We start from the raw sequence: 56,626 nt of genomic DNA on the forward strand, positions 1-56,626 counted from the left end.
ACAACCTGTTACTGCCAGTTACCTGAGATAAAAAGCCTCAAGCACCGGGCGGGATTATACTTTAGCGCATGAGTTATTAAATTTGTTTCTACTCTCTATGCGTGAAATTGCGTACGGTATCGCAAACTCCCTGTAATTATTTTTTGGTATTCATTTATTGGATTGGTATCGCTTTCGGTTTTGTAGTTAGACTTGTTATGCATCCTGTTTATTTGAGATGGTCATTAATTTAATTCGGCGTTTTCATGGTTGATAATTCAATTAACGTAGGGGTGTTATTATCACCTTTAACCTGTTCACGTTATTATTTCCGCTTGGAAACCCCGAAATAAGCAAACCGTTATGCTGTTTTACCCGCCTTAGCCACCAGCTCAATCTGCGATCCCCACGGCGTCAGGAAGTAAAACCACTGAGTACCATCGGCATTGGTGACGGGTTCATTAAGCGTCTTCAGCCCGGCTTTTTTTAGAGCTTCATAACTCGCTTGAATATCCTGGGTGCGCAGGGCGATATGCGTTGCCGCAGCGTCATCCTCGTGTGGCTGAGCATGATTGATCTCTGCACCGCTGTATTGAAACAGCTCAATGCCGGTGCCGTCCGGCAGTCTGACCATCACAAAGCGTTTTAAGTCACTGGAAGAACGCCAGTTAAACGCTGTTTTCCACGCGTCAGGAATAGTGCCCGGCGTGATATCAGATTCGAGTTTGCCACCGAAGGTTTTCGAGAAAAACGCCACGGCAGCATTGATATCGGGGACGTTGATCCCGGCATGATCGATACCGCTAATATGGACGACCGGCTGCGGCTCAGCACCGAATGCCGTTGCGGAAAGCGATGCCGCACCCAGTAGCAGTGCCGAGGCGAAGGCGGTTGAGTTAACGCTAAATTTTTTCATCGGTTTGCTCCCGTTTGTTTGTCTAATCGCCTCATCGGGCGGGAAGTTCTGCGACGGTCTGTCGCGATGAAAGAAGCATATCGACGCGCCGACATTTTCAAAATAGAATGATTTGAAACCCATCATTGCAAAAATGAAATGAGTAAACTTCCCGATTTTGAAGGGCTGGCGATGTTTGCCAAAGTGGCTGAGGAGGGTTCCTTCGCAGCGGCGGCCAGAGTTATGGGCGTTTCCGTTCCCACCGTTTCCCGTGCGGTCGCGCGTCTTGAAGAGCGGCTGGGCGGCAGGCTGTTCAACCGCACGTCCCGCCAGCTGGCGCTGACGGAGTTTGGCCAGGGTATGGCGGCGAAAGCGGCGGATATTTATCGCCAGGCGGAGGAAGTGGAGAGTGAAGCCCACGAACTCTCGGTTCAGCCGCGCGGACAGGTCCGGTTAGCGATCCCGATGTCATTTGGACTGCGCTGGGTGGCTCCGCTGATGCCTGAACTTATCCGTCAGTTCCCCGAACTGAATGTCGATCTGCATTTGTCCGATGCCTCAGTGGATTTAATTGCCGAAGGTTTTGACGCCGCACTGCGTATTGCCGCGCTGCCGGATTCCTCACTGGTGGCCCGTCGCCTGTGCCCGGTGACTCAGTATCTGGTTGCCTCACCGGCCTATCTGGCGCAGCACGGCACTCCTCTGCATCCACGCGAACTGAGCAGCAGGCAGTGTTTCAGTTACGCCTACCGCGCGCGCAGCCAGGTCTGGCGTTTCAGCCACAGCTCAGGTTCGCAGGAGGATATTGTGCCGAATGGACCGTTGCGGGTAACGAACTCGGACGCGCTGCTACCGCCATTGCTGGAAGGGTTAGGTATTGCAGAACTGCCGGAGTTCATTGCGGCAGAGTATCTGCGCGACGGGCGGCTTGTCCATTTGCTGGATGAATGGTCGATGACTCAGGGCGGATTGTATTTTGTGACCCCCACCGCGCGCAGTCGTCCGCTTAAAGTCAGGGTACTGTCGGACTTTTTTACGCGCCACCTCGCCGATCCCGTCTGGCGCTGGCCCTGACAGGCGAGGTATTTGATTGACCGCGAAGGTGCCTGTGCTTTCAATTTTGAAACGATAGCTTTCATTCATTGCTATTTTCAGCGCTTCTGAAGTTTTTTATTGTTACCCCACGCCACCGAAAACGGGGCATTCATTTAATACTTCAGGAGCAACATGATGAAAACCGCTATTCAGTTACTGCAAAACTACCTCGATGTTATTCAGAATCCGCAGGCTGCCGCCGCACTGTTTGCCGAAGATGGCGTGCTTGAGCTTCCTTACCTGCAGACGCTGGGTTTACCGCACCGCGTGCAGGGCCGCGAACAGATTCAGGCCTTTATCGCCGGGTTGTTGAAAAAGGTGCCGGATTTCCGCTTTCGCAACATCCGGTTCCTGATCGATACGCCTGCTCAGGCGTTTGCCGAATACAGCGTTGAAGCTGAGGTTCCCGCTACCGGTCAGATCTATAAACAAACCTATGCCGGGCGTCTGGTGGCAGAAAAGGGGCAGATTACTCTGCTGAGAGAGTCAATGGATACGCTGGCCGCGCAGCGGGCCTTTACTGACGGACGTATTTCCACCGCTGGCGATCACGATAAAACCCAGCCAACGGCGATCGTTGTCAGCGCTTATTACCGCGTGCATCCTGAAGACCGCCAGACGTTTATCGACGCGGTAAAACCGGAAATGCAGGCCGCGCAGCAGCTTCCCGGCTGTGTGTTCTATGCTTTCTCACAGGACCTGGTCAATCCCGATGCCTTCCATCTTTCTGAAGGTTGGGCGGATATTGACGCTTATGAACGTCATGAACATTCCGCAACCTTTTTACAGGCGTTATCTACCGTGGTGAAAGAAGTCCGTATCCTGCATCGTGAAGGCGTTCGTTATGATGTGGCAAAACAACATATTGACGATCCGCGCGGAAAAGTGACGGACTGAACCGAAATCGAACTCTAACAGACCGGTGAAGATGATAAACGGCCGGCCGGGAAAGCTCCCGGCTGGCTGTCCGGCAATATGATTGCATCATCCCTGGTCATCTGTTCAGGACATTCGCTGAAGATATGCCGCTGACAAATCGTCTACGGCAGGGCAGCCAATCTGTGCCAGGGTACAGCCCACTTCACTCTTCAGCAGTGCAATAACCTCATCAACGCCCCGCAGCCCCCGCGCTGCCAGCCCGTAAAGGGTTGCCCTGCCGAGTAACACCATATCTGCCCCCAGACACAGTGCTTTAACGATATCCGAACCCCGTCGGAATCCACTGTCTGCCAGTACCGGGCTGTTGATGCGCGCGGCTACTTCGGCCAGCGTTTCTAGTGGGGAAAGATTGCCGTCCAGCTGGCGTCCACCGTGGTTAGACAGGATCACCCCGTCGGCACCGCAGGCCACGCACAGCTCAGCATCTTCTGGCCGGATAATGCCTTTGACCAGCAGCTTGTGTGGCCACATGTCGCGAATGCGTTTCAGGCTGTTCGGGTTAAAACCGGCGTCCATCTGGCGGCTCATCACCGCTGCCTGCGCTTCCAGGCTACCGCTTTCGGCGCTGACAAAATTCGCCAACTGCGGCATGCCGTTTTGCACGAAACGCATTGACCATGCAGGGTGAAGGCAGCCTGACATCAGCAGCGAAGGCGTAATCTTCAGCGGCAGGCTGAACTGATTGCGCCTGTCGCGCTCGCGGTTACCGTTAACGCCAACATCCACCGTGACAATCAGCGTGGTATAGCCCGCGTTCAGCGCGCGCATCACCAGCTGCTCCGCCAGTTGCTGTTGAACAACATAGAGCTGGAACCATTTTTCACCCTCGGCGCAGCGGGCGACGTCTTCAATCGACGCATTGGAGGCGGTTGAAAGAATAAACGGAATATTGGCGCTTGCGGCGGCCTTAGCCAGCTTTATATCGCCACCAGGCCAGAGAGCGCCGTTAAATCCCGTGGGCGCAATAGCAAAAGGCGCACTCCAGTTTTTCCCGAACAGGTGCGTGGAAATATTACGTTCGCTGACATCCACCAGTCGGTGGGGCGTAAAGCGCCACTGGTCAAACACGTCGCGATTGTGCACCAGACCTTTCTCATCCTCGGCACCCCCTTCAAGGAAATCAAAAATGATTCGCGGCAGCGTTTTGGCTGCCAGCCGCCGGTAATCTTCAACGTTGACCAGCTTGCCCTTCATTGCTTCTCTCCCTGTTCTGCCCAGCACGTTTCCACCTCAATTAATGCCGGTTTACTCGAGGCGCGAGCCCTGCTGACGGCATCGCTGATTTGTTCCGGCGTATTGGCCCGGAAGGCCTGGACACCGTAACCTTCTGCCAGCTGTGAAAAATGGATATCCGGCAGGTTCAGACCGGGAATATCGGTGGCATTCAGCACGTCGGCGAACCATCTCAACGCGCCGTAAGTGCCATTTTTCATCACGATAAAGATCACCGGGATGGCATAGTGCGCGGCGGTCCATAGCGCCTGAATGCTGTAGTTCGCCGAACCATCACCCACCACCACAAACACCTGTCGATCGGGGTTTGCCAGCTGAATACCCACACCGGCAGGCATGGCAAATCCCAGCCCGCCGGCCGCTGCGAGGTAGTAGCTGCCCTGAGTGGCGATATTGATACGCTGCCAGAGCGCCGGAATGGTTGAGGTCGATTCATTGACGAAGATGGAATTTGCCGGGGCGACACTGTTTAAGATATCGAAGACGGACTCTGCCTTGAGCGGACGGGAGGCCGCGACAGGTAACGGCTCAGGCAGTGCATCGGGCATGGCTTTAGCGCGGTCGGCAACGTGACCGGCAAGCTGGCTTAGAATGGGATGGATATCGCCAATCCAGGCATCGCCCACCGGCGCGCGAGCGGCTTCCTGCTGGTCGCAGGAGATCAGGATCAGTTCAGATCCCTCAGGCAGAAAAGGTCCTGCCTCAAACTGATGATAACGGAACACCGGCGCGCCGATAACGAGAATTAAATCGTGACCGGACAGCAAACGGCCGATGGAGGCAATTCCGGCGGGCAACATTCCTCTGAAACAGGCATGGCGCGTTGGAAACGCGCAGCGCGGCGAAGAGGGGGCGGCCCAAACCGGGCACTTGAGCTTTTCTGCCAGTTTAACAGCGTGATTGTTCGCCCGCGCGGCGTCGACATCGGCTCCCAGCACCAGCACCGGATTTGTTGCCGTATTGATCCGTTGAACCAGCTCCGCCAGTTCGTCACTGCTTAAAGACCGTGCATTTTTGACCCGTCGGCTCAGCAGGCTGGCGGATGATTCATCGGCGCGCTTATCCCAGTCGTCATACGGGATGGAAAGATACACCGGTCCGGGTGCCTCAGCGGTGGCGGTATGGATAGCGCGGCTGAAGGCATGAGGTACTTCCTGTGCGGATGCCGGTTCGCGGCTCCATTTGACCAGCGGTTTTGGTAGCGTTGTCGCATCGGTATTGGTCAGCAGCGGTTCCAGCGCGACCATGGCGCGGTTTTGCTGACCGGCGGTAATAATCAGCGGTGAATGACCGTTACAGGCGTTGGCCAGTGCCCCCATCGCGTTCCCGGTACCTGCCGCAGAATGGAGGTTAACCAGCGCGGGTTTACCGGATGCCTGGGCAAAGCCATCTGCCATGCCCAGGGCAACGCCTTCGTGCAGGGCCAGTACGTATTCAAAATCTTTGGGGAAATTTTTCAGGAAGGGCAGCTCGTTGGAACCCGGATTGCCGAACACTTTATTGATGCCGTTGCGGCGCAGTAATTCGTAAGTCACATTACGTACAGTCTTCATCGTAGCGTCTCCCTTAACGATGGTGATCCGTCATGATCCTCAACGTCAGTCTTTAACCCTGCGTTGAGTGCGGATCCAGCGTATACTAGGAGGCCATCGGCCTTTTTGTGAAAACGCGACAAATGCCTGTAAATGAAACACTTTGTTAATATTTGGTTTTGCTTTGTGGGGAGGCGGCGCTATCGCATGAGCCTGCTTCAACCGTTTTCAAAGAACCCGTTCAGACTCTTCTTTCAAGATGATGATTTACGCTCAGCAGAGTGAGCTACGGCATCCAGAACGATTTTCCCGGCTGACAGGATATGCTCAATGGTCATTTCACGCGCTTTCTCCGCATCGCCGTCCCGGCAGGCGTCAAGAATAGCGGCGTGTTCATCTTGAAACATCGGTGTATCGGCAAGCAGCTTCCGCTGCAGGTGTTCATAGCGCTCTATCTGGTTGCGCAGTTCAGCAATCAGCAGCAGCTGGCGTGGATTACCGCAGGCAGCATAGAGAATGTTATGGAACTCCAGATTCAGCGCCCCTTGCTTTTCAGTATCGTTTGCCCCACCCAAAAGGTGGTGGACAAGCTCGGCTCGCGCCAGGGATTCGGCATCTAAATCAGGTACGCTGTAGAGAATTGCATCGCCTTCCAGTAGCGCTCGCAGGTGGTAAATATGGCGAATATCATCGGCTGAAAGCGTTCTGACTACCGCCCCGCGATTAAGATAGAGATCCACGAGTCCTTCCTGTTCCAGCAGCCGGATGGCTTCCCGCATCGGAACGCGGCTGACCGAAAACTGGCTGGCGAGGTCGCGTTCCACCAGCCGGGTGCCTGTGGGCAGCGTACCGTTATTAATCATCGCCCTTAACCGATCGGCCAGAAGACTTGCCGTGGATTGCGTTTTAAGTGTCATAAACATCCCCTGTTGATTTTTGGTTTAATGGTATACCATTATGATGTTCTTTACCAGAGCGGGGTAAGCAGTCCACTGTCTCTGGGACAATAAACAATGGGAAATTCCAGACAGGAGAACGCATCATGGCGCAGCGCGAGCATCACTATCGTGTAAATATTGAATGGGTGGGTAACAAAGGGCAGGGTACGGAATCCTATAAAGCGTACAGCCGTGACTTTACGATTTCAGCATTAAATAAAGCTGAGATAAGCGGTTCGTCCGACCCGGCTTTTCTCGGTGACAAATCGCGCTGGAATCCGGAAGACCTGCTGCTTGCATCGGCATCGGCCTGCCATAAGCTGTGGTATTTGCATCTTTGCGCAGAAGCGGGGATCAGCGTGTGCGCCTATCTGGATCGTGCAGAAGGCTCGATGATTGATGGCGATCGCGGGCATTTTACCCGCATCACATTACGCCCTGAAATTGTGATTCGCGAAGGTGATGACATCCAGCTGGCGACAGACCTTCATCATCAGGCTCACCAACAGTGTTTTATCGCTAACTCTCTTAATTTCCCCATCGAGTGCCTGCCTGTCATTTCAACTTCATCAGAGGGATAATCGATTTTTATGCAATCGTCGGCGTACCGTTGACTGTCGGCTCTGGGAATATTGTTCTACTCGTTCACGTAATCTTGCTAAGTTATCGACATCAGAATGTACTGATGTCGATAACATGAAAAGGGAAGCACCATGACGCCATGGGGCCAGACGGTGACGCGCCTGCTCAGCCCGGAGGGCCTGCTGACGGGCGTGACCTTTACACCCTGGCTACGCGACGCGTAATCAACTGCAGGAAAGCAAACTGAGTGAATATCAGAAAGGCATTACCGTCTGAAGCTGAAGTGTGCTGGGATGTCCGCAATCAGGAGATACGCCACGGATGCCGGGAATGTTACGACGCGGAGGTTATCCATGCCTGGACACCGGAAGCGATGCCGGAGGGATATCGTCGGGCGATTACCCATCATCCCTTCTTCGTGGCAACAGACGCGGATAATCAACCGGTTGCTACCGGATTTCTCGACCTGTCGTCCGGCAGCGTTTAAGCTATTTTCACCCTGCCGTCCTTTACCGGCAGGGGGCTGGCTGGGAGTATCCTGGAGGCTATCAAACAGGAAGCACGGCAGCGCGGCTACAGTTCGCTGACGCTTTCTGCCACGCCGAATGCCCGGTCTTTCTATGAAAAGCACGGATTTATCTTTATCTCTGAGGATCTGTATCCTTCTGAGCTTGCCGGTGCGTCGCTTCGCTGTAGTGATATGCGGATTGATCTATAACCTTTCCCACATTGATATTTCAAATTGATATAATAATAAGTCACCCTTTCACGGCTGGCTTATTATTTGTTTAATTGATAGATGTAATAAATAAAAGCGGTTGATAAATCAGGGTAAACTGTTATAGCTCGCTAAATTGTTTCTGTGCATTGTTACAGTCAGTATTCAGTGATTAACTTTCTGCTCATTATGATAAAGAGTGGCAAGTCTATTATGAGCGATGAAAAACTTTCTGATAACGAACGGTTAAAAGGCGATAGCGCATTACTTCGCGGCACTATTACCAGCGATCTGGGTGATAATATTACCGGTGGCTTTAGCGGCGATAACTTTCAGCTGATTCGTTTTCACGGGATGTACCAACAGGACGATCGCGATATCCGCCAGGATCGTATTGCGCAAAAGCTTGAGCCGCTGCATACCGTGATGCTCAGGATAAGACTGCCGGGTGGAATAATTACCCCGCAGCAGTGGCTGGGTATCGATGAGTTTGCGCGCGATAATACGTTATATGGCAGCATTCGTATTACCAACCGGCAGACGGTACAGTTTCACGGCGTATTAAAACATAATATTAAACCGGTTCATCAGCTACTTCACCGGCTGGGGCTGGATTCCAGGGCCACCGCCGGTGACGTCAACCGCAATGTGTTATGCACGGCCAATCCGGTTGAGTCGGATTTACATATTGAAGCTTACGAATGGGCGAAAAAGATTTCCGAACATCTGTTACCCCGCACCAATGCCTATGCCGAAGTCTGGCTGGATAAAGAAAAAGTATCGCTGAATGAAGAACAGGAACCTATTCTCGGCACCACCTATCTGCCGCGAAAATTTAAAACCGCGGTGGTTATCCCGCCGCAGAATGATGTTGACCTTCACGCCAACGATCTGAACTTTATTGCCATCGGTGAGAATGGCAAGCTGACCGGCTTCAATGTGCTGGTCGGTGGCGGTCTGGCGATGACCCAGGGCGATGTTTCCACCTGGCCACGCCTGGCGTCGGAATTTGGTTTTATCCCGCTGGCAGAGACACTGCAAATTGCCGAAACGGTGGTTGCGGTGCAGCGTGACTGGGGCAACCGCAGCAACCGGCGCAATGCCAAAACCAAATACACCCTGGAACGTGTGGGCGTTGAAGTGTTTAAAACCGAGGTGGAAAAGCGAGCGGGGGTCTGCTTCCTGCCGGTCAAACCCTATCAGCTTACCGGGCGCGGGGATCGCATCGGCTGGGTAGAGGGCGTGGACGGGCAGTGGCATTTAACGCTGTTTATTCCCAGCGGGCGGCTGATTGATAAACCCGGCTATCCGTTTAAAAGCGGCGTTGCGGAAATCGCGAAAATTCATCAGGGTGACTTCCGCCTGACGGCGAATCAGAACCTCATCGTGGCGGGCGTCAGTGAGGAGAATAAGCAGCAGATTGATGCCATTGCCCGCCAGCACGGCCTGATCGACGATACGGTCACCAGCCTGGAAAAGAATTCTATGGCCTGCGTGTCGTTCCCCACCTGTCCGCTGGCGATGGCCGAGGCCGAGCGCGTACTGCCAGATTTTGTGAAAAGCCTCGAACAGTCACTGGATCGCCATGGGCTTAGCGACGAATCGATTGTGTTCCGCATCACCGGCTGCCCGAACGGCTGCGGCCGCGCCATGCTGGCGGAAATGGGGCTGGTGGGCAGAGCACCCGATCGCTACAGCCTGTATATTGGCGGCAACCGGCAGGGCACGCGCATCCCGCGGCTTTATCGCGACAATTTCAGCAGCGCTGAACTGACAGAGATGATGGATGAGCTGATCGCCCGCTGGTCTGAAGGGCGGGAGGGGAATGAAGGTTTCGGTGACTTTGTTATCCGCAGCCAAATCGTTGCCCCGGTGATGGATTCCGCCAGAGATTTTCATGCCGTCAGCTAAGGAAAGAACATCATACATCGGTTACAGCACTCAAGATTTTATGCAATCGGTTTTTATTGCCGCAGTTTTATTTTTTTTACTAAGGTATAAAAAAGAAACTATGAAGATTGATTTTCAATTTTCCATATAAAGCATAATGAACGTCATAATTGTAGTGGTAATCATTATTATAAACAGAGGTGGTTATTAGCAATAACAGTCAGTGAAATCAAAACCATAACAGTTTTATTTATATGTTTAACTTTACCTGGTCTGATGTGGGGTGTAATATTTATTTCGACAAGGGAGGTGTTGTTGTTTAAGTGTGTGATCCTCCTGTTCATACGCCCGCCCCGTTTTGGGGTCGGGCTTTTTTTGTTATTTCAATGCAGGTTAAATGAACCGGGGTCAGTTATGGAATTAAAAAGAATGAATAAAAAAGAACGCGGTAAAGGTGGATGTTTAATGCTGATGCTGGCAGCCTGCGTTTTTATCGCAGCGGTATATGGCGTGATGATCCTCTGCATGACTATGCAGGATAAATCATCCGCAAAGGAAAATTCGTTAAAGCAGATTGATGCCTGCAATCAGACAGAGCGAGAAGGCAAAGATAAAATAAGAGATTACTTCGATAACGAATCCTGCACCGAACTGATTAAACAGCACGCGGCGAAATTTAAAAATGAACCCTGAGAAATGGCCTGTTGAATAGAAACAACAGGCCATTTTTATTATCGGTTAATCATCATGTGGTAATGCATGCTCCAGATGATCCAGATTGACAGCCCGATAATGATTAACAGAATCAGCAGGGTGAAAACAAAACTTGCCAGATTCCAGCCGTCCTCGGTCTTACGATTTAAATGCAGGAAATAAACCAGCTGAACCAGCAACTGCGCCACCGCCGTGACCACAAAAAGGGTGAGGGTGACCCAGCGCGGGCCAACCGGATACATCACCAGCATAAAAGGGATCAGTGTGAGCACTACGCAGAGCACAAAGCCGGTGATATAGCTTTTATAGCTGCCGCTATCGTGGCCGTCGGAATGTAAAACCGCCTTGCTCATTTAATAGACCCCCAGCAGATAAACAACGGTGAACACGCAGATCCAGACCAGGTCGAGGAAGTGCCAGAACAGGCTCAGACACTCCAGCCGCAGGGTGGTTTTACCCCCCAGCCCCCGGGTCATAATCTGATGGATCATAATACCCATCCAAATCAGGCCAATGCTGACGTGCAGGCCGTGGGTGGCCACCAGAGTAAAGAACGCCGACAGCCAGGCGCTGCGATCGGGACCGGCATTGTTCTCAATCAGATGGTGGAACTCGTTGATCTCCATCCCGACAAAGGCGAGGCCGAACAGAAAGGTCACGGCCAGCCAGAACAGCACCTGATTCTTTTTCCCCTGGCGCAGCGCGAGCATCACGAAGCCACAGGTGATGCTCGACAGCAGCAGCATAAAGGTTTCGGTGAGCACGTAGGGGATCTCAAAGATATCCTTCGGCGTTGGCCCACCGGCAAACGCATCGCTTAACACCGCGTAGGTGGCGAAAAAGCTGCCGAACAGAATGCAGTCGGACATCAGATAAATCCACAGCCCGAGCTTGGTGCCGTGATCGTGATGCTCGTGATCATGCTCTGCCTGATGATGCAGAGCCGGAGTGAGTGTGTGACTACTCATAGTTAAGCCTTTTCCGTAACTGAATGAAGGCTGGTTTTCGATCTTTTCAATCTCTTCCGCCGTGACGGTGTACTCAATGTCCTGGTCGTAGACGCGCATAAAGACGCCGGCGGTCATGCCAAATACGCAGAAGATCGCCAGCCACCAGATATGCCAGATCAGCGCGAAGCCCAGCAGCGTGCCGATCATCGACACCACAAACGGTGAAGCGGAATTGCGCGGCATCTGGAATGCATCGTATTTAGCCGGTTTTGGCGGCAGTCCTTTTTTCTTCGCTTCGTGCCAGTAGTCGAGGCTGTCGACATGCGGAACGACGGCAAAGTTATAGAACGCCGGTGGCGAGGCGGTGGCCCACTCCAGCGTGCGGCCATCCCACGGATCTTCCGCGCAGGGCTGCTGACGCTGTTTATAGTGATCGCGGACGCTGACGTAGATTTGCGCAAGGAAGAAGAGGATGCCGAACAGAATGAAGAAGGCACCGACTTCGGCGATCTTCAGATACGGACCCCAGTCCGGGTTGGTATAGTGGTTAAGGCGGCGGGTCATCCCCATAAAGCCGAGGATATACATCGGGATAAAGGCCAGATAGAAGCCGATAATCCAGCACCAGAACGAGTAGCGACCCAGTTTTTCATTCAGCTGAATGCCGAAGACTTTCGGGAACCAGAAGCCGAAGCCTGCGAAGTAGCCGAACAGCGCGCCGCCAATAATGACGTTATGGAAGTGAGCCACGAGGAACAGACTGTTGTGCAGCAGGAAGTCCGCGCCGGGGATGGCTAACAGCACGCCGGTCATGCCGCCGACGGTAAAGGTGACCAGTGAACCCAGCACCCACAGCATCGGCGTGGTAAAGACCAGATTGCCGCGATACATAGTAAACAGCCAGGTGAAGATCTTCACCCCGGTCGGGATGGCGATAATCATGGTCATAATGCCGAAGAAGGCGTTAACGCTGGCACCGGAGCCCATGGTGAAGAAATGGTGCAGCCAGACGATAAACGACAGAATGCCGATCGCCACCGTGGCGCTGACCATGGAGGTGTAGCCGAACAGTTTTTTGCGCGCAAAAGTAGGCGTGACTTCAGAGAACACGCCAAAGGCGGGCAGCACCAGAATGTACACTTCCGGATGGCCCCAGGCCCAGATCAGGTTCACGTACATCATCGCATTCCCACCCAGTTCATTGGTGAAGAAATGCATATCCAGATAGCGGTCCAGCGTCAGCATCGCCAGCGCCGCCGTCAGGATCGGGAACGCGGCAACGATAATCGCGCAGGTCACCAGGGTGGTCCAGGTGAATACCGGCATGGTCATCAGCTTCATGCCCGGCGCACGCATTTTCAGGATGGTGACAAACAGATTCACCCCGGTCAGCAGCGTACCCAGCCCCGAGAGTTGCAGGCTCCAGATATAGTAATCGACCCCCACCCCGGGGCTGAACTTGATCCCCGATAGCGGCGGATAGGCCACCCAACCGGTCTGGGCGAATTCGCCGACGCCGAGTGACAGGTTGACCAGAATCACCCCGCCGACAAACAGCCAGAAGCTGAGCGCGTTAAGCCAGGGGAACGACACATCGCGCGCGCCAATCTGCAGCGGCATGATGATGTTCATCAGCCCGGTAATAAACGGCGTGGCGACGAAGAAGATCATAATCACCCCGTGAGCGGTGAAGATCTGATCGTAGTGATGCGGCGGCAGGAAACCTTCGCTGCCGCCACCGGCCACCGCCAGCTGAGTACGCATCATAATCGCATCCGCAAAACCACGGATCAGCATAATCAGCGCCACGAAAATATACATAATGCCGATGCGTTTATGGTCAACGGTGGTCAGCCAGTCGTTCCACAGCACGGTCCATTTTTTAAACCAGGTCATCCCGGCCACCACCGCCAGGCCGCCCAGAATAATGGCGGCCACCGTCACCATGACGATGGGTTCGTGATAGGGGATTGCATCAAGTGTTAATTTGCCAAACATCGCTTGCTCCATCGTTCTTATTCGCCTGCGTGGTTCACAGGCATTTCGGCTGAACCCATATTCATCCCGGCGTGCGCGTCATCTGCGTGCCGGTCCATGCCGGAATCCATGTACTGATCGATAATCCGCTGGAACAGCTCCGGCTCAACGCTTGAGAAGTGTTCAACCGGATGTTTTTCGGAAGGCAGGGCCAGCGTTTTAAAGCCACTGAAGCTCAGCGGATGGTTCTGCGCTTTAATCCCGCTGACCCATCGCTGGAAATCGCCGTCGGAGGTCGAGTGGGTGATGAACTTCATGTCCGAGAATCCCGGGCCGCTGAAATTGCCGGAGATGCCGTCAAACTGCCCGGTTTCATCGGCGATAAGGTTCAGCTGGGTACGCATTCCGGCCATGGCATAAATCTGGCCGCCCAGCTGCGGAATGAAGAAGGTATTCATCGTTGAGTCAGAGGTGATCTGGAAGGAAACCGGACGGTCGACCGGAATATAAAGCTCGTTGACCGTGGCAATGTTCTCTTCCGGGTAGATAAACACCCACTTCCAGTCGGTGGCGACCACTTCAACGGTCAGTGGCGGTTTGGCGGATTCCAGCGGCCTGTAGGGATCGAGGCGGTGGGTGCTTATCCATACAATGATCGCCAGCGCGATGATAATAATCAGCGGTATGCCCCAGACAACCACTTCAACTTTGGTGGAATGCGCCCATTCCGGAGTGTATTTCGCCTTTTTGTTCCCTGCGCGATAGCGCCATGCAAAGGCAAAGGTCATCAGAATTGCCGGAATAACCACGATCAGCATCAGCAGAATCGCGGTGATAATCAGGTTTCCCTGTTCCTTACCTACCTGTCCTTTGGAGTTAAACAGCGTCCAGCTACAGCCGGTCATTAAGGGAATAATTGCCAGAACAATCATTGCCTTAATGGATTTTATTGTGTTTTTTAACATCCTGAATACCCTATAATTTCTTCGCATTAATGCAGAGTTCCGCAGGCGAAATGTTGTATCCTTCTGGCAATACGCGGTGCTCAGATAGCGCTTTTACGTTTATCTGTTCCACACCATTCTTAGTCGACCCTGTTATCAATTTGTTATCCTCTTTTTGGTTTTGTGTTTATATGTCAACAAAATCCATACAAGATAGCGATTAAATGCATTTTATTTGCAACAACAGGCGCTTTTTATACTCTTTTGTATGGGTATTTTAAAGGGTGATCTATGTCATTTGCCGAAAAAAAGAAGACAACATTGATAAAAACGCATTGGATCTATCCAATAAAGCCGGGCAATGGGGCAAGATATAAGCAGATCGTGAATATGGTCACCGCCGCGATCGACGCCGGAGAGCTGTTGCCCGGTGACCGGATGCCAACCCAGCGTGAACTGGCAGAGATGCTGAAGGTGGATTTGACCACGGTCACCCGCGCCTACAATGAGCTGCGGGAGAGAAACCTGACGCAGGCGGCGAGCGGCCGGGGATCGTTTATCTCCTACCAACCGGATACGCTGTCGCATATCGACCTGAGCATGAACACCCCGCCGGGATCGGCAAAAATACTGCCGCTGATAAGCCGCTCCTTAGAGCGTTTGCAGTCCTCGATTGATGCGGGATCACTGATGACCTATCACGTGGGTGCCGGTTCCCTGGTGGAGCGCAGCGCGGCAGTGAAGTGGCTGAAACCGCTGCTCGGCGAGTTCGACAGCCAGCGGGTGGTCGCCTGCCCGGGTGCGCAGACGGCCATCAGCGCGCTGCTTGCTCTGCTGACCAAACCGGGTGATGTGGTGGTGACGGATGAACTGACCTATCCGGGCTTTATCTCCGCCGCCCGCCAGCATAATCTGCAGATTGTCACCGTAGCAGCGGATGAGCAGGGGATGGACCCCGACGGTCTGGTCCACGCCTGTAAAACCTACGGTGCGAAGGTGGTGTATTTGAATCCGACGATCCACAATCCGACGGCGCTGACAATTTCCGCCGGGCGACGTAAAGTTCTGGCGGAAGCGCTGATAGCCCATAATCTGACGCTGATCGAGGATGACCCTTACGGCCTGCTGCCCGATGAGCCGCCCGCGCCGATTGCCTCGCTGGCACCGCACAATACCTGGTATGTCTCCACGCTGTCGAAGTGCCTGACTCCGGGCGTGCGGGTGGCCTGGGTGATTTGCCCCGAATCCACATCCTGGGAGCCGCTGGCGGGCGTTATCCGTGCCAACGTGCTGATTGCTAACCCGCTGATGCTGGCGGTGACGGCAGACTGGATTAATACCGGGGCGGCGATGGATCTGCTGCAGGAACTGCGGCAGGAAAACGCTCAGCGCGTGGCGCTGGCGAACAGCATTCTGCCCGGAAAAATCGTCTCCAGCCCGTTCGGGCTACACGTCTGGCTGGAGGGTGAAGCGGGATTTGATCCCCATTCGCTAGTGCATTCGGCGGCAAAAGTTGGGCTGGGGATTACGCCATCGTACGTTTTCTCTCCCGTTGGCGGCGTGCTGTCGGGTATCCGAATTTCCCTCGGCGGCGCGCGTGATCTCTCCCAGCTTACTAACGCATTGCAGCGGCTGAATAACGTGCTGAAGAACGCCAGCCAGCCGCTGACGGGCGGGGGATATGTTTAAAAACAGATAACAAAGGGAAATGGAGGCTTCACCTTTTCGTTTAGCCTCCTGATCCACAGGTTCAGCACGGTGCGGGGGATTGCTCTGGCATCTTTATTTTGAGTTTATGTTAAGCTTCGTTTTAAACACGTTACAGGAATTGACCGATGAATAATCATTCAGATGAAAAAATGACAGAGCATATTATTGGTGAAGCGGTCACTGAATTGCTCAACGACAATGACCCCATCACGTGGCATTCGCTACTGGCTAAACTTCATGCGATCGTTGGCAACGAACTGGATGAAGAACGCGTCAATGCGGCAGTGCGTGCAATAAAAGAAATCCGGTCGGAAAGGCTGAACAGTACCGGGGAAAAAGAGAGTTCGTCCGCTGATGTACCTTCACGTCAACAGATGCATTGACGCCGTTCCCGCAGTCGATAACTCCTGCTGGCCGCGCGCTGTCAGCACAATAAGCTGGATTGTGCTATAATAATAACTCGTCCACCTGTTTAGAGAGGTTTTGTGATAGATGACACTACCACTGAAGATATCTATGTTGCTATAGGGACGGTTGTAACACGGCTTCTTAAGCCGGACCAGCAGCTGACCGTTCATGAAATAATTAATGAACTCCACAGGATGGCGCAAAATGCTGAAGAACCAGATTTTGTTAATGCCTGTCGGGAAGCGATAAAATTTCTGGCCCGTCTGATGCACTGATATCCTCAGGATTTAATATTTAACTCCTCAAATCCTTAATGTTCACTACAACTGAGTTTGGGTCTCCCCAACCTTCACTTCAGCACACCTTGCGAGACCCATTTCTCAGGTCACACGACATCAAAAACCTTCATCGTGCGGCGTGCTGCCAACAATAATCTTCAGTCTGTTCCTCAGCACGGTTAGCCTTCAGGATCGGAACTGTTATCCAGCTCCGCACTAAGGTGGAGGATAATGTCTTTTTTGGCTACTTTCCTCCCAATTTCAATCTCTACTGTACTTGAACACGGGCATCAGTTATTTTGCGATATTGCCCACTTTTTTTTCAGCCAGGACTTCCTATGCATCAAGATGGCTTGCTTCCGGAAAAACCCGGTGGGATAAGCAGTTATTTTTGCCGGGTGACTCACCCGTATCAAATTGAGCTATTGGGAAAAATTACCGTAGAAATACTTCGCCAGGGGAAAAATCTTAGCTGTACTTCCGTCTGTCTTAAGCTAATCGTTCGACTTGACGCCACAACGGATGAAACTGAGCTGATGCATCTGCGAGATCTTCTTGGCAAACTTTTTGGCCGTTAATGACGGCGGCCTGCCCTTTATTTCCTGCTGAAACAGGATGTTTCCCTTTCTGATTATCACCGCCTTGCTTAATTCCTATTATCTTGATTCTTATTTTATTAAATTCATTCACAGACTAAATGTTAATTAAATATGTCGTGATGAGTTCTGTTATGCGACACTTTCAGATATAAATATGCCGATTTTACAAGGCTCTGAAATTTATAAAGGTATGACAGGTTAAAGAGGATTGCTTGCTATTTTTAAGAGGGTGTGAATTTAACGATTAACATTCTGAGTGAGAGTTTTATTGTGAAAGTGAATATCTGTGCCAGGCTTAAACCTCACTGAAAAAATGAAGGAGAATACATGCCTACTCACAAGAACCTTAATCCTGTTGACTACCCTGTACCTCCCTTCGTCGAACAGCCTCAGCCGATGCCGGGGCTGGCCAGTAAAATGATCCCGGTGCCGGATCACGGCGAAAAAAGCTATAAAGGCAGTGGTCGCCTTGCCGGGCGCAAAGCGCTAATTACCGGTGGCGACTCCGGTATTGGCCGTGCGGTGGCGATTGCCTACGCCCGCGAAGGTGCCGATGTGGCAATCGGTTATCTGCCGGAAGAGGAGCCGGACGCGGCGGAGGTCATCCGACTCATCGAGGCGGAAGGGCGGAAAGCCGTTGCGCTGCCTGGTGATATCCGCAGTGAGGAATTTTGTCAGAAGCTGGTAAAAGAGGCCGCTGAAAAACTGGGCGGACTGGATATTCTGGTCAACAACGCAGGCCGTCAGCAATATAACGAATCGATTCGAACGTTAAGTACGGAAGATTTTGACGCGACATTTAAAACCAATGTCTATGCCATGTTCTGGATAACTAAAGCCGCGCTGGAATATCTTCCTCGTGGCGCGTCGATTATTAATACCAGCTCGGTTCAGGCCTATAAGCCCAGTGAAATTCTGCTGGATTATGCACAAACCAAAGCGAGTATCGTCGCCTTTACCAAATCGCTGGCAAAACAGCTGGGTAAAGAGGGGATTCGCGTCAATGCTGTGGCACCTGGACCCTACTGGACCGTACTACAGTCCAGCGGCGGCCAGCCGCAGGAGAAAGTGAAAGAGTTTGGCGCTTCGGCACCGCTTGGCAGACCCGGCCAGCCGGCGGAGATCGCCCCGCTCTACGTCACCATGGCATCGGTAGAAAGCAGCTACACATCCGGCCAGGTGTGGTGCTCGGATGGCGGGACCGGCACGTTGTAAAGGTGGATTCAGGCGCTGCCGGATGGCAGCGTTCGACGCGAGTCTGATTATGGTGCGCGCCATGGCTATCGGCGGTAAAAGTGATTTGCGCAGCATTGTTCATATTCTCTACGCCCTTGATCGAAGAATGACGCCCGCGCTGCGCGGCTTTCTGGATTTTTGCGTGGCGCGGTTTGGCCAGGGCTAAAGAGTTTAAATATACGATGTGAAGCGCAAAACGTTTTCCCCCTCAGGGCATGATGACTGAGTTAAAGTGAGAACGGTTCCGTTCATATCCATCGTCGACCAGATCCATTACTGAAGGAGAGCAAAGATCATGTCATTGACCACCGGCGTGCATCACATTGGCCTGGCCGTATCCAGACTGGAAGAAAGTGCTGAGTTTTTCACCAAATTACTGGGCTGGGAGGAAGTTAAACGACGTGAAGATTATCCCGCCATCTTCGTGAAAGATGGGTCGATTATGATTACGCTCTGGAAAACGCAGACTGAAGAACCGGTTAATTTTGATCGTAAACTGAATATTGGACTCCATCACTTAGCCCTGCGGGTTAACAGCAAAGAGAAACTGTACCAGCTGCATGATCTGTTGAAGGCGAAGGGTATTGAAATCGAATTCGAGCCAACGCTTCTCAGAGGCGGGCCGTCAATGCACATGATGTGCTACGAGCCGAGTGGTATAAGAATCGAGTTTCATTATTCTAGGTAAGTGATTGACCCCATTCCCCTCGGGCCACAACAGCGTATTGGTTTTACAGTCTTTTCGTTAAGGGTGATCGCGCTTGTGGTCACCTTATCAGGTGTCAGATCCGCCATCTCCACCGTTGAGCCCGTCTCTTTACCCGTTTGGCTACTGCCGCTTAATCTGCCCTGAACACGCCTGCATCCTCAATCCTTCTGCTTCAGACTCGAAACTGATGTATTCATTTTTATCTTAAAAATCAGAGTCCTGTTTTCGATTTTTTATCGCGCCACTTCATCCCAGGATCTTTTTTATAAAAACACGTTGACGAGGTAGAACGATCGTTCTACCTTTAGGGCATGAAAACAAAAACGAGCAATACCCGAGAAAAGATCCTGCAGACCGCTGAGCAGCTCATCTATCAGAACGGTATCCATGCAACAGGCATGGACCTTCTGGTTAAGACCTCAGGAGTCGCGAGGAAAAGTATTTACCGCCATTTTGCGAACAAGGAGGACGTGGCCGCAGCGGCGTTAAACGAGCGCGACGAGCGGTGGATGCACTGGTTCAGGACCGAATCTGATAAGGGCGAAACGCCGCAGGATCGCATTCTGAATATGTTCACCGTGCTGAAAAGCTGGTTTGAGTCCGACGGTTTCCGCGGCTGTGCGTTTATCAACACGGCCGGAGAAGTAGGGGACCCTGATGATCCTGTCCGCCAGATAGCCAGGATGCATAAACAGAAGCTGCTGGATTACGCCCTTGAAGTGGCCGGGCAGTTGAACGTAGAACACCCGGCGGTTCTGGCCAGGCAGCTGCTGATTCTGATGGAGGGGGCGATCACCACGGCATATGTAATGGGTGACGCGAGTGCAGCCGACAACGCCAGGGATGTGGCGAAGCTTTTACTGGAGCAGGTCTCTTCCTGAGGCCTGTATTTCGAAAAGATTGATGACATTAAACCAAAATCTACAGGAGATTCACCATGACAGATTCACAAGTTCGCCCACCGCTTCCGCCTTTCACCCTGGAAACGGCCATTGAGAAAGTCCGACTGGCTGAAGATGGCTGGAACACCCGCGATGCGGCAAAAGTGGCGCTGGCTTACTCGCTGGATACTCAATGGCGCAACCGTGCCGAGTTCGCCAATAACCGTGAAGAGGCACAGGGCTTCCTTGACCGTAAGTGGAAGAAAGAACATGAATACCGTCTGATTAAAGAGCTGTGGGCGTTTGGCGGCAACCGTATTGCGGTCCGCTACGCTTACGAATGGCACGATGATTCCGGTAACTGGTTCCGCTCTTACGGCAACGAAAACTGGGAGTTTGAGGCTGATGGCCTGATGAAACGTCGCTTCGCCTGTATCAACGACATGCCGATCAAAGAGAGCGAGCGCAAATACTTCTGGCCGCTGGGCCGCCGCCCGGACGATCATCCGAGCCTGTCAGACCTGGGACTGTAAGTCCGTATGTTATTCCGCATAAAGCCCACGGCGACTGTCCTCGCCGGGGCTTTTCTTACCGAAACGAATACACCCCCGCACCCCAATAGCCTTTCCCCGGCTGGCTTTCCTCCTGCCAGCCCAACGACTTCAGCTCGCGGGCGATGAGGCGGTTGATAATCCCGTGCCCCATCAGCAGTACGGGGCGCTGGCTTTCCCGGGCCAGTTCGACCAGCATCACTGCGGCCCTGGCCGCGCGCGCTTTCGCCATTTTCAGCGATTCAGCCTGACGAGAAAGTCCGCAAAGCCACAGCAGGCGATAAACTACCGCCCAGTGAAAGGGGGAAAGCCGAACGCCGGGAACGAGGTACAGCGGCAGTTCTGCCTCTTTGAATACTTCATCGACCAGCACCGGCTCGCAGCCCAGGGTCTGAAGCGAGGAGATCGCGCGGGGCAGCGGACTGCTGATGGCAACCGGTTCTTTTTCTATCAACGCGATGGCTGATTGCGGCGGTATGTCGCCGCCCGTATCTGAAATATCGTACTGCTTAACCCAGTCGGGCATCTCCTGGGACGTGACTTTTGCCGCGCCGCTAAATGTCGGTTTGCCGTGGCGCATCAGAATAATATTCATCGGTATCCCTAGCTGGTGATTCGTTTTTACCGCTGCCGCATCATTTCACCGGATCGGCCAGCGCCTTTTTAAGTTCGTCCAGATCTTCCTCAATCGCCGTTTTCATCCCGCGCCGTTCCAGCCACTGCCTGCCCCACAGGCTCAGCTCCAGCACCAGCTTGTTCAGCCCCCGGCCTTCATCGCTGAGTGAATACTCGACTTTCGGCGGCACAACAGGATACACCTGCCGCAGGATCAGTCCATCCTCTTCCAGCTCGCGCAGCTGTTTGGTCAGCAGGCGCTGGTTAATGCTGGGCATGGACCGCTGCAGTTCGCTGAACCGCTGCGTGCCGTCCCTGAACAGGTGATAGAGGATCACCCCCTTCCATTTTCCGCCCATGATATGCAGTGCGGCTTCCATCGAACAGCCCGGTGCAGAATCGTAGTTCCGTAATTTTTTCATCACAATCCTACAGTTACCTTTTGGTAAGTATATGAATATTGTTAGGGTATAAACGAAAATTAACCTTATGGTACTTTCAGCGCTCTGAAGGTCAATCGCTTTTTTGGAGTTGCTATGTCAGCTTTACTTTTTCAACCCATCACCATTAACGGCGTGGAGTTTCGTAACCGCATCGCCATGTCGCCGATGTGTATGCACTCGGCCTCTGACGATGGGGAAACCAACGATTTTCACGTGATCCACTACGGCGCACGGGCGTTAGGCGGCGCGGGTCTGGTGATGCTGGAAACGGCAGCAGTGCTGCCGAATGGTCCCATTGGACCCGGAGATATCGGCATCTGGGACGATCGTCACATTAAAGGGCTGTCCCGGGTGACGTCGGCCATTCAACGCTTTGGTGCGAAAGCGGGGGCGCAGATTGGCCATGCCGGTCGCCAGCTGGGGATCGACCTGCCGTCCATTGCGCCATCGGCCATTCCGTTTACCGCAGAATCCCGCGTGCCGCAGGCGATGAGCGTGGAACAGATTAAGGAGGTTATCGCCGCGTTCGGTGAGGGTGCCCGCCGCGCCCGCGAGGCCGGTTTCGACGTGATTGAAATCCACTGCGCTCACGGCTATCTGCTGAACCAGTTCCTCTCGCCGCTGGCGAACACGCGGACTGACGAATACGGTGGCAGCCAGGAAAACCGCTACCGCATCGTGAGCGAGGCGATCGATGCCGTGCGCCGCGAGTGGAACGGCCCGCTGTTCTTGCGGATCTCATCGACGGACTATGCCGAAGGCGGCAACCGCCCGGAAGATTTTTTGCTGTGGGGCAAGTGGATGAAAGAGCAGGGGGTCGATCTGATCGACTGCTCCAGCGGCGGCATCGCGATGGTGCAGGTGAACACCTATCCGAACTATCAGGTTCCGGCCGCCGAACTGCTGCGCCGCGAACTGGATATCAAAACCGGTGCGGTTGGCCTGATTGAAACCGGCCGCCAGGCGGAAGAAATTTTGCAGAACGGCCGTGCCGATATGGTGCTGGTGGGGCGTGAAATGCTGAAAGATCCATTCTGGGCGCGAACAGCCGCTGACGATCTCAACGCGGTGATGCCGGTTCCGCCCCAGTACACTCGCTACGGCTCCGGCTGGCAGCGTTCACAGCCGCGCCTGCCGGCGGCAGAGTTAGCCAGCACGGTTGAGCGTTAATCTCGATACTCGAGAGAGCCTGTTCACCTTTGCAGAACACGGCTCTCTAACGAACCTCAATAATGTTTCCCCGATCTCACTCTCTGTTTGCGTCGCACTTCCTATTATGAACCCACTGGTTTTGTTATCATTCACACTGGTTTTAGGAGGAAACAATGCGAACGCTGACTGATGAAAAACGTAATGCCATTCTTGCCGCCGCCTCGGCGGTGTTTCAGGAATTTGGCTATGAACGGGCATCGATGAATGAAGTGGCTAAGCGCGCCGGGGGATCTAAGGCGACGCTGTATAACTATTTCCCGTCCAAAGAAGCGCTGTTTGAAAGCGTGGTCAGAACCTACAGCACCCACTATCTGACCCAGGCCGCCAGCGGATTAGCGGGGAAAGAGGCTGCGGGCCTTAGCCTGGAAGAAAAGCTCACCGTGTTCGGCAGGCGCATGCTCAGCGTGTTAACCACCGACAGCCAGGCGATGCAGCTTTATCGCGTCGTGGTGGGTGAGGCGGGGCATTCGGATATTGGCGAGCTGTTCCGTGAATCCGGCGTACGGGAAAGCATGGCGGCACTGACCGTGCTGATGCAGGCGTCTATGGCGCAGGGGGCATTGGCTGTCAGCTCTCCGGAACTGCGAGCGAAGCAGTTTACCTCACTGGTCAAAGCCGAAGTGGATGAGCTGCTGCTGAAAAGAGAAGTGGAAACCCTCAGCGAAGCGCGAATTCAGGAAATGGTATCTGCGGCCGTGACGCTGTTTATCAAAGGTGCCTGCTAAACCGGGCATGTTGATGTTAAAAAAATCCTGCGGCCGGAATCGCTGCAGGATTGCCCTGGTGGTGGCAGACTTAAAGGAAGCGGTCACTGAACCCGACCGGTAACGGCATCACTTTCGTGGGTGTATCCCGTTCACTGTAATTTTTCCAGCAGCTGATCGGCACCTTTATCAATGCCGGTTTCGGCCGCGCTGAGTGCACCAAAGGTCGCGCCCACGTTCATCGCATTAGGATACTGCTCGGCGATATAGGCCAGTAGCAGCTCGTTGGTTGCCGCATCATGGATCTCCACCGCGTAGTTCACATAGCCGCTCATCAGCCCGCGCCCGCCTCTGACGGACTGAACGATATTGTAGGGTCCGCCCGCCAGATCGAATTTGGTGAACGTGCCGATCACCTGCGGTGTGGTATCCGCACCGGTCAGCGTCAGTTTTAAATTCAACGTGCCGGGTGCCGGGGATGAGACAACCTTGAATTTTTTACCCAGCACCTCGCTGAACTTTTTCTGCATATAGTCCGCCAGCTGCTGGCGGTCGGAGCGTTCAACGTCGTTGAACTGGCCATCACTGCCCTGATAAATCGTCACGGGCGCAATATTGATGCTGTCGTATTTCTTCCAGTTAACCGGGGACGCGTACTTGAACGGGATGCGGTCGCTGTCCTCCGACGGATTGGCCGTCAGCCGTGAGGAAGAGTCCAGCCCTGCATACTTATTCGGTGCAGATCCCGCACACCCGGCCAGCAGGGCGACGGAGGCTAACAGGGCCAGAGAGGGAATTTTTCGTGCGATTAACGCCATGGTGCTCACTCCTTAAAATAACTGGAAACATAATAACTAAACTGTACGGTACAGTTATGATGTTTTATTATCGCAGTGTCAAGGGGGAACCGTTGCGTAGGGTGATTAAATTTGCCTCACGTGCGGTGCACGAAACACCAGCACGATCCCTGACAGAATCGCCGCCATCCCGGCGATGCCTGACCACGGCAGCCGGTTGCCGAGCAGCAGGTAATCCAGTACGGCGGTAATCACCGGCACCAGATAAAACAGACTGGTGACATTCACGATGCTGCCGGCGCTGAGCAGACGATAAAACAGCAGCTGCGCGACGACGGAAATCAGCACGCCAAGGAACAGCGCCGAGGCGATCAAGTCGGCATTAATGCGAAGGTGGAAAGCTTCGGTCGGCAGCAGGACCAGGCACAGCAGCAGGCTGATGCCGTACTGCATCGGCAGGATCTCCGCCGGAGCCTGGCGGTTCTTCTTCTGCATGAGGGTGCCGCAGGTCATAAAGCCGAGTGCGGCCAGCGCGCAGGCCACGCCGGAGAGGGGCAGGCGTGAGGCGATCAGGCTCTGCCAGACCATCAGCACCAGCCCGCCCAGCGCAATCAGCAGGCCACAGAGCCGCAGCCCCTGCAAACGGCGCTCGGTCAGGCACAGCGTCAGAATCGGCTGAATGCCCATAATCGTGGCGATGGCCCCAGGCGTGACGCCGTCTGACATTGCCCGGAAGTAACACACCGAATAGCCGCCAATCAGCATCAGCCCGGTCAGTGCCACCCGCAGGCGCGTTCCTTTGGCGGGCAGCCCGGTTTTGCGCAGGCCGCCGATAATCAGCAGCGCGGTAAGGGCAATGCTAAAACGCACGATCAGCAGGGCCAGCGGCGAGGCGTTATCCAGCCCCAGACGGGTGAAAATCGCCGCCGATCCCCACAGCAGCACAAACCCGGAAGTCGTGCCCTGCGCGGCCAGGGTGGTTTTACAGATACGCATCGATGTCGTAGTTCCTTATGTCTTCGGTTCAGATGACGGGCAATCTACCATCGGCTTTGAAATGACAAAAACGAATGTTTATCATGGACTGCATGACAAAATCAGATGGGTAGATCGCCGGATGGATATCAATATTCAGAAATACAAAGCCTTTATCAAAGTGGTGGAGCTGGGCAGCTTTACCCGTGCGGCTGAGAAACTGTTTTATTCCCAGTCGGCGATCAGTCGGATGATTAACGATCTGGAAAAAGAGTGGCAGGTATCGCTGTTTGAGCGTCACCGCAGCGGCGTGCGGCTGACCTCCGACGGCATCACGCTGCTGCCTTTTGCGAAAAGCGTCTGTGAGGAATACCTGAAGCTGCAGGCGGAGGTGGATGCGCTCAACGGGCTGCAGTCCGGCATGATCCGTATCGGCACCTTTTCCAGCGTCGCCACCCACTGGCTGCCCGGCATGCTCAGTGCCTTTCAGCGCGATTACCCGAATATAGATTTCGAACTGCTGCTGGGGGATTACACCGAAATCGAGTCGTGGATTGCCGAGGGCCGTGTCGACTGCGGCTTTACCCGCCTGCCATCACTGCCGGGACTGGAAACGATATTCCTGGAAAAAGATGATTATCTGGCGGTGCTGCCGCAGGATCATCCGCTGGCGGAAAATGACCTCATTCCCCTCGGCGCACTCTGCGATCGGCCTTTTATCCTGCTGGAAAAGGGCAACAGTCACGAAATATCCGAGATATTCAGCGCGGCGTCGCTGAGCCCGCGCGTCAAATTCACCCTGTGGGATGACTACGCGGTGATGGCGATGGTCGCACAGGGGCTGGGCGTCAGCATCTTGCCCCGTCTGATCCTGCGAAGCGTGCCGCATCAGATTGTCACCAGGCCGATAGAGGGTGCCCCGTATCGTGATATCGGGCTGGCATTGCGTAGCAGCAAAACCTGCTCCCGCGCCGTTCAGCAGTTTATCTCTTACCTGAGTTACCGAAATCTCTGATCCATCGGAGAAAATAGCCTCATTCACTTTTTTTGACGTTAGACGACAAAGCTTTTCGCTGTTTGTTCTTCGCTATGGGGATTATGCTTTTTAACAGCTGCGCAACACCCGGCTGATTAAGCGGGTGGCGTAATCAACTACTGAACAGAATGGTGGAGAGCCCCATGAAAAAGATTGGCATCAATGGTTTCGGACGTATCGGTCGCCTCGTGCTTCGTCGTATTCTTGAGCAAAACGAGCCGGTGGAAATCGTGGCAATTAACGACCTCACCTCGCCGGAAATGCTCGCCTACCTGCTGAAGTATGATTCCAACTACGGCGCGTTCCCGGCCTCGGTCAGCGCTGGTGAAAAATCGCTGGTCGTGGGCGGCAAAACGATCACCGTCTTCGCTGAAAAAGACGCGCGCAACATTCCGTGGGGCGATCTGGGCGTCGACGTGGTGATTGAATGTACCGGCTTCTATACCTCAACCGAAAAAGCGCAGGCGCACATTGATGCGGGCGCGGCACGCGTACTGATCTCTGCCCCGGCCGGTGAGATGAAAACTATCGTTTATAACGTCAACGATGACCAGATGACGGCGGACGATACCATTATCTCCGTAGCGTCCTGCACCACCAACTGCCTGGCACCGATGGCGAAAGCGCTGAACGACAGCTTCGGCATCCGCGTGGGCACCATGACCACGGTTCACGCCTATACCGGCACCCAGGCACTGGTTGACGGGCCGCGCGGCAAGGACTTCCGCGCCTCGCGTGCGGCGGCAGAAAATATTATTCCGCACACCACCGGCGCGGCGAAAGCCATTGGTCTGGTGATCCCGGCGCTGTCGGGCAAGCTGAAAGGTCATGCGCAGCGCGTACCGACTAAAACCGGTTCCGTAACCGAGCTGGTCAGCGTGCTGGAGAAAAAAGTGACGGTGGCCGAGATTAACGCCGCGCTGAAAGCCGCCTGCGAGAATAACGAATCGTTTAAATACAACGACGACGAGATCGTTTCCTCGGACGTGATCGGCCTGCCGTTTGGTTCGATCTTCGATGCGACCCAGACGGAAATCAGCGAAGTGGGCGATTTGCAGCTGGTGAAAACCGTCTCCTGGTACGATAACGAGTACGGATTTGTGACCCAGCTTGTGCGCGTGCTGCATAAGTACATCAGCCTGTAAGCTGAAACGCTGAAACGCTGAAACGCTGAAACGCTGAATGTTGAGACGTTGATAAGTAGATACGGGCCGCCGTTTCTCTAATACTGAGAAGCGGCGGCCCGTTTGCGTTTCAGCGGCCCAGCTCGGCCAGTAAAAAGTCGATCAGCACGCGGATGGTTTCACTCTGCTGACGATGCTGCGGATACACCGCGCTAAGCATCAGTGACGACGGATGGCACGCATCCAGTACCGTGACTAAATCCCCACGCTTCAGCGCCTCACCGACGATAAACTCCGGCAGCAGCACCAGACCCAGCCCGGCCACCGCCGCATCGCGCAGCACCTCGCCGTTATTGCTCTGCATCGGACCGCACACGGCGAAAACCTTCGTTTTACCCTCAACGTTCAGCTCCCAGCCGTACTGCCCTTCTCGCCCGAAGCGCAGGCAGGCGTGGTGCTGCAAATCCTCCGCCACCTGAGGCGTGCCTGCCCGCTGAAGATAGGCCGGGCTGGCGCAGATCACCCGCTTCAGCTCACCCAGACGGCGGGCCATCAGCGTGGAATCCGCAAGGGTGCCGATGCGAATCGCCATATCAAACCCTTCGCCAATCACGTCCACGTAGCGGTCCGCCAGTTCAGTGTGCAGCTGCACGGCGGGATGGCGGGCCAGAAAGGTGGCCAGCAGCGGCGACAAATGGCTCATGCCGAATGACATCGGCATGCTCAGGCGAAAGGTGCCGTGCAGCTCGCGGCGGTGCTCTGAAACCGACTGCTCCGCCTCCTGAATGTTGTCGAGGATCTTCAGCGCGTGCTGAGCAAAGGTCTGCCCGGCGTCGGTCACCGACAGCTTACGGGTGTTGCGGACCAGCAGGCGTGCGCCGAGCGATGCCTCCAGCGTGGCCATGCGGCGGCTGACGTACTGCTTGGACAGCAGCAGCTGTTCGGCCGCGGCGGTGAAGCTGCCGGCGTTAATCACGGCGACGTAAATTCTGAGGTCTTCTATCTGCATATTGTCCACTAAAATGCGACAGTGATTGCCTGTGCAGGCCATTGTTGGGCATATGAGTTTACTTATATTCTGTGTCTATCGGAAGGGCAAACGCCCGCCACCCAACAAAAACTAAGGAACACATCATGATCGAGCAAAGACTTTCAGCACAGCGCGGCCTGGGCGATCACGGCTGGTTGCATTCACGCCACACCTTCTCATTCGCCAACTACTGGGACCCAAAACAGGTCGGTTTCTCAGACCTGCTGGTGATTAACGATGACCAGGTGGCCAAATCCCGCGGCTTTGGCGCACACCCGCACAGCAACATGGAGATCATCTCCTACGTACTGGAAGGTGCGCTGGCGCATAAAGATTCCATGGGAACCGGTTCGGTGATTGTCCCCGGTGACGTGCAGTTGATGAGCGCGGGCAGCGGCGTGACCCACAGCGAGTTCAACCATTCGCAGACGGAAGGCGTCCACTTCCTGCAAATCTGGATTGTGCCAGCGGAAAAAAATACCGCGCCGGGCTATCAGCAGGTTTCCGTGCCGGACAGCGAAAAGCGCGGCCAGATGCGGCTGATTGTCTCGCCGCAGGGCACCGACGGATCGCTGAAGGTGCGTCAGGACATGCGGATTTACGCCGGTCTGTTTAACGGTGACGAAAGCCAGACGGTGACGCTGCCGGACGATCGTTACGCCTACATTCACGTTGCCCGTGGCAGCATCACCGTCAACGGCATTGAGTTTAAGGAGGGCGACGGGGCGCGGGTGCGTAACGAGCAGACGCTGACCTTTACCGACGGCCAGGATGCGGAAGTGCTGCTGTTCGATCTGCGCCCGGTGGAAGTGAACCAGCGAACGCGCTAAGCGACAGAGGATAAAAGCGCTGACTTCGGTCAGCGCTTTTTTTATGCGTTAACGTTAAGCGAGTCGTTTAAACCGGGGCCACCAGATAACGAACGTCCGGCACGTTTTCTTTCTGATGGAATGCCCACACCCGGTTCTGGATTTTCTGATCGTTCATGGTGTAGCGATCCTGCTGACGCAGGTGCTCCATCCAGGAACCCACGATGAAGGTTTCCACAAAAATACCCGGCTGCAGGATATCTTCATACACCGACCAGTTAATGGCCCCGCCGCGCCGCCTGACGCGTCGCATATCCTGCATACACAGGATAAAGTCATGCGCATCCTCTGCGCGGATCAGATATTCATAGCTCACCATCACCGGTCCGCGATCGTGATGAATATCCAGTGCCGGAACGGCGCTGTCGACATTGCTGAGGTCAAGATCCAGGTCCGGGTCCTGATTCAGCCGCCAGCGCAGTACCGTGGTGCTGGCCAGTATCATGCCGACCGTGGCCACGCACAGAGAAACCGGAATACCGTAATGCGAGGCCAGCTGCCCCCATACCGCGCTGCCGACGGTCATGGAGCCGAAGAACACGGTAAGGTATACCGCCAGCGCGCGGGCTTTCACCCATTTCGCCGCGCTGCGCTGCGCCCCCAGATTCAGCGTGGAGAGCACCGCAATCCAGGATAAGCCGGTAAAGAATTCGAAGGCGTTCAGCAGCCAGAAATTTCGCACAAAGGCCAGCGCCAGCAGAGTGACCGCGAACATCAGGCTGGACAGGACCATCAGCCGATCCGGGTTAAAGCGCTGGCGCAGGCGCGGCAGCAGCACAGCACCGAAAATCGCCCCGACGCCGATAAACGCCAGCATAATCCCGTAGCCGCCGGGGCCAAGATTTAATTCGCGGCGAGCGACCAGCGGCAACAGCGCCCAGCCCGCGCTACCGAAGACAAAAAAGGCAACCGTACGGACCAGCACGTTTCTCAAAACCGGTGCGGCATGCACGTAGCGTAAACCCGCGCGCACCGCAGAGAAGAAGTGCTCCGGCGGCAGGCGCTGCACCGCCGGTTCCGCTTTCCAGCGATACAGCACCCACGCCACGCCGAGAACGGACAACGCGTTGAGCAGGAACACCATCCACGGACCGGCAAAGGAGAGGATCAGGCCGCCCAGCGCCGGGCCAATCGCTCGGCTGATATTAATCCCCAGCGAGTTAAGCGCAATGGCCGGGCCAAGCTCCTCCTTGCGCACCAGATCCGGCACGATTGCCTGGAACGGCGGTGAACTCATCGCTGCCCCGGCGCTGAGCAGGAATGCCGCGATCAGCAGGATCAACGGCGTCACGTGGCCGGTAAAGGACAGCACGGTTAGCCCGGCGGCAGCGATAAACACCCACAGCTGGGAAAACAGTAAATATTTTCGCCTGTCGACAATGTCGGCCATCACCCCGGAAGGCAGGGCAAACAGAAACATCGGCAGGCTGGCGGCCGCCTGCACCAGCGCGACGCTGAGCGGATCGGCGCTGAGCGTCAGCATGGTCCAGTTGATGCCGACATCGTTCATCCAGGAACCGATGTTAGACACGACGGTGGCAATCCACAGCAGGCGAAAGACCGGCTGGCTCAGCGGCTGCCACGGTGATGCGCCGGCCTGCGGCGATTCGGCAACCTCCGGCGTGGCGCTGTGAATATCGTTAGTTTGCGCCATAAGCGCACCTCCTGTTACCAACCCGCCCTGAAAGGCATCCGCAATCGCGATCTTTCATTCGGCGTCGGTCGGTGACTAAAGTTAAGCGCCTCAGGAAACCCGGCACGACGGCACGTCCCGCTGGAATTCAGGCGCAGAAAAACCGCCCCGTAGTGATACGGGGCGGCAGAGTTAATCGTGTTTCAGGGGATCAGAATGCGAAGCAGCTGCAGCCCAGCGCGCCCCAGAAGGCGTTGTCCTCGGCCACCGGCACGCTGGAACCGCGTGCGATATCATGATGATGGCTGTGTACGCCGCACGGGCCGCTGCACTGGTGAGGCTGCGAAGCAAAGGCGGCACGACCGTTTGCCTGCGGCGGCGCACTGCGGTAGTGGCCCGGGAATTTGATCACCGGTGACCATTCCGGCAGTACCGGAATCGACGGTGGCGCCTCGGAGGTAAACGATCCCGCCGCATACACCACGTTGCCGTCGACCACGGTCAGCACCGACTCAATGCCTTTGATCTCTACTTCCGGCACCGCAAAGTAGTCTTTGCTCAGCACGGCCAGGTCCGCCAGCTGACCGGCTTTGATCTGGCCTTTTTTACCCTGCTCGCTGGAGAACCAGGCGCTGCCCTGGGTCCACAGCATCAGCGCGGTGTCGCGATCCAGGCGGGCGTTGACGTCATACATCTGCATGCCGCCGACGGTGCGGCCGGAAACCAGCCAGTACAGTGCAGTCCACGGGTTATAGCTGGCCACGCGGGTGGCATCCGTTCCCAGCCCGACCGGCACGCCGGTTTCCAGCATCCGCGCCACCGGCGGCGTGTGTTTGGTGGCTTCAATCCCGTAGCGCTCGGCGAAATATTCCCCCTGGAACGCCATGCGGTGCTGCACCGCGATGCCGCCGCCCAGCTCTTTAATGCGATCGATATTCTTCTGGGTGACGGTTTCCGCATGATCGAAGAACCAGTGCAGGCCGTTAAACGGAATATCCCGGTTCACCTTCTCGAAGACATCCAGCATGCGGCTGATGGATTCGTTATAGGTAGCGTGCAGGCGGAACGGCCAGCGGTGTTCCACCAGGTGGCGCACCACGCGCTCCAGCTCATCTTCCATCCCCGGTGCCAGGTCCGGACGCGGTTCAAGGAAATCCTCGAAGTCGGCGGCGGAGAACACCAGCATCTCGCCCGCGCCGTTGTGGCGGAAGTAGTCTGTCCCCTGACCCGGCGTCAGCATATCGGTCCACTTTTCGAAGTCTTCCAGCTCGTGGCCCGGGCGCTGCGTGAACAGATTGTAGGCGATACGCAGCGTCATCTGCTTTTTCTCGTGCAGCTCGGTGATCACTTCGTAATCTTCCGGGTAGTTCTGGAAGCCGCCGCCCGCATCGATGGCGCTGGTCAGCCCCAGACGGTTCAGCTCGCGCATAAACTGGCGGGTGGAGTTAACCTGCTGTTCCAGCGGCAGCTTCGGCCCTTTGGCCAGCGTGGAGTACAGGATCATCGCATTCGGACGGGCAATCAGCATGCCGGTCGGGTTGCCGTTGCTATCGCGCTGGATCTCGCCGCCCGGCGGGTTTGGCGTATCGCGGGTGTAGCCCACCACTTTTAACGCCGCGCGGTTCAGCAGGGCGCGATCGTACAGGTGCAGCACAAAGACCGGGGTATCCGGTGCAGCTTCGTTGATCTCTTCCAGCGTTGGCATGCGGCGCTCGGCAAACTGGAACTCATTCCAGCCGCCGACCACGCGTACCCACTGCGGGTTTGGCGTGCGCAGGGCCTGTTCCCTCAGCATACGCATGGCGTCGGCAATCGACGGCACGCCTTCCCAGCGCAGCTCCAGGTTGTAGTTCAGCCCGCCGCGGATCAGGTGCAGGTGTGAATCGTTCAGCCCCGGTACTGCCGTATGTCCCTTCAGATCGATGATCTTCGTGCCTTCACAACTGTGCTGCATCACTTCGGCAAGGGTGCCGACTTCCAGAAACTTGCCGTCGCGGATCGCCACAGCGTCGGCAATCGGATTTTCGCGATCGACGGTATGAAAACGGCCGTTGGTTAAAATCAGGTCTGCTTTACCCAGCGTTACCATAGAACCTCCTGAACTGAGATGTCCGAATCAGGCCGACGGCCACGGACAAAGAAAATCGCTGCCGAAAAGGCAGGACGGTTAGGTAGATGGCGGGATTATGGTCAGCAGGGCGGACGAGCGTCTAGTTATACAAACGGATAGGTATCCCTCCGTATAGGTATACACAGAGATAATAGTGCGGCGAAAAAAAGCTTCGTAGACTGCGCTCCATGGTCAACCCGGGACGCTCCACAGAGCCGCGACCCGGGTGATGCAGAGTCATTAACGTCGTCATTTTTTATTAATCCAGCAACATTAACCTCAATGGGTATTACTATGACTAACTCGAAGCTTGAAGTCCTGACACCACACAACAGCCAGATCATCTTCATCGACCAGCAGCCGCAGATGGCCTTTGGCGTGCAGTCAATCGACCGTCAGGTGCTGAAGAACAACACCGTTGCGCTGGCAAAGGCGGCGAAGGTCTTCAATATCCCAACCATTATCACCACCGTGGAAACCGAAAGCTTCTCGGGCAACACCTATCCAGAGCTGCTGGACGTGTTCCCTGGCCAGGACATCCTGGAGCGTACGTCAATGAATTCCTGGGATGACCAGAAAGTGCGTGATGCGCTGGCGGCGAACGGCAAGAAGAAAGTCGTGGTGTCCGGCCTGTGGACCGAAGTGTGTAACAACAGCTTCGCCCTGTGCGCCATGCTGGAAGGCGGCTACGAAATCTATATGGTGGCTGACGCCTCCGGCGTTACGACCAAAGAAGCGCATGACTACGCGATGCAGCGCATGATCCAGGCCGGTGTGATCCCGGTGACCTGGCAGCAGGTGATGCTGGAATGGCAGCGCGACTGGGCACACCGCGATACCTACAACGCCGTGATGGACATTGCGAAAGAGCATTCTGGTGCTTACGGTATCGGCGTGGATTACGCCTACACCATGGTGCACAAAGCGCCTTCACGTCAGAAGAGCGAACACCGTACCCTGGCTCCGGTCCCGGCACGTTAATTGTTCTTTGCCGGCCGGTGCCCCGTGCGCCGGCTGGCTTTGACTTATGACGGGGGAAAACCATGAGTCCATTACTCGTTTCGCTGGGCGCAGGTGTGTTGATCGGGCTGGTTTACGCGCTGCTGAACGTGCGCTCACCGGCACCGCCCGCCATTGCACTGATTGGCCTGCTGGGCATGGTTATCGGTGGTCAGCTTGCCGCGCAGTTCCTGTCGCGTTGATTTCTGCTAACAGGATGGGGTGAAGATGTTAAAGTCTTACGCTATTTCACTGCTGGTCGGCATGCTGGCCGGTGTGATTTATTCACTGATCGCCGTTGATTCACCGGCTCCACCGATTTTCGCGCTGGTGGGACTGTTTGGCATGCTGGTGGGGGAACAGATTATCCCGCTGGTTAAACGGTTGATTAAACGAGAGCCGGTGACGCTCACCTGGTTTAAACAGGAGTGCGTACCGAAAATCAGCGGCACGCCGCCGCCAGACGAAAAGTCTGGTTAAGGACGCTCTCACGTTCCTGAGCATTTCAAAGGATAACAGCATGCAGCTGTCGCAGCGCATTGTCGTCGTTGATGACGAACGTTCCGTTCGCAGTGGGTTGAGTAACCTGCTCCAGTCGGAGGGATACTCAACCCGGATTTATGAGTCGGCGGAAACGCTGCTGGATGATGCCGATGCGCTGGCAGAAGCTGCGCTGTTTATCATTGATGTCAGGCTCAAAGGGATCAGCGGTTTTGAGCTGTTTATCGAACTTACCCGGCGTATTGAAAATCCGCCGGGTATTATTATTTCCGGCAACGGTGATGACAACACGCTGCGCTATGCTATCAGCCTCGGGGCCATTGCGTTTTTACCGAAGCCCATTGATATCGATACGCTGCTTGATAGCGTGCGTCTGGCGCTGGCGACGGACAGGAGGCGCAGATGAGTACACTGCCGGAAGCGCATCCTCCCTTTGAACCCAGCGCATTTTCCCTGTCCGACGAGCTTATCATCACCGCCCTGGCGCAGGAGGGAAACAGCGAATGGTTTTTATGCCGCCATCCCTCATCAGGCGAACAGTGTGTTCTCACCACCGCCGCCAGCGAAGCCGCTCAGTTTCAGGTTTCACAACTGCTTAAAAATGAATACCTGCTGCGCGACAATCTCTCAACGCAGTGGGCGCTGAAGCCCTCTGCCCATACGCTGTACCACGGTCGCTATGCGTTGATTTACCCGGATTTCGCCTATCAGACGCTGGCCGATATGATGCGCGAGCAGCGGCCATCGCTGGAGAGCTTCCTGCACAGTGCCGCCATGCTGGCCGGTACGCTGGGAATGATGCACCAGCAGGGACTGATCCACGGCGATATCAAACCGGCCCATTTTTTCGTTAGCGGGGAGGGCGGTTTCAGGCTCGGTGGTTTCGGTCTGTCCTGTCCTGCTTCGGAGGTGCTGCTACAAACACAGCTCCCCGCATCGGGCGGTACACTGGCCTATATGTCCCCGGAGCACACCACGCGCACCACCCAGCGGGTCAGCAGCCTGAGCGATCTCTACAGCCTTGGCATCGTGATGTATGAGCTGCTGACCGGCAAATTACCGTTTGGCACGCCGGGAGCCGGGCATTCTGAGTGGGTGCATCACCATATTGCCTCCGAGCCGCTGCCTCCTGAGCGAGTGCGTCACGATGTACCTGCCGTGGTCTCGGCAATCGTGCTGCGTTTACTGTGTAAATCGCCGGAGCAGCGCTATCAAAGCGCCGAAGGGGTGCAGGCCGATCTGCGCCGCTGCCTGTTGCTTATCACCCCCGACGGCCAGATTGAAGGCTTTGACCTCGGCTCACATGATCTGCCACAGACCGGGCCGTCTTCGGATGTGATGTACTACGATCACCCGCAGGCACAGGAGGTGCTGGACGCATTTGAGCGGTTCAGCCACAGCGGCAAGCACAAGCTGGTGATGATCGGCGGCGCGCTCGGTTCGGGAAAAACCTCGCTTATCGCTTCCGCCGCGAAAAAACTACAGCAGAATAAACTGCTGCTGACGGTGGTGAAAGCCGATCGGCATTCGCCGATTCTGCCGCACGGTATCCTGATCTCCGCTATCCGCACGCTGACCCTGCAACTGATGGGACTGCCTGCGATGGATATCGCCCGCTGGCGCGCGCATTTTACCCGCCTGCTGGGTGACTACAGTGAACTGGCGATCCACTTTTTTCCCGAACTGGGCGTATTGCTCAATCAGAAAGGCCACTTCGCGGTCGATATCCACTCGCTGGATGCCCGCGATCGTTTCAACACCATGGCCTGTAGCATGATCAAAGCGTTTGCCACCCCCGGCAGGCCGCTGGTGATGATGATTGATGATATTCACTGGGCCGATCGCGCCAGCCTGGCCCTGCTGCAAAACCTGCTCAGCCAGAGTGAAGATATCCCACTGATGGTGGTCGTGAGCCACAAGGATTTCGCTACTTTGCCCTGCCAGACCATGCGCGGGCTGCTGACCACGCTGCGGGCATCGTCTGTGCGGGTCACCGACATTACGCCGCAGAGCCTGAGCATCAAACAGATTGCCCGTCGGCTGGCGGGCATGTTTCACGTGCGGGCGTCCGCCACCTGCGAACTGGCGCGGGTAGTGCATGAAAAAACGGGCGGCAATCCGCTGTTTACTCAGGAGTTTATCCGCCAGGCCGTGCAGCACGGCTTAATCAGTCACCGTAAATTCCCGCAGACCTGGCACTACGATCTCGATGCGATCAAGGCCTGCCAGTACAGTGAAAATGTTGCCAGTCTGGTCTTACAGCGCATGGAGATTGTGCCGGACATCACCCGGCAGGTGCTGAGTAGCCTGGCGTGCCTGGGCGGCTCCGGCGGGCTGACTCTGCCCGGCAAAGTATTGAATCTGACGCAGGAAGAGATCCGCATGCATCTGCTGCCGGCGGCGGTGGCGCAGCTGATTACCCTGCATCAGGATGACTATGCTTTTACTCACGATCGTGTGCATGAAGCGGCAATCAACCTGATCGGCACGGATGAGAAAGATCGTCTTCACCTGCGTGCCGCCAGTCTGCTGGCAGAGCGGGCCAATGAAGATCTCAGCAACGATGCGCTGTTTCGGGTCGTGCATCATGTGGCTGCAATTAAAAACGCCGGGCTGCTTCGTCAGAGCGCGAGCCGATATCGTCAGCTGATCCTGCTGGCAACCCGGCGGGCAAAAAGCACCGGGGATTATGTTTCGGCACTGCGATTTTTACAGGCCACCCAGCGAATGGATGCGCCGCTGACGGCGGAAGAAGATTTCACCTTTACCCTGGAAGCGGCGGAGTGCGAATTCCTGCACGGTAACCTGTCGACCGCGCAGGGCCACTGCACTAAGCTGCTCAGCGCACCGGGGAACCCCACCGATAAGGCGATTGCCGCCTGCATGATGGCGGAAATCCATATGCGGCGGTCAGACAGCAAGCTGGCGCTGGAGACGGCAATTGCGTGGCTGGCGGTGTTCGGCATTCATCTGAACCGCGAGCCGGACAAAGCCGAGTGCGATGCCGCCCGCATCAAACTCAAGGAGCAGGTGGGTAAAAACCCCTATACCCGCCTCAGACCGCTGCCGCTAATGACCTGCCGTAAAACCGAAGCGATCATGAATCTGATGGCCAGCGCCTGCATGTTCGCCGCGTTTGTCAGCCCGCGCCTGCACTTTATGATCGTCTGTAAGATGCTGCATCTGACTATGGACAAGGGCATGACCGGTGCCTCGACGTTTGCGCTTTCCTGGTATGGCGTGCTGTGCGGCGATCATTACAACGAATACAGCCGGGGATTTGCCAGCACGCTGCTGGCCCGTGAACTGGTCTATAAACACGATTTCACCAGCTTCAAGGCGCGGACGCTGCTGCCGCTGGACCAGGTCAGTATCTGGACCATGCCAACCACCTATTCTATCGAATGTGCCAAAACCACCTTTGATACCGCCGTCGCCGTAGGGGATCGCACGTCTGCCTGCCTGGCCCTGCGCCATCTGGTGATGAACTATTTAACGCGCGGCGATCACCTCGAAGGGGTACAGACCTCCATCGAGCGCGGCCTGGCGTATGTCAGCAAGGCACAGTATCGGGACGTTGAAGTGATTTTGCAGATGCAGCGCGACTACGTGCTGTTTCTGCGTTTCGCCGGGGATGAGCCGTTCTCCGGCAAAAACTTCACGCCGGTGCCCATTTTGCAGATGAAACCGGGCACCGCCATTGAACCCCTTCTGCTGATGCAGTTCTGGTCGTGGCTATATCGCGGCATGGCGCACTTCTTCGCCGGGGAATATGCCTGCGCCAGCGACTGCTTTGCCCAGGCCGCGCCGCTTACCGGTTCGATCCCCGGTCATATACACCGGCTTGATTTCCACCTCTACAGCGCGCTGTCGGTGACTATTCCGCTCACTTCACAGACCTGTACCGAGGAACACCGGCAGTTTGTCGCCGCACACTATGAAATGATTGCCACCTGGGCGGTTGAAAATCCGCGCACCTTTGCCGATAAAGCCGGGCTGCTGCGCGCGGAAATGCTGCGGCTGGAGGGGGATTCACTCCAGGCCGCCCAGCAGTACGAGCTGGCAATCACCCTGTCGCGCGAAGGCCGCTTTGACCATATCAACGGCCTGGCCTGCGAGCTGGCCGCCGGTTATGCCAGCACCTGTGGACTGAGCGTGGCGGCGGATGGCTATATCAAAGGGGCAATGGCGGCCTGGGAGCGCTGGGGGGCCGGGGCCAAAGTCAGACAGCTGGAGCTGCGCTATCCTCACCATGCCTCTTCCCAGCGCCACGCGGCCTTCAGCACGGTGTCGTTTGAGCAGAGTGCGGAACTGAGTGATTTGCAAAGCGTGATTACCGCGGTGCGGGCGCTGACCGAAGAGATTAACCTCGACCGCCTGATCAACACGCTGATGATGATGCTGCTGGAAAGAGCAGGTGCACAGCACTGCCTGCTGATCCGCCTGCTGGACGGCAGCGTGCCGGAAATTGAGGCGCGGGCGGCCACCACCGCCGACGGTATTCGGGTTAAAATCGTGCAGGAAACACCGCTGGCTACGGATTTGCCGCTGTCGGTGCTGTCGGCGGTGATCCGTACCGGGCAGGAGATCCGCACCGGCAAACCGGAAGTGTTCAGTCCGTTCAGCCAGGACCCTTATCTGGTGGCTTCCGGCGCGGCGGTGATGTGCGTACCGATGTTTAAGCAGGCGCGTATGGTCGGGGTGCTGTATCTGGAAAACCGCCTGATGCCGGATGTGTTTACCGCCGAACATTCCCGCGTGGTATCGATGCTGGGCGCGCAGGCTGCCGTCTCACTGGAAACCGCGCGGCTGTATGCCGAGCTGATGGAGGAGAACGTTAACCGCCGTCGGGTTGAAAAACAGCTGCGCGCCAGCCAGACCTCGTTGATTATGGGCGAGAAAATCAGCCATACCGGCACCTGGCACTGGAATCTGGCAAAGGACCAGATGATGATTTCTGAAGAATATCGCCGCATTCTCGGTCTGCCACAGGAGCAAACCAGCCTGTCGATGGTGGAATTTATGACGATGGTGCATCCCGACGACCATGGCTGCATTAGCGAGTTGGTCAGAGAAAGCGTGATTGACGGCGTCAGTATGCAGGCGGAGTTCCGCATTATCCGCCGCGACGGCGAGTGCCGCTATATCAAGGGCATCGGCGATCCGGTCGAGAATCAGCCCGACGTCAGCGAATATTTTGGCACCATTTCCGATATCACCTCGCAGCGCCTGGCAGAAGATGCCGTGCGCATCGCGCAGGCCGATCTCGCCCGTGTTTCCCGTGCGACCACGGTCGGGCAGCTTACCGCCTCGATTGCTCACGAGATTAATCAGCCGCTGATGTCGATTGTGGCCAATGCCGGTGCCAGCATGCGCTGGATCAAACGCGGCCCCGAACATATGGATAACGCCTGCCACGGCCTGCAGGAAATTCTGAGTGAAGGGAAGCGCGCGGGGGACATTATTCGCGGGCTGCAGGCGTTAACCCGCAATCAGCTCTCTGAGTTTGCTCCGGCAAAACTGCATCATCTTGCGCGGGATATTCTGTCGCTTTCGCGTATGGAGCTGGAACGGCGCTGGATCTCGCTGGATTTAGATTTGCGCGCGATGAATGACAACATTTACTGCGAGCGGGTACAGATCCAACAGGTGCTGCTGAACCTGGTGGTGAATGCGATTGATGCGATGGTTGAAAAAGGTCGGGGTTCCAGCGTGCTGAAGTTGTCATCGTGTAATCCGACCCCGGATACGATTCTTTTCGAAGTGGCGGATAACGGCACCGGCCTGTCGGATGAGGTGATATTGCGTATTTTCGACTCTTTTTACACCACCAAAAAAGAGGGAATGGGGATGGGACTGACCATCAGCGAAGGGATTATCAAAAGGCATAAGGGCGAGCTGAAAGCGGAAAACCGCGCGGGCGGCGGCAGCCGGTTCTGGTTTACGCTGCCAACGGAAGCTGAAAGCTCACATCCAGTTCCCTGAGGAACGGCTCAGAAAATGTTCTGGGCCTGCAATGTTACAGGCTCTGAAAACGCTAGCGGCTGGCTGATTTAACGATGCTGAGCCGCTCGGCAGCCCTGACCAGGTCCGACAGCGATCGCACCTGCATTTTTTCCATCACCCTGCGCTTATGTACCTTGGCAGTGATCTCACTGACGCCCATCTCGGCGGCAATCTGTTTATTCTGCAATCCGCCAATCGCCAGCATCATGACTTCGTTTTCACGCGGGGTCAGCGTCAGATGACGCTCGGTTAGCGCCAGCTTTTCCCGCGCAGCTTCCATACCCTGTTCGGAAATCCGTAGCGCTTCTGCCACGGCCTGCAGCAGATGTTCAGGATCGACCGGCTTGGTTAAAAACTCACAGGCTCCGGCCTTCATCGCTTTTACCGTGATGGGGATGGTGCCGAACCCGGTAAGAAAGATGGTGGGAATTGAGTAGCCGCGTTCGCTGAGCGCACGCGTCACATCGAAACCGTCAGATCCTGGCATATTGATATCGACAATCAGGCAGCAAGGGCCTGTGGAGAGTGATTCTGCAAGGAAAGACTGAGGAGAGGTAAACGGGGCGACACGATAATCTTCAGATTTAAGCAGGTTGGTCAGTGCGGCAATCACGGATGCATCATCATCAACAAGATAAACAGTATGATTCATTGGCAGATTCTCAGTTGATGTTATGGTCGTAACGAAAATGTATGTACTTTAAGGTGCGAAATATTTTTATTTGTAAGGATTATATAAAGGCCGTATCCTTTAATTATTAAATACTATACCAACTATCTGTAAATGACGACTATTTTTCTTACGGCAGGGTTGTTGCTAACCTGATGAAATCATGTGCAAAATGCATTTTTCGTGGCTAGTTTATTGTAAATGACCATGATGGAGTGATTATTGCAAAATATTTCCCGCTGGCGAATTGATACTGTTATTAAGAATAATCTTAGTTGTCATGACGAATTTTTTACTCTCACATTGGTCAATACTTACCTTAATACCTCATTTTTGGGTGGATAGTTAAATAATATTATTCAAACAGGTAAGGAGTAATGAAACGTACCGGACGTTATTTTCATATTCTCACGCGGCAATATTACCCATGTGAAAAGAAGGGAATAGAGTGGGCCGGGATTTTATGGGCAATTAACATCCGGATCGATCATAAAATTAACGCCTTGCGGTGACGTTTGATACTTCCGGGCTTTTCTGCGGCAATGCTTAAAAAGCAAATAGAAATTGGCGAATTATGATGGAGGGCAGGCGCGAGAAATCAGCGTGAAATTTTTCTTATCATTAACAAGCAAAACGGATGAGGACGACGCAACAGAGAGGAACGGTCTGAAACAAACCCATGCAGGGCGAGGAACCGGTCGGACCTTAACATCGCCATCGCGTGGGTATTCCACTCCCGGCCGCCTGCGATTAACCGTTCACAGGCGTCAGGAGAGAGTTCCGGCATGGGAGATTATTTGATCAGCTCGGCGGTAACGTAAGCCTGGTTATCCACGCGGGCACCGGTAATTTTATAGCTTGCACCACTCTGTTTTGCCTGTGCGGCCACTTTGGCTTCTGCCGCGTCCAGAGTAGAGGCAGTTGCGGTGATGTTTTGCGCCATGCTACTGAATGAAACCAGAGCTAGTGCCGATACTGCAACGAAAGTTTTGATAGATTTCATGATTATTTCCTCAGTTGATTTTGTTTTGAGTGAAGCGTTTCGCCTCGATGGAATGCATAGTAGACCTGTGGCGGGATGAAAAACATCCCTGTCTTTTGCTGAAGTAAGTCAAAAAATTTGAATTATATTGATCGGGTCATTTGGTTGCCTGTAAATTGCGTGTCTGCCTGGCAGACAACGGCAGTTCAACCACTCAGGCGCATCTTAAAAGCGCATGATCGTGTTTAAAGGGGAGGGGTGAATCATGGCTGGGATTTTTCGCGTTTAATTGTCCATTTGAAAACTAATCAATTATCTCTTCGTATCACTATCTGTCCGTATACCTATCCATCTGTATAATTTATTTTCCCCCTCCGCTAAGTAGATAATCATCCTCCACTTTTAGCTTGCTCGCCGAGCGAATAACTTCGATTTATCCGCTGTCCGATCTGTAAAATGAGCGGAATGGAGAAAACATGCACATTATCAGCCCTGAACGAGAGCCGTTAACCCGCAGGGAGCCCTGTTCGGCATGGGGAATCAAGTCGGTGGTACAGGATATTCTTCCGTGGATCGAAGATAACCTTGATAACGAACGTATCAGGGTCAGTACCGTCACCCGCAAGAGCGGCTACGGCCATTCGCACTTCCAGCGCGTGTTCAGAAAACAAACGGGCTACAACCTGGCCGAATATATTCGCACCCGGCGTTTGATCCGCGCGGCACAGTCGCTGTTGTTTACCGATAAAGACATTATGCAAATCGCGTTTGATAACGGATTCACCAGCCAGCAAACCTTCTCACGAACGTTCCGTAAGTACCTGAATGTGCCGCCTGCTACGTTCAGAAAAAGGCACGCCCGGCGGACGCAGCAGCCGCGAAACAGCGTTATCTTCGCCTGGCGCTGCCTGTCCGGTGCAGAGCAATGAACATCCGTTACGGCTTATCACAAAGCGGTTTATCTTTGCTGACGGTCGCTTTCTGGCTATGTTAGGGCACGGATGTTGACGTGATAAACGAGTATGAAAATTCCTGATTTAAATCTGATTATTGCGCTGGATGCGTTGCTGGATGAGGGGTCGGTGATTGGTGCGGCGCGCAGAATGAACCTCAGCCCGCCGGCGATGAGCCGCACCCTGACCCGTATCCGGCATCAGCTGGGTGACCCGATTCTGGTTAAGTCGGGGCGGAAAATGGTGCCCACCCCCCGGGCGCTGGCGCTCAGGGACGAAGTTCATCAGGTGATGGGTGAGGCGATTCGCCTGCTTCAGCCGCAGTCGGGGGTGGATTTATCCCAGCTGGAGCGCACCTTCACGCTGCACGCCAACGATGTGTTTATCAGCGCATTTGGCGGCGTGCTGCTCAGCCGCCTGCGGCAGGAAGCGGGCAACGTTGGCCTGCGCTTTACCCCGGAAAGCGGCAGCGATGAAGACAGCCTGCGCGACGGCAAGGTGGATCTGTATATCAGCGCGATGCGACCGCTGGGGGACGATATCCACGTGCAGTCGCTGTTTTCCACCCATTTTATGGGGCTGGCGCGAGAGGATCATCCGATTTTCGCCAGCGAGATCACCCCGGAATCCTTTGCCCGCTACGAACAGATCAGCGTGTCGCGTCGCGGACGTGCGCGGGGGCCGATCGACAAACGCCTGGCGGAACTGGGGCTGGTGCGCCATATCTCGCTGGTGGTGCCGACCTTCCATTCGGGAGTGTTTTCGCTGGGGAACTCCGATCTGATCCTGCCGCTACCGGGCCACGTGGTCCGCGCGGTGCAGGAGATGGGGATTAAAACGCGGGCGTTTCCGCTGCCGGTTGAGCTGGATGCCATTCCTATCGTGCAGGCCTGGCATCCGCGATTCCAGAACGATCCCGCCCATCAGTGGCTGCGGCGGACTATTCACCAACTCTGTGTTCAATCTGATGGGGCGTAACCTGGCTTAGCACGACTGCTCCGTCTCTTCGTTTTCAACCAGCACCGGACAGGCCGCGAGGTCGATCACTTCCTTGACGATGGAGTGTTCGACCCAGCGCTTCAGCGACGATAAATGCCGGTGCCCCATCACAATCAGATCGACCTTCAGCCTTGCCGCCTGCTGGATAATCACCTGCGTCGGCTCACCGCCGACGATCAGCCCGCTCACCTTGCGATTCTCCCAGCGCAGGCTGCCAACGGCCTGATTCACCGTTTCCTGCGCGGCCTGATATTCGCGATCGGCCGGAGGGTAAATCAAACCGTCGCTGGCCTCCGTTGCATGCTGCTCCTCCAGGTAAAAATAGTTTTCCTCTGGCAGCAGATATGCGCCGTCGACCACGCACAGAATATGTATTGTTGCCGGGTGTCCGGCGGTGACTTTACGGCTGAGCTCAATCACCGCCAGCGACTGCGGCGAACCGTCCAGCGCGACCAGTATCGTATTAAACATGCTGTTTCCTTCTTAGACAGGGTTAAAGCACGCATCTTCCGGTTCTCAGGCGGGTAAATAAATGCCTCCGGGCGCATCTGACCAGTGCGCCAGACGCACGCCTCGGCTGCACACATCGCAATTCCTGTCCCTCCTGCATCTTTCTAGACTGTGCGCCTGATCGACTGGAAAGGATGAACTATGCAAACACTCGCGCAACCCAAAGCTGCGCCGCCCGCGGCGGCGTTTGACCTGCGCATCATGACAGGGCTAACCGGTATTTTGCTGGCATCGCTGGTGGCCGGATTAAACGAGCATGTAACGGATATCGCCATGACCGACGTTCGCGGTGTGCTGTCGGTCAGCCACGATGAAGGCAGCTGGCTGACCACGCTGTATGAAGCCGCGCAGGTGGCGGCGATGGCGTTTGCACCGTGGTTTTCGGCCACGCTGTCGCTGCGCCGTTTTACCTTCGGCGTGACCGCCGTGTTTATGCTGGCGGGGATGCTGTGCCCGCTGGCACCCAATTTGCCGACCCTCTACGTGCTGCGCACGATCCAGGGGCTGTTTGGCGGCTGCCTGCCGCCGATGCTGATGAGTGCGGCGCTGCGGTTTTTACCGCCGGGGATCAAGCTGTACGGCCTGGGGGCCTATGCGCTGACGGCAACGTTCGGACCGAATCTGGGCATTCCGCTGGCGGCGTTGTGGACCGAGTATACCGGCTGGCAAATGGTGTTCTGGCAAATCATCCCGATCTGCCTGCTGGCGATGGCCGCCGTTTCCTGGGGTATTCCACAGGACCCGTTGCGGCTGGAACGCTTCGCGCAGTTCAACTGGGTGGGTCTGCTGCTCGGACTCCCGGCCATTACCTCGCTGGTGGTGGTCCTGGAGCAGGGCACGCGGCTGGGCTGGCTGGATTCACCGTTTATCTGCCGGATGCTGCTGCTGGGGCTGACAACCCTGACGCTGTTTATGATCAACGAATGGTTCCATCCGCTGCCGTTTTTCAAAGTGCAGCAGCTGGCGCGGCGTAACTTAACCTTCTCGCTGATTACCCTCGGCGGGGTGCTGGTTGTTCTGGTGGCGGTGCCGGGGATACCGGCTGGGTATCTGGCGGAGATCCAGGGCTACCGGCCGCTGCAAACCGTGCCGCTGGCGCTGTACGTGGCGCTGGGTCAGCTGGTTGCGCTGCCGCTGGTCTCGGCGCTGTGCAATTTCACCCGCGTTGACTGCCGCTGGGTGCTTGCCTGCGGTCTGGGTCTGATCGCCGTGACCTGCTACCTCGGCAGCGCTATGACCTCCGACTGGATACGCGACAACTTCTACGGCCTGCAAATGCTGCAAATCCTCGGGCAGCCGATGGCGGTGATACCACTGCTGATGCTGGCGACCAACGGCCTGCCGCCCGCCGAAGGGCCATTTGCTTCCGCGTGGTTTAACACCGTGAAGGGCATGGCGGCGGTAGTAGGTACCGGCGTACTGGAAGGGCTGACCACCGCGCGTGAGCATTTCCACTCCAACACGCTGGTCAATCAGTGGGGCAACAGCGGTCAGGCGCTGTCGATCCCTCCTTCTGACGGTGAAGGCCTGTCCGCGCTGGCGGAACAGATCCACGTGCAGGCGGTGGTACTGGCTTCTGCCGACGTTTATCAGGTGATGACTCTGCTGACCGCGATTCTGATTTTATTTATTCCTTTAATGGCAACCCGCGTGTATCCACCGCGACCGCTTGCCGCTTCTCATGCATAAGGCTTGAACATGACTTTATTGAAATTGACTAAGAAGAACGTACCGATTGTGGCCGGGGCCGCCGTACTGGCCGTGGCGGCAGGGATCGGGTTTGGCCTGCTGGGCGACAGCGCCGACCAGCGAACCAACGATGCCTTTATCCGCGCCGACTACACCGTGGTCACGCCGCGTATCACCGGGCAGATTGCGCGGGTGGCGGTTAAAGACAATCAGTATGTGGAACAGGGGCAGCTGCTGGTGGAGATCGATGACCGCGATCTGCTGTCGGAACTGAACGCGGCAGAGGCCAGCGTGGTGGTGCAGCAGGCCACGGTGGACAATGCCAGCGCCAGCCTGGCGCAGCAGCAGTCGATGATTGCTCAGGCTGACGCCACGCTGGCCGCCAGCCGGGCCGGTTATGTCTTTGCTAAAGCGGAACTGGCGCGCTATCTCGACCTGGCCGCCCACGGCGCGGGCAGCCAGCAAAATGCCCAGCTGGCACGATCGCGGATCGACACCGCTCAGGCCAACGTGGCACGCGATACCGCCACGCTCAACGCCGCCCGGGCGAAAACCGTGGTGTTACAGGCGGAGTTCCAGCGGGCGCAGGGCGAGCTACAGCGATCGCAGGCGATGCTGGATACCGCCAGACTGAACCTGTCGTACACCAAAATCCTGGCCCCGATTGCAGGATGGATCGGGCAGCGCGTCGTGCGTGAGGGGGCGTACGTCACGCCCGGCACGCCGATGCTGGCGGTGGTGCCGCTGAATAAAGCCTACGTGGTAGCCAATTTTCAGGAAACCCAGCTTGAGCACGTGCGGCCGGGGCAGCGGGTGGATATCCGCGTCGACAGCTTCGGCGGGGCGCTGCTGCACGGTGTGGTAAACAGCTTTGCCCCGGCGACGGGCGTCACCTTCTCGGCGATTACGCCGGATAACGCCACCGGCAACTTTACCAAGGTGGTGCAGCGTATTCCGGTCAAAATTGAACTCGACGGCGGCCAGCGGCAGGCGGAGCAGCTGCGGGTGGGCATGGCGGTGGAGGCCACTATTCATACCGTGAAGGCAGGAGAGAAATCATGAAACTGACTGCCTTAGCCACCAGTATTCTGCTGCTGAGCGGCTGCATGGTCGGCCCGGACTTCACGCCGCCTGCGGTGAGCAGCCCGCAGGCGTGGCCGCAGGGTCACGCGCCGGGGCGCATTGCTGAACGCGAACTGCAGCCGCAGTGGTGGCAAATTTTCCATGATGACACGCTGACCGCACTGGTTGAGCAATCCGCGCGCAGCAACCTCGATGTGCAGGCGGCGGGCGCACGTCTGTTACAGGCGCAGGCGGAGCACCGTGTGGTGACCGGGGAGAGCCTGCCGTCGGTTGACGCTACGGCGTCGTACCAGCGCGCCCGCAACAGCCAGAACGGGCTGCAGGATATCTCCGGCCTGGGCGGTAAAAAGGCCTGGAGCGTGTGGCAGCCGGGCATCGGCGCATCCTGGGAGCTGGATATGTGGGGACGGCTGCGGCGGGAACGGGAATCGTCTGCCGCCCGCGTAGAGGTCAGCGACGACCAGCGCCGTGCGGTGCTGTTAACCGTGCAGGCGGCGACCGTCAGTGATTATTTCCAGCTGCGCAGCGTGCAGCTCCAGCGCGATATCAGCCTGCAAAACCTGGATATCGCCCGCCACAGCCTGAAGCTGACCGGCATCCGCATGGACGACGGCGTGGCTACCCGGCTGGAGGTGGCCCAGGCGCAGGCGCAGGTAGCCTCGGTGGAATCGACCCTGCCGATCCTCGAACAGCAGGAAACGCACCTGATGAACTCGCTAAGCTTCCTGCTGGGCGAAAACCCGGGGGCATTAACCGAGCGGCTGGCCGGGAGCCGACCGCTGCCGCTGACGCCGCCGGAAGTGCCGGTCGGTCTGCCGTCCGAGCTGGCGCAGCGCCGACCGGATATCCGCGCCGCCGAGGCGCAGCTGCATGCGGCCACCGCCGATATTGGCGTGGCGACCGCAGATTTCTATCCAAGTATTACCCTGAGCGGCAACGTCGGGCTACAGGCGATGCAGTTCAGCCAGCTGGGGAACTGGGGATCGCGCCTTTACAGCTTCGGTCCGTCGCTGAATCTGCCGATATTCGAAGGCGGACGGCTGCGCGGCCAGCTGGCGTTGAAAAAAGCGCAGCAGCAGGAAGCGGCAATCCACTATCAGTCCACGGTGCTCAAGGCCTGGCATGAAGTAAGTGACGCGATGGTGGATTACGACACCTATCAGCGCCAGCGCAGCCAGCTGGCAACCCTGGTGGAAAACGATCGCATCGCGCTGGCGGCGGCATCGAAGCAGTACGAGGCGGGTGCCACCGACTTCCTCAACGTGCTGACCATGCAAAAAGGGCTGCTGGCTTCGCAGCAGGAGCAGGTAAAAAGCGATGCCAATGTGTCGCTGGCGCTGGTACGGCTGTATCAGGCGCTGGGAGGAGGGTGGGAGAGCGGCAAGAGTTAACCCTCGCTTTCTCATAAAGTAAAACGCTCAATTAAAAAGGTTACGCAACTGGCGTAACCTTTTTATCGCCATCACTAAATAATAAAGAAACCGTTATATAATTCTTCGCATATCTGTTTTACCGAATTACATAGCCGATATAGTGATTTTACAACCCCCTCTGACCATTCCAGTATGGTTGTCTTATTCAGGCGGAATGAATGATGGCAGATGCCATATCGATTATTTCGCCCTGTCTTCCGTTTAATATTTTGCGCACCTGATGCTGAACGCTTTCCCCGTGCCGCCTGTCCGCTGCGCGTAAGGGAGAGCTGTCGACATGCGCAGATCGTATTTTCTTTTAAGGCTGTCGCCATCATGACCATCAAGATAGCAGTGGTAGGACTGGGTGCGCTGGGCTGTGCAACCCTGCTGGCACTGGCACGCAAAGGTTTTCACGTTGAGGGATTCGAGCAGTATCGCGTCGGGAATAATATCGGTGCATCAGGGGGCCGTTCTCGTCAGCATCGCCTGATCTACGGTGAGGGCGCGGCTTACACGACCCTGCTCCAGCGCGCCAGCCAGCTCTGGCATCAGCTGGAGCAGGAACAGCAAACCCAGCTGTTTTGGGGGGGAGGATGCCTCACCATCGGCACGCCTGACAGCCCGTGGTTTACGGCGGTGGAAAATTCGGCGAAGCAGCAAAACCTACCCCATGAGCGACTATCGCGCGCGGCGCTGAATCAGAGATTCCCGCGCCTGAATATTGATGAAGATGAGGAAGGCATTTTTGACCCCGCCGGGGGCATTTTGCTGACGCATGAACTGCTGCTGGCATCCGCCGGGCAGGCGCAGCAGCTGGGGGCAAAGGTGCATGAGCAGACTCAAATCGACGAGATTGTGGCGCGAGACGGCGCGGTCGAACTGACGATTAACGGTAAAGTAAGCTCTTTTGATCGGGTGATTGTGACCACTGGTGCGTGGAGCAAGCGGCTGTTCCCCGATTTACCCATCTCCTCACGCCGACTCGGCATGAGCTTCCACGTGGGCAAAGAAAGCGGCTTCGACAGCGTGGCGTTCCCTCCGACGATGCGCGTGAGCGCCGGGCGGGCGATGTGGAATACCCAGCCCCTGCCGGATGGCAAAAACTTTAAATTCTTTGTGGGCGATGCGGAGCTGAATGAACTGCACGACCCCGAACTTGTCGCCACTGAAGCCACCGGCAGTCTGACCCCGGTGCTCAACGAGCGCCTCGATCGTCACGTGGCGGATGCGGTGAACGGCGCACACCGCACCATAGTGGGCGGCGGCACCTGGCCGGAAGCCTACACCCACGATCAGGCTCCGCTGATTGGCGAACTGAAAAACCATTCCCACGTCTGGATTGGCATTGGCCTGTCCGGGCATGGCTTCAAACTGGCCCCCGCGCTGGGCGAGTTGCTGTCTGAGGCCGTTGCAGGCGAAGTCAATATTGCCCGCGACTGGCCTCTTTTTTCGCCTGAACGGCATTTTGCTGAACCGCAGGCGGTTTACTCTCGATAATCACCGGGTATCTCATGAAGAAAATATTACTGGCTGCTTTAATCGGTAGCCTGACGCACGCTGCACTGGCCGCGCCTTTAGCGACAACGTTAAAAGATAAACAGCTGCACGGCATTATGCAGAATGACTACGAACCGGTCGTCTTTGTTGACGATAAGGGCGAAAACAGTGGCTATTTCTACGAAATAGTTTCAGCGGCGGCAAATAAGCTGGGCGCGAAGCTGGACGTTAAGAATGGCACTTTTGATACCTTTATTCCCGGTCTGCAAAGCCACCGCTACGATCTGGCGCTTGGCACCGATGCCACCGTGCCGCGCCAGCAGGTGGTGGATATCGTGCCTTTGATTGATGCCGGTTATTCGTTTATTACCCGCAGCGATGGCCCCGTAAAACTCTCCAGCGAGCTGACATCGCTCTGCGGTCATTCCGTCGCCGCACTGGCCGGGCAATCTACCATTGATGCGCTGAACCAGCAGGCAGCGGCCTGCCAGCAGCAGGGCAAACCGGCGCTGAAGGTGGCCATCTATCCGTCGCGCTCTGCGGCGTGGCTGGCGGTAAAAAGCGGTCAGGCTGAACTCACTCCGGTCTATACCGGCGAAGCGGGCTGGATAGTTAAAAAAGATCCAACCTGGCGGGTTACCGGGCCGGTATTTAACAGCGGTCAGTCCGGTTTCGCCGTTGATAAACAGCAGGGACATGCCCAGCTGTGGGCTGACGCGGTGAATTCGTTGATTGCTGACGGCAGTTATCAAAAGATTTTACAAAAATACGGTGTAGAAAGCGTGGCGCTGAAAACGGTGGTGATCAACCCGGCTAAATAAGCCCCCGTCAATATCGTAAAAAACCGGCAAAGGAATGCATAAATCGGCATTGAGCAGAATAGTGATAACTGACTTAATGCCATTTCATTACCTTTATTGTTAACCGGTAATATCATGAGTGAAATAAATGAAAGCCTGGTGAAAATTGTACCGGGTCATACCACACGACCGCCTGACCAGGCCGTTTCGTCCTCTAATCTCGACACGCTACAGCGTATTAATCAGGCGGAAGAAAAACACGGCGTTCGCCAGGCGTGGCGCTGGCGCAGACATCTTTCTGCGATCGCCGTCAGCGCTGTGTTAATTATTTTAATCTGGCAGGCAGCGGAAAATCCGGCATTTGACTGGCCGCTGGTCGGGCATTATTTATTTGACAGCCAGATCCTCAAAGGCCTGTGGACAACACTCTGGCTGACCGCTCTGGTAACCCTGCTGAGCGTGGTCTTTGGCGTGGTGGTCGCTTTGATGCGGCTCTCGCGTAACCCGGTGGTTTCTCTTTTCGCCTGGAGCTATATCTGGCTGTTTCGTGCAACGCCACTGCTGGTGCAGCTACTGTTCTGGTTTAACATTGGCTATCTTGTACCGCGTCTGACGCTGGGCTGGCCCGGTGGTGAGCCCTGGTTCAGCGTATCAACGAACGATCTTATTAGCGCGATTGGCGCCTCGATTCTCGGTTTAACCCTGCACGGTATGGCTTATTCAGCGGAGTTTATTCGGGGAGGGCTGCTGGCGGTTCCGCAGGGACAAAAAGAAGCGGCCACCATGCTGGGGCTTTCGCCGTCAGAGATATTTATCAAAATTACCCTGCCGCAGTCGCTTCGCACGATTATTCCCGCCCTGGGAAATTTCCTGATTGATAACTTAAAAGGCACATCAATTATCAGCGTCGTGGCGGTGACGGAGCTGCTTTATTCTGCCCAACTTATTTACAACCGAAATTACAAAATTATTCCGTTATTACTCGTGGCGACATTCTGGTATGTGGTTGTCACGTCCGTATTGTCTTTATTACAACACTGGAGCGAGCGTTATTACGGTCGCGGGTATCATCGAAAATAATTAAGGTTCTGCTATGAGCGAATCCCCTGTCCCGGCTTTGGATAATAAAAAGTCGACGGTGCTGCGCGCCCGTCGTTTACAGAAACGCTATGACGATAACATCGTCCTGCAGCATATCGACCTCGATATTGTCGAAGGTGAAGTGCTGTGCCTGATTGGCCCATCGGGTTCGGGTAAAAGTACGCTACTACGCCTGCTGGCGACGCTGGAGTCACCGGACAGCGGGGTGGTGTTTTTTCACGACACGCCGCTGGGCATCGTGGAGCGAAGCGGCAACTTATATACCGCCCCGGAAAAAATCATCCGGCAGCAGCGCGATCGCATTGGTTTCGTCTTCCAGCAGTTCAACCTGTTTCCGCATCTGACCGTTCTGCAAAACGTCATGCTGGCCCCGCGTTTGCAGGGCCAGCGCGGGAAAGCCGAAGGTAAAGCGCGTGCGCTGCTTGAACGTGTTGGTCTGGCGCACAAAGCGGATGCCTGGCCCGCATCGCTTTCAGGCGGCCAGCAGCAGCGCGTGGCCATTGCCCGTGCCCTGGCGCGCGATCCCGCGTTGATTTTGTTTGATGAACCGACCAGCGCACTCGACCCCGAACTGGTTAATGAAGTGCTGGCGGTGATGACCGATCTGGCGGCAACCGGGATCACAATGGTGGTTGCCACCCATGAAATGCAGTTTGCCCGCCGGGTTGCCAGCAATGTGGCGTTTCTGGATAAAGGCCACATTGTGGAATATGGCTCACCGCAGCAGGTGCTTGATGATCCGCAGCAACTGCGGACGCGGGCCTTCCTGCAACAAATCTCCTCTCTGCGCAGCGAGGCTGAACATGTCTGACATCATCGTTAAAACACCGGTATTTGAGGCCGTTTTCCAACCGCTGCGGGTGGGGCATTTGCTGCTGCGAAACCGCATCATCAACTCCGGCCACGGTACGTCTCTGGGGCCGGGCACGCACAACGAAGATTTACTCGCCTACGAAGCGCGGCGCGCTGAAGGTGGCGCGGCCGTGGTGATCACTCAGGCGAATGCGGTCAGTGCGGGCTGCGGTGATTTTTACGTGCACGATGAAGCGCGGGACGGCAAATACGATCGCCTGGCCAGCCGGATACAGGCGCACGGTGCTTACTGCTTTGTGCAGCTTAATCATCCCGGCCGTCAGGCGTTTCTTGGCCCGAATCGCAGTGACGAAATTTTGTTTTCCGCGTCGGCGATCCCGCAGCGCGAATACGGGGGCGCAGTCCGCGTGCCGCTGGCGCTGGATGAGGCGCAGATTGAACAGATCATCAACGATTTCGCCGCCGCTGCGGAGGCCGTCGCGCAGACGAAAGTGGATGGCATTGAACTGCATTTTGGCCACGGCAATCTGGTGCAGCAGTTCCTCAGCCCGGAAACCAATGTGCGGGAGGACCGCTGGGGTGGCAGCGCGGAAAACCGCAGCCGTTTTGCGCTGGCGATTCTGGAACGTATCCGCGCCCGCATCGGCACCCGATTAGTGGTGGGCGCGCGCGTCAATCTGGAACTGGCACCGCAGGCGGAAGAAAGGGCTGAACTCACCGAACAGATTGTGGCGCTGGGTAACAGCGGCCTGCTGGATTATCTCTCGGTGAGCGGCGGTAATTTTTCCAGCGGCTGGGGGGTGGCGACGAATCTCCCGGACTCCAGCTTTCCGCCTGCACTGTGGCAGCAGGCGGCAGCCACGTTGAAGCGCCAGTTACCGCATTTACCGATCTGGCTGGCCGGGCGCGTGCTGAATGTGGCGCTGGCGGACCGCTTAATTACCGAGGGCGTTTGTGACGCTGTCACCATGGCGCGCGAGCTGGTTGCCGATCCCGATCTGCCGCGTAACGCGCAGCAGGGAGCAAGCGACCGTACGCGCCCCTGCGTCGGCATTCAGTCCGGCTGCTGGCAGCGCGTTGCCGACGGCAAGCCTATTCACTGCGCATTCAATCCGGTTGCCGGTCGTGAAGCGGAGGCCGCACGCTGGCAGGCGCCGGTCAACGAAAAAGCCTTAAAGGTGGTGGTGGTCGGTGCCGGGCCTGCCGGACTGGAGGCCGCGCGTAATGCGGCCTTGCAGGGACATCAGGTGGTGCTGTATGACCGCGCATCCAGACCCGGCGGGCAGCTGGCGCTGATAGAACAGGTGCCTCATCGCCAGGATCTGCGCAATATCATCGACTGGTATGTCCGCGAACTGACGCACAGCGGGGCAGAGTTTCGCCTGGGTGATGAGGTGACGCTGGAAAAACTACACGCGGCGGCGGCCGATCGGGTGATTATCGCCACCGGCAGCCAGGAAAACGCGGTCGGCGACGGTCACGCCGGTTTTTCGGGCGAGATCCTCACCGTTAATCAGGCGTTGCAACACGCTGCCAGCGTCCCGGGTTCGGTGATGGTTTATGACGAATGGGGCGGTCGCGCGGCACTCAGCGTGGCCGAGTTTCTCGCGCAGCAGGGCCATCAGATTGAGTTTGTCACCTCCCTGAAATGGGCGGGACAGGGACTGAATGACACCGTTCGGCTACCCGCAGTGAGTCGTCTGGCGAAGCTTGGGGTGAATTTCCAGGCGGAACACCGCGTGGGGCTGCATCAGGGATATTTGCAGGTACAAAATCAGCTCAGCGGCGCGTGGAACCCGCTCTCCGATTCATTCGCCATGCTGGTGACCTCACTGATCCCCGCCGGGAATAACGCGCTGTATCTCGCCGCGAAGCAGGCCGGATTTTCTGTACAGCTGGTGGGGGATGCCCGTGCACCGCGCGGACTCACTGAAGCCACGCGGGAAGGCTATCTGGCGGCGCGTTCATTTGGCAATGTTTCTTTAATTCCGGCTTTGTAGCCGTCACTTCAACTTGGGAAAAAAGAATGAAAAAGAGCTTTATTGCGCTGTCGGTCCTGCTGGCCGCGAGCCAGGCTAATGCCACCACGATCGCCAACTCACCCTACGAGGGAAAAACGCTGGTCACCGCAATCCAGTATGACTGGGAGCCGCTGTCGTACAAAAACGACCAGGGGCAACCAACGGGTTATTTTTACGATATTGCCAATGAGGCAGCACATCGGCTGGGGGCAAAATTAGCGGTGACCAGCGGTGATTTTGCCGCCGTGATACCGGCGATTCAGTCGGGTAAATTCACGCTGGCGGCCGGGCTGGATGCCACGCCAGAGCGGCAGCAGGTGGTCGATATCGCCTCAACGGTGCGGGCGGGCTATCAGCTGATTGTGCTGAAAAACTCCCCCCTGAAACAGGACGTGAAGCTCAGCGATCTGTGCGGTAAAACCGTTGCGCTGCTTGCCAGCCACCCGTCGACGAAAACCTTTGAGCAGATTTCACAGCAGTGTGAATCGAGTGGCAAATCAGCGGTGAAAGTGAGTCAGTTCCCCGATCGCGGCGCGACCTGGCTGGCGCTGCGCTCCGGTCGTGCAGATGCCACATTGGGCTATACCGGGGAGAATGGCTGGCTGTTGCAGAAACAGGCTGATTTAAAGCGCGTCGGGCCCATCTTTGACACGGTCTATGCCGGAATTCCCGTCAGTAAATCTTCAGGCAATGCGAAATACTGGGTCGAAGCGATCAATTCATTAATCAAAGACGGCACTTACCAAAAGATCCTCGCCAAATATGGCGTTGAGGATGTCGCCATTGACCATTCTGAACTCAATCCGGGGAAATAGTCCCCCGGGCTGATGGCGGGTGAAACGTTGATAAGCAGGATACAGAACGATAATTGAGTCGTTTATTTTTTCTCTGCGTTATTAATATTTTTGAGCCAGCGAATCAGTTCACCCTCGACTTCATGCACGACATTCATGAACTCCCTGAGCGGAAAGCGTCTTTCAGCTTTCCGCTCAAGAACAATCTGATCGAAGAAAAATTCGATTTCCACTTCTTCGTCTTCATCGTCTGTTTTAATCAGCCTGCAAAGGATTTGGCTGTCGTACAGAATCTCACCGTAGATATCTTCAGATGTTGAGCTGGTGGTAAAGACAACCTCGAACTTTTCTTTCATTTTCCGCTCCCTCTTCGCATCAGATTCTGATCGGCCGACGGGTGAGAATTTTGACGAAGGCACCGACCAAAAGCGCAGAGTAGTAAAGGGGAACGAAAATTAACCCCAGAGCAATCAGCATCGCACCGGCG

The 56,626-nt window shown here is 55.8% G+C and carries 53 protein-coding genes and 3 pseudogenes (1 of these 56 cut by a window edge); 36 read left to right on the top strand and 20 right to left on the bottom strand.

The genetic code is table 11. The annotated features are described in order from the left end of the window. Positions 1–340: 340 nt before the first annotated feature. Complete coding sequence (locus tag IBT46_RS05865; protein ID WP_200544832.1) at positions 341–895, bottom strand: VOC family protein; 555 nt, start codon at positions 893–895, stop codon at positions 341–343. Between the two features lie 138 nt (positions 896–1,033). Between IBT46_RS05865 and IBT46_RS05870 the strand changes: the two genes are divergently transcribed. Both IBT46_RS05870 and IBT46_RS27220 read left to right on the top strand, forming a co-directional pair. After that, positions 1,034–1,948 (top strand): LysR family transcriptional regulator, encoded by a 915-nt coding sequence (locus IBT46_RS05870; RefSeq protein WP_200544833.1) that lies wholly within the window; start codon positions 1,034–1,036, stop codon positions 1,946–1,948. A gap of 153 nt (positions 1,949–2,101) precedes the next feature. Then, positions 2,102–2,866, top strand: coding sequence for an antibiotic biosynthesis monooxygenase (locus IBT46_RS27220; RefSeq protein ID WP_234479991.1), 765 nt, complete (start codon positions 2,102–2,104; stop codon positions 2,864–2,866). Between the two features lie 105 nt (positions 2,867–2,971). Here IBT46_RS27220 and IBT46_RS05880 read toward each other — a convergent pair whose 3' ends face one another. The 3 genes from IBT46_RS05880 to IBT46_RS05890 all read right to left on the bottom strand — a co-directional run bounded on the left by IBT46_RS05880 (position 2,972) and on the right by IBT46_RS05890 (position 6,590). After that, positions 2,972–4,102 carry an alpha-hydroxy-acid oxidizing protein gene (locus tag IBT46_RS05880; protein ID WP_200544834.1) on the bottom strand — a complete coding sequence of 377 codons (1,131 nt, stop codon included), beginning with the start codon at positions 4,100–4,102 and terminating at the stop codon, positions 2,972–2,974. Continuing rightward, positions 4,099–5,694, bottom strand: a complete 1,596-nt coding sequence (gene mdlC, locus IBT46_RS05885; protein ID WP_200544835.1) for a benzoylformate decarboxylase — start codon at positions 5,692–5,694, stop codon at positions 4,099–4,101. The genes IBT46_RS05880 and mdlC overlap by 4 nt, the downstream gene beginning before the upstream one ends. Positions 5,695–5,927: 233 nt before the next feature. Then, the gene (locus IBT46_RS05890; RefSeq protein ID WP_200544836.1) at positions 5,928–6,590 is read right to left on the bottom strand and encodes a GntR family transcriptional regulator; all 663 of its coding nucleotides are present in this window, start codon (positions 6,588–6,590) and stop codon (positions 5,928–5,930) included. 125 nt (positions 6,591–6,715) lie between these two features. Here IBT46_RS05890 and IBT46_RS05895 point away from each other — a divergent pair, with 125 nt between their 5' ends. The 5 genes and pseudogenes from IBT46_RS05895 (at position 6,716) to IBT46_RS05915 (ending at position 10,494) form a co-directional block, all read left to right on the top strand. Then, positions 6,716–7,192 carry an OsmC family protein gene (locus IBT46_RS05895; RefSeq protein WP_105591881.1) on the top strand — a complete coding sequence of 159 codons (477 nt, stop codon included), beginning with the start codon at positions 6,716–6,718 and terminating at the stop codon, positions 7,190–7,192. 138 nt (positions 7,193–7,330) lie between these two features. Next, a pseudogene (locus IBT46_RS05900) lies at positions 7,331–7,417 on the top strand (glyoxalase); the annotation flags it as partial. A gap of 23 nt (positions 7,418–7,440) precedes the next feature. After that, positions 7,441–7,911 (top strand): annotated as a pseudogene (locus IBT46_RS05905) (GNAT family N-acetyltransferase). A 213-nt stretch (positions 7,912–8,124) separates the two neighbouring features. Then, positions 8,125–9,822: an assimilatory sulfite reductase (NADPH) hemoprotein subunit gene (gene cysI, locus IBT46_RS05910; RefSeq protein ID WP_200544837.1), complete on the top strand. Its 1,698-nt coding sequence runs from the start codon at positions 8,125–8,127 to the stop codon at positions 9,820–9,822. Positions 9,823–10,215: 393 nt separating this feature from the next. Then, positions 10,216–10,494 carry a hypothetical protein gene (locus tag IBT46_RS05915; protein WP_200544838.1) on the top strand — a complete coding sequence of 93 codons (279 nt, stop codon included), beginning with the start codon at positions 10,216–10,218 and terminating at the stop codon, positions 10,492–10,494. A 38-nt stretch (positions 10,495–10,532) separates the two neighbouring features. Here the strand turns inward: IBT46_RS05915 and cyoD are convergent, their stop codons facing one another. The 4 genes and pseudogenes from cyoD to cyoA all read right to left on the bottom strand — a co-directional run bounded on the left by cyoD (position 10,533) and on the right by cyoA (position 14,407). Beyond that, positions 10,533–10,868: a cytochrome o ubiquinol oxidase subunit IV gene (gene cyoD, locus IBT46_RS05920; RefSeq protein ID WP_200544839.1), complete on the bottom strand. Its 336-nt coding sequence runs from the start codon at positions 10,866–10,868 to the stop codon at positions 10,533–10,535. After that, a complete protein-coding gene (gene cyoC / locus IBT46_RS27225) occupies positions 10,869–11,483 on the bottom strand; it encodes a cytochrome o ubiquinol oxidase subunit III (RefSeq protein WP_200559135.1) in 615 nt (204 codons plus the stop codon). Between the two features lie 30 nt (positions 11,484–11,513). Beyond that, positions 11,514–13,463 (bottom strand): annotated as a pseudogene (gene cyoB / locus IBT46_RS05925) (cytochrome o ubiquinol oxidase subunit I); the annotation flags it as partial. A 17-nt stretch (positions 13,464–13,480) separates the two neighbouring features. Beyond that, entirely contained in the window at positions 13,481–14,407 is a 927-nt protein-coding gene (gene cyoA, locus IBT46_RS05930; protein ID WP_200544841.1) for a ubiquinol oxidase subunit II, read from the bottom strand. Between the two features lie 363 nt (positions 14,408–14,770). Here cyoA and IBT46_RS05935 point away from each other — a divergent pair, with 363 nt between their 5' ends. The 8 genes from IBT46_RS05935 to IBT46_RS05970 all read left to right on the top strand — a co-directional run bounded on the left by IBT46_RS05935 (position 14,771) and on the right by IBT46_RS05970 (position 20,740). Continuing rightward, a complete protein-coding gene (locus IBT46_RS05935; protein ID WP_200544842.1) occupies positions 14,771–16,075 on the top strand; it encodes a PLP-dependent aminotransferase family protein in 1,305 nt (434 codons plus the stop codon). A gap of 146 nt (positions 16,076–16,221) precedes the next feature. Further along, complete coding sequence (locus IBT46_RS05940) at positions 16,222–16,479, top strand: hypothetical protein (protein WP_200544843.1); 258 nt, start codon at positions 16,222–16,224, stop codon at positions 16,477–16,479. Positions 16,480–17,120: 641 nt separating this feature from the next. Further along, on the top strand, positions 17,121–17,360 hold the full coding sequence (locus IBT46_RS05945; protein WP_200544844.1) for a biofilm development regulator YmgB/AriR family protein: 240 nt from the start codon (positions 17,121–17,123) through the stop codon (positions 17,358–17,360). 348 nt (positions 17,361–17,708) lie between these two features. Further along, positions 17,709–18,596: an SDR family oxidoreductase gene (locus tag IBT46_RS05950; RefSeq protein WP_200544845.1), complete on the top strand. Its 888-nt coding sequence runs from the start codon at positions 17,709–17,711 to the stop codon at positions 18,594–18,596. A 22-nt stretch (positions 18,597–18,618) separates the two neighbouring features. Next, complete coding sequence (locus IBT46_RS05955; RefSeq protein WP_200544846.1) at positions 18,619–18,783, top strand: hypothetical protein; 165 nt, start codon at positions 18,619–18,621, stop codon at positions 18,781–18,783. A gap of 129 nt (positions 18,784–18,912) precedes the next feature. After that, positions 18,913–19,305 (top strand): VOC family protein, encoded by a 393-nt coding sequence (locus tag IBT46_RS05960; protein ID WP_200544847.1) that lies wholly within the window; start codon positions 18,913–18,915, stop codon positions 19,303–19,305. 332 nt (positions 19,306–19,637) lie between these two features. Continuing rightward, positions 19,638–20,207, top strand: a complete 570-nt coding sequence (locus IBT46_RS05965) for a TetR/AcrR family transcriptional regulator (protein ID WP_200544848.1) — start codon at positions 19,638–19,640, stop codon at positions 20,205–20,207. Positions 20,208–20,263: 56 nt separating this feature from the next. After that, on the top strand, positions 20,264–20,740 hold the full coding sequence (locus tag IBT46_RS05970) for a DUF1348 family protein (RefSeq protein ID WP_105591868.1): 477 nt from the start codon (positions 20,264–20,266) through the stop codon (positions 20,738–20,740). A 55-nt stretch (positions 20,741–20,795) separates the two neighbouring features. Here the strand turns inward: IBT46_RS05970 and IBT46_RS05975 are convergent, their stop codons facing one another. Continuing rightward, entirely contained in the window at positions 20,796–21,353 is a 558-nt protein-coding gene (locus tag IBT46_RS05975; RefSeq protein WP_234479992.1) for a histidine phosphatase family protein, read from the bottom strand. Between the two features lie 40 nt (positions 21,354–21,393). Next, the gene (locus IBT46_RS05980) at positions 21,394–21,795 is read right to left on the bottom strand and encodes a helix-turn-helix domain-containing protein (protein ID WP_200544849.1); all 402 of its coding nucleotides are present in this window, start codon (positions 21,793–21,795) and stop codon (positions 21,394–21,396) included. 114 nt (positions 21,796–21,909) lie between these two features. Here IBT46_RS05980 and namA point away from each other — a divergent pair, with 114 nt between their 5' ends. Together namA and IBT46_RS05990 are read left to right on the top strand one after the other, a co-directional pair. Beyond that, complete coding sequence (gene namA, locus IBT46_RS05985) at positions 21,910–22,986, top strand: NADPH dehydrogenase NamA (RefSeq protein WP_200544850.1); 1,077 nt, start codon at positions 21,910–21,912, stop codon at positions 22,984–22,986. 155 nt (positions 22,987–23,141) lie between these two features. After that, entirely contained in the window at positions 23,142–23,753 is a 612-nt protein-coding gene (locus tag IBT46_RS05990; protein ID WP_200544851.1) for a TetR/AcrR family transcriptional regulator, read from the top strand. A gap of 131 nt (positions 23,754–23,884) precedes the next feature. Here IBT46_RS05990 and IBT46_RS05995 read toward each other — a convergent pair whose 3' ends face one another. Both IBT46_RS05995 and IBT46_RS06000 read right to left on the bottom strand, forming a co-directional pair. Beyond that, entirely contained in the window at positions 23,885–24,550 is a 666-nt protein-coding gene (locus IBT46_RS05995; RefSeq protein WP_200544852.1) for a DUF3313 domain-containing protein, read from the bottom strand. A 105-nt stretch (positions 24,551–24,655) separates the two neighbouring features. Then, entirely contained in the window at positions 24,656–25,525 is an 870-nt protein-coding gene (locus IBT46_RS06000; protein WP_200544853.1) for a DMT family transporter, read from the bottom strand. A 121-nt stretch (positions 25,526–25,646) separates the two neighbouring features. Here IBT46_RS06000 and IBT46_RS06005 point away from each other — a divergent pair, with 121 nt between their 5' ends. Continuing rightward, complete coding sequence (locus tag IBT46_RS06005; RefSeq protein ID WP_200544854.1) at positions 25,647–26,519, top strand: LysR family transcriptional regulator; 873 nt, start codon at positions 25,647–25,649, stop codon at positions 26,517–26,519. Positions 26,520–26,683: 164 nt separating this feature from the next. Continuing rightward, complete coding sequence (gap, locus tag IBT46_RS06010) at positions 26,684–27,685, top strand: type I glyceraldehyde-3-phosphate dehydrogenase (RefSeq protein WP_200544855.1); 1,002 nt, start codon at positions 26,684–26,686, stop codon at positions 27,683–27,685. Positions 27,686–27,794: 109 nt separating this feature from the next. Here gap and IBT46_RS06015 read toward each other — a convergent pair whose 3' ends face one another. Continuing rightward, a complete protein-coding gene (locus tag IBT46_RS06015; protein ID WP_200544856.1) occupies positions 27,795–28,673 on the bottom strand; it encodes a LysR family transcriptional regulator in 879 nt (292 codons plus the stop codon). A 125-nt stretch (positions 28,674–28,798) separates the two neighbouring features. Between IBT46_RS06015 and IBT46_RS06020 the strand changes: the two genes are divergently transcribed. Next, positions 28,799–29,524: a pirin family protein gene (locus IBT46_RS06020; protein WP_200544857.1), complete on the top strand. Its 726-nt coding sequence runs from the start codon at positions 28,799–28,801 to the stop codon at positions 29,522–29,524. Positions 29,525–29,591: 67 nt separating this feature from the next. Here IBT46_RS06020 and IBT46_RS06025 read toward each other — a convergent pair whose 3' ends face one another. Together IBT46_RS06025 and IBT46_RS06030 are read right to left on the bottom strand one after the other, a co-directional pair. Further along, positions 29,592–31,217, bottom strand: coding sequence for an MFS transporter (locus IBT46_RS06025; RefSeq protein WP_200544858.1), 1,626 nt, complete (start codon positions 31,215–31,217; stop codon positions 29,592–29,594). A 190-nt stretch (positions 31,218–31,407) separates the two neighbouring features. Then, positions 31,408–33,285, bottom strand: a complete 1,878-nt coding sequence (locus IBT46_RS06030; protein ID WP_200544859.1) for an amidohydrolase — start codon at positions 33,283–33,285, stop codon at positions 31,408–31,410. 315 nt (positions 33,286–33,600) lie between these two features. Between IBT46_RS06030 and IBT46_RS06035 the strand changes: the two genes are divergently transcribed. The 5 genes from IBT46_RS06035 to IBT46_RS06055 all read left to right on the top strand — a co-directional run bounded on the left by IBT46_RS06035 (position 33,601) and on the right by IBT46_RS06055 (position 40,791). Beyond that, complete coding sequence (locus IBT46_RS06035; RefSeq protein ID WP_200544860.1) at positions 33,601–34,287, top strand: hydrolase; 687 nt, start codon at positions 33,601–33,603, stop codon at positions 34,285–34,287. A gap of 62 nt (positions 34,288–34,349) precedes the next feature. Continuing rightward, positions 34,350–34,508, top strand: coding sequence for a DUF1427 family protein (locus tag IBT46_RS06040; protein WP_105591856.1), 159 nt, complete (start codon positions 34,350–34,352; stop codon positions 34,506–34,508). A 25-nt stretch (positions 34,509–34,533) separates the two neighbouring features. Then, a complete protein-coding gene (locus IBT46_RS06045; RefSeq protein ID WP_105591855.1) occupies positions 34,534–34,785 on the top strand; it encodes a XapX domain-containing protein in 252 nt (83 codons plus the stop codon). Between the two features lie 40 nt (positions 34,786–34,825). Further along, positions 34,826–35,212 (top strand): response regulator transcription factor, encoded by a 387-nt coding sequence (locus tag IBT46_RS06050; protein ID WP_200544861.1) that lies wholly within the window; start codon positions 34,826–34,828, stop codon positions 35,210–35,212. Then, complete coding sequence (locus IBT46_RS06055) at positions 35,209–40,791, top strand: AAA family ATPase (protein ID WP_200544862.1); 5,583 nt, start codon at positions 35,209–35,211, stop codon at positions 40,789–40,791. The genes IBT46_RS06050 and IBT46_RS06055 overlap by 4 nt, the downstream gene beginning before the upstream one ends. Positions 40,792–40,843: 52 nt before the next feature. Here the strand turns inward: IBT46_RS06055 and IBT46_RS06060 are convergent, their stop codons facing one another. Both IBT46_RS06060 and IBT46_RS06065 read right to left on the bottom strand, forming a co-directional pair. Further along, entirely contained in the window at positions 40,844–41,464 is a 621-nt protein-coding gene (locus IBT46_RS06060) for a response regulator transcription factor (protein WP_200544863.1), read from the bottom strand. 811 nt (positions 41,465–42,275) lie between these two features. Then, entirely contained in the window at positions 42,276–42,485 is a 210-nt protein-coding gene (locus IBT46_RS06065) for a YdgH/BhsA/McbA-like domain containing protein (RefSeq protein ID WP_200544864.1), read from the bottom strand. A 455-nt stretch (positions 42,486–42,940) separates the two neighbouring features. Here IBT46_RS06065 and IBT46_RS06070 point away from each other — a divergent pair, with 455 nt between their 5' ends. Beyond that, complete coding sequence (locus tag IBT46_RS06070; RefSeq protein ID WP_200544865.1) at positions 42,941–43,393, top strand: helix-turn-helix domain-containing protein; 453 nt, start codon at positions 42,941–42,943, stop codon at positions 43,391–43,393. A gap of 93 nt (positions 43,394–43,486) precedes the next feature. Continuing rightward, entirely contained in the window at positions 43,487–44,395 is a 909-nt protein-coding gene (locus IBT46_RS06075; protein WP_200544866.1) for a LysR family transcriptional regulator, read from the top strand. A gap of 6 nt (positions 44,396–44,401) precedes the next feature. Here the strand turns inward: IBT46_RS06075 and IBT46_RS06080 are convergent, their stop codons facing one another. Then, positions 44,402–44,887: a universal stress protein gene (locus tag IBT46_RS06080; RefSeq protein ID WP_200544867.1), complete on the bottom strand. Its 486-nt coding sequence runs from the start codon at positions 44,885–44,887 to the stop codon at positions 44,402–44,404. Between the two features lie 180 nt (positions 44,888–45,067). Here IBT46_RS06080 and IBT46_RS06085 point away from each other — a divergent pair, with 180 nt between their 5' ends. From IBT46_RS06085 to IBT46_RS06125, 9 genes are all read left to right on the top strand, one after another. After that, entirely contained in the window at positions 45,068–46,615 is a 1,548-nt protein-coding gene (locus tag IBT46_RS06085) for an MFS transporter (protein WP_200544868.1), read from the top strand. Positions 46,616–46,624: 9 nt separating this feature from the next. Continuing rightward, a complete protein-coding gene (locus IBT46_RS06090; protein WP_200544869.1) occupies positions 46,625–47,677 on the top strand; it encodes an HlyD family secretion protein in 1,053 nt (350 codons plus the stop codon). Continuing rightward, a complete protein-coding gene (locus tag IBT46_RS06095; RefSeq protein ID WP_200544870.1) occupies positions 47,674–49,089 on the top strand; it encodes an efflux transporter outer membrane subunit in 1,416 nt (471 codons plus the stop codon). Before IBT46_RS06090 ends, IBT46_RS06095 begins: the two co-directional genes overlap by 4 nt. 357 nt (positions 49,090–49,446) lie before the next feature. After that, positions 49,447–50,610, top strand: coding sequence for an FAD-dependent oxidoreductase (locus IBT46_RS06100; RefSeq protein ID WP_200544871.1), 1,164 nt, complete (start codon positions 49,447–49,449; stop codon positions 50,608–50,610). Between the two features lie 14 nt (positions 50,611–50,624). Beyond that, positions 50,625–51,431, top strand: coding sequence for a transporter substrate-binding domain-containing protein (locus IBT46_RS06105; RefSeq protein WP_200544872.1), 807 nt, complete (start codon positions 50,625–50,627; stop codon positions 51,429–51,431). Between the two features lie 114 nt (positions 51,432–51,545). Beyond that, positions 51,546–52,490, top strand: coding sequence for an amino acid ABC transporter permease (locus IBT46_RS06110; protein WP_200544873.1), 945 nt, complete (start codon positions 51,546–51,548; stop codon positions 52,488–52,490). 13 nt (positions 52,491–52,503) lie between these two features. Then, entirely contained in the window at positions 52,504–53,322 is an 819-nt protein-coding gene (locus IBT46_RS06115) for an amino acid ABC transporter ATP-binding protein (RefSeq protein WP_234479993.1), read from the top strand. Next, positions 53,315–55,324, top strand: coding sequence for an FAD-dependent oxidoreductase (locus tag IBT46_RS06120; protein WP_200544874.1), 2,010 nt, complete (start codon positions 53,315–53,317; stop codon positions 55,322–55,324). Before IBT46_RS06115 ends, IBT46_RS06120 begins: the two co-directional genes overlap by 8 nt. 26 nt (positions 55,325–55,350) lie before the next feature. Then, entirely contained in the window at positions 55,351–56,160 is an 810-nt protein-coding gene (locus IBT46_RS06125; protein ID WP_105591831.1) for a transporter substrate-binding domain-containing protein, read from the top strand. A 62-nt stretch (positions 56,161–56,222) separates the two neighbouring features. On the opposite strand, the gene IBT46_RS06130 is transcribed toward IBT46_RS06125, so the two are convergent. Together IBT46_RS06130 and IBT46_RS06135 are read right to left on the bottom strand one after the other, a co-directional pair. After that, positions 56,223–56,495, bottom strand: a complete 273-nt coding sequence (locus IBT46_RS06130) for a hypothetical protein (RefSeq protein WP_200544875.1) — start codon at positions 56,493–56,495, stop codon at positions 56,223–56,225. 19 nt (positions 56,496–56,514) lie between these two features. Beyond that, positions 56,515–56,626, bottom strand: partial view of a hypothetical protein gene (locus IBT46_RS06135; protein WP_200544876.1) — the 3' portion only. The gene runs 182 nt beyond the window's last position; 112 of the gene's 294 nt are visible here — the last part of the coding sequence; its start codon lies off the right edge, out of view — the gene reads right to left on this strand; its stop codon occupies positions 56,515–56,517.

The sequence above is a fragment of the Erwinia sp. S38 genome (assembly GCF_016624545.1).
Classification (GTDB): Bacteria; Pseudomonadota; Gammaproteobacteria; order Enterobacterales; family Enterobacteriaceae; genus Erwinia; species Erwinia coffeiphila.

Excerpts from the sequence above, each read along its gene's own strand:
- IBT46_RS06030 (WP_200544859.1), bottom strand. The coding sequence starts at position 33,285 with ATGGTAACGCTGGGTAAAGCAGACCTGATTTTAACCAACGGCCGTTTT.
- IBT46_RS06120 (WP_200544874.1), top strand. The coding sequence starts at position 53,315 with ATGTCTGACATCATCGTTAAAACACCGGTATTTGAGGCCGTTTTCCAA.
- namA (WP_200544850.1), top strand. The coding sequence starts at position 21,910 with ATGTCAGCTTTACTTTTTCAACCCATCACCATTAACGGCGTGGAGTTT.
- IBT46_RS05915 (WP_200544838.1), top strand. The coding sequence starts at position 10,216 with ATGGAATTAAAAAGAATGAATAAAAAAGAACGCGGTAAAGGTGGATGT.
- IBT46_RS06045 (WP_105591855.1), top strand. The coding sequence starts at position 34,534 with ATGTTAAAGTCTTACGCTATTTCACTGCTGGTCGGCATGCTGGCCGGT.
- IBT46_RS06035 (WP_200544860.1), top strand. The coding sequence starts at position 33,601 with ATGACTAACTCGAAGCTTGAAGTCCTGACACCACACAACAGCCAGATC.
- IBT46_RS06115 (WP_234479993.1), top strand. The coding sequence starts at position 52,504 with ATGAGCGAATCCCCTGTCCCGGCTTTGGATAATAAAAAGTCGACGGTG.
- IBT46_RS05895 (WP_105591881.1), top strand. The coding sequence starts at position 6,716 with ATGGCGCAGCGCGAGCATCACTATCGTGTAAATATTGAATGGGTGGGT.
- cysI (WP_200544837.1), top strand. The coding sequence starts at position 8,125 with ATGAGCGATGAAAAACTTTCTGATAACGAACGGTTAAAAGGCGATAGC.
- IBT46_RS05870 (WP_200544833.1), top strand. The coding sequence starts at position 1,034 with ATGAGTAAACTTCCCGATTTTGAAGGGCTGGCGATGTTTGCCAAAGTG.
- IBT46_RS05880 (WP_200544834.1), bottom strand. The coding sequence starts at position 4,102 with ATGAAGGGCAAGCTGGTCAACGTTGAAGATTACCGGCGGCTGGCAGCC.
- IBT46_RS06040 (WP_105591856.1), top strand. The coding sequence starts at position 34,350 with ATGAGTCCATTACTCGTTTCGCTGGGCGCAGGTGTGTTGATCGGGCTG.
- IBT46_RS06090 (WP_200544869.1), top strand. The coding sequence starts at position 46,625 with ATGACTTTATTGAAATTGACTAAGAAGAACGTACCGATTGTGGCCGGG.
- IBT46_RS27220 (WP_234479991.1), top strand. The coding sequence starts at position 2,102 with ATGATGAAAACCGCTATTCAGTTACTGCAAAACTACCTCGATGTTATT.
- IBT46_RS06015 (WP_200544856.1), bottom strand. The coding sequence starts at position 28,673 with ATGCAGATAGAAGACCTCAGAATTTACGTCGCCGTGATTAACGCCGGC.
- IBT46_RS06070 (WP_200544865.1), top strand. The coding sequence starts at position 42,941 with ATGCACATTATCAGCCCTGAACGAGAGCCGTTAACCCGCAGGGAGCCC.
- IBT46_RS05890 (WP_200544836.1), bottom strand. The coding sequence starts at position 6,590 with ATGACACTTAAAACGCAATCCACGGCAAGTCTTCTGGCCGATCGGTTA.
- IBT46_RS06105 (WP_200544872.1), top strand. The coding sequence starts at position 50,625 with ATGAAGAAAATATTACTGGCTGCTTTAATCGGTAGCCTGACGCACGCT.
- IBT46_RS06050 (WP_200544861.1), top strand. The coding sequence starts at position 34,826 with ATGCAGCTGTCGCAGCGCATTGTCGTCGTTGATGACGAACGTTCCGTT.
- IBT46_RS06025 (WP_200544858.1), bottom strand. The coding sequence starts at position 31,217 with ATGGCGCAAACTAACGATATTCACAGCGCCACGCCGGAGGTTGCCGAA.
- IBT46_RS05940 (WP_200544843.1), top strand. The coding sequence starts at position 16,222 with ATGAATAATCATTCAGATGAAAAAATGACAGAGCATATTATTGGTGAA.
- IBT46_RS06095 (WP_200544870.1), top strand. The coding sequence starts at position 47,674 with ATGAAACTGACTGCCTTAGCCACCAGTATTCTGCTGCTGAGCGGCTGC.
- IBT46_RS05990 (WP_200544851.1), top strand. The coding sequence starts at position 23,142 with ATGCGAACGCTGACTGATGAAAAACGTAATGCCATTCTTGCCGCCGCC.
- IBT46_RS05980 (WP_200544849.1), bottom strand. The coding sequence starts at position 21,795 with ATGAAAAAATTACGGAACTACGATTCTGCACCGGGCTGTTCGATGGAA.
- IBT46_RS06130 (WP_200544875.1), bottom strand. The coding sequence starts at position 56,495 with ATGAAAGAAAAGTTCGAGGTTGTCTTTACCACCAGCTCAACATCTGAA.
- IBT46_RS06065 (WP_200544864.1), bottom strand. The coding sequence starts at position 42,485 with ATGAAATCTATCAAAACTTTCGTTGCAGTATCGGCACTAGCTCTGGTT.
- IBT46_RS06005 (WP_200544854.1), top strand. The coding sequence starts at position 25,647 with ATGGATATCAATATTCAGAAATACAAAGCCTTTATCAAAGTGGTGGAG.
- gap (WP_200544855.1), top strand. The coding sequence starts at position 26,684 with ATGAAAAAGATTGGCATCAATGGTTTCGGACGTATCGGTCGCCTCGTG.
- IBT46_RS05970 (WP_105591868.1), top strand. The coding sequence starts at position 20,264 with ATGACAGATTCACAAGTTCGCCCACCGCTTCCGCCTTTCACCCTGGAA.
- IBT46_RS05955 (WP_200544846.1), top strand. The coding sequence starts at position 18,619 with ATGGCAGCGTTCGACGCGAGTCTGATTATGGTGCGCGCCATGGCTATC.
- IBT46_RS06020 (WP_200544857.1), top strand. The coding sequence starts at position 28,799 with ATGATCGAGCAAAGACTTTCAGCACAGCGCGGCCTGGGCGATCACGGC.
- IBT46_RS06080 (WP_200544867.1), bottom strand. The coding sequence starts at position 44,887 with ATGTTTAATACGATACTGGTCGCGCTGGACGGTTCGCCGCAGTCGCTG.
- mdlC (WP_200544835.1), bottom strand. The coding sequence starts at position 5,694 with ATGAAGACTGTACGTAATGTGACTTACGAATTACTGCGCCGCAACGGC.
- cyoC (WP_200559135.1), bottom strand. The coding sequence starts at position 11,483 with ATGAGTAGTCACACACTCACTCCGGCTCTGCATCATCAGGCAGAGCAT.
- IBT46_RS06125 (WP_105591831.1), top strand. The coding sequence starts at position 55,351 with ATGAAAAAGAGCTTTATTGCGCTGTCGGTCCTGCTGGCCGCGAGCCAG.
- IBT46_RS06075 (WP_200544866.1), top strand. The coding sequence starts at position 43,487 with ATGAAAATTCCTGATTTAAATCTGATTATTGCGCTGGATGCGTTGCTG.
- IBT46_RS06110 (WP_200544873.1), top strand. The coding sequence starts at position 51,546 with ATGAGTGAAATAAATGAAAGCCTGGTGAAAATTGTACCGGGTCATACC.
- IBT46_RS05865 (WP_200544832.1), bottom strand. The coding sequence starts at position 895 with ATGAAAAAATTTAGCGTTAACTCAACCGCCTTCGCCTCGGCACTGCTA.
- IBT46_RS06060 (WP_200544863.1), bottom strand. The coding sequence starts at position 41,464 with ATGAATCATACTGTTTATCTTGTTGATGATGATGCATCCGTGATTGCC.
- IBT46_RS06085 (WP_200544868.1), top strand. The coding sequence starts at position 45,068 with ATGCAAACACTCGCGCAACCCAAAGCTGCGCCGCCCGCGGCGGCGTTT.
- IBT46_RS05995 (WP_200544852.1), bottom strand. The coding sequence starts at position 24,550 with ATGGCGTTAATCGCACGAAAAATTCCCTCTCTGGCCCTGTTAGCCTCC.
- IBT46_RS06100 (WP_200544871.1), top strand. The coding sequence starts at position 49,447 with ATGACCATCAAGATAGCAGTGGTAGGACTGGGTGCGCTGGGCTGTGCA.
- cyoA (WP_200544841.1), bottom strand. The coding sequence starts at position 14,407 with ATGTTAAAAAACACAATAAAATCCATTAAGGCAATGATTGTTCTGGCA.
- cyoD (WP_200544839.1), bottom strand. The coding sequence starts at position 10,868 with ATGAGCAAGGCGGTTTTACATTCCGACGGCCACGATAGCGGCAGCTAT.
- IBT46_RS06055 (WP_200544862.1), top strand. The coding sequence starts at position 35,209 with ATGAGTACACTGCCGGAAGCGCATCCTCCCTTTGAACCCAGCGCATTT.
- IBT46_RS05960 (WP_200544847.1), top strand. The coding sequence starts at position 18,913 with ATGTCATTGACCACCGGCGTGCATCACATTGGCCTGGCCGTATCCAGA.
- IBT46_RS06000 (WP_200544853.1), bottom strand. The coding sequence starts at position 25,525 with ATGCGTATCTGTAAAACCACCCTGGCCGCGCAGGGCACGACTTCCGGG.
- IBT46_RS05965 (WP_200544848.1), top strand. The coding sequence starts at position 19,638 with ATGAAAACAAAAACGAGCAATACCCGAGAAAAGATCCTGCAGACCGCT.
- IBT46_RS05950 (WP_200544845.1), top strand. The coding sequence starts at position 17,709 with ATGCCTACTCACAAGAACCTTAATCCTGTTGACTACCCTGTACCTCCC.
- IBT46_RS05945 (WP_200544844.1), top strand. The coding sequence starts at position 17,121 with ATGCATCAAGATGGCTTGCTTCCGGAAAAACCCGGTGGGATAAGCAGT.
- IBT46_RS05975 (WP_234479992.1), bottom strand. The coding sequence starts at position 21,353 with ATGAATATTATTCTGATGCGCCACGGCAAACCGACATTTAGCGGCGCG.